Annotated in this window: 66 protein-coding genes, 4 tRNA genes and 1 other RNA gene (2 of these 71 running past the window's edge); 67 read left to right on the forward strand and 4 right to left on the reverse strand. The window is 39.8% G+C overall.

Annotation, left to right across the window (positions count from 1 at the left end; translation table 11 throughout):
- The 20 genes from FFM55_RS01295 to FFM55_RS01390 all read left to right on the forward strand — a co-directional run.
- Positions 1-596 carry the 3' portion of a F0F1 ATP synthase subunit gamma gene (locus tag FFM55_RS01295; RefSeq protein ID WP_042491945.1) on the forward strand. 286 nt of this gene lie to the left of the window's left edge, so 596 of the gene's 882 nt are visible here — the last part of the coding sequence; its start codon lies off the left edge, out of view; it ends in the stop codon at positions 594-596.
- Positions 597-642: 46 nt separating this feature from the next.
- Complete coding sequence (atpD, locus tag FFM55_RS01300; RefSeq protein ID WP_042491943.1) at positions 643-2,043, forward strand: F0F1 ATP synthase subunit beta; 1,401 nt, start codon at positions 643-645, stop codon at positions 2,041-2,043.
- 17 nt (positions 2,044-2,060) lie between these two features.
- Positions 2,061-2,477 (forward strand): F0F1 ATP synthase subunit epsilon, encoded by a 417-nt coding sequence (locus tag FFM55_RS01305; protein ID WP_042491941.1) that lies wholly within the window; start codon positions 2,061-2,063, stop codon positions 2,475-2,477.
- Positions 2,478-2,616: 139 nt separating this feature from the next.
- Positions 2,617-3,270 (forward strand): deoxynucleoside kinase, encoded by a 654-nt coding sequence (locus FFM55_RS01310; RefSeq protein WP_042491940.1) that lies wholly within the window; start codon positions 2,617-2,619, stop codon positions 3,268-3,270.
- 10 nt (positions 3,271-3,280) lie between these two features.
- Positions 3,281-4,564 carry a serine--tRNA ligase gene (gene serS / locus FFM55_RS01315; protein ID WP_042491938.1) on the forward strand — a complete coding sequence of 428 codons (1,284 nt, stop codon included), beginning with the start codon at positions 3,281-3,283 and terminating at the stop codon, positions 4,562-4,564.
- A 258-nt stretch (positions 4,565-4,822) separates the two neighbouring features.
- Positions 4,823-4,905, forward strand: a tRNA-Leu gene (locus tag FFM55_RS01320).
- Positions 4,906-4,927: 22 nt separating this feature from the next.
- Positions 4,928-5,000, forward strand: a tRNA-Thr gene (locus FFM55_RS01325).
- A 6-nt stretch (positions 5,001-5,006) separates the two neighbouring features.
- Positions 5,007-5,079, forward strand: a tRNA-Gly gene (locus FFM55_RS01330).
- Between the two features lie 32 nt (positions 5,080-5,111).
- Positions 5,112-5,185 (forward strand) — tRNA-Arg (locus tag FFM55_RS01335).
- A gap of 161 nt (positions 5,186-5,346) precedes the next feature.
- Positions 5,347-5,823, forward strand: a complete 477-nt coding sequence (locus tag FFM55_RS01340; RefSeq protein ID WP_042491937.1) for a CtsR family transcriptional regulator — start codon at positions 5,347-5,349, stop codon at positions 5,821-5,823.
- A 1-nt stretch (position 5,824) separates the two neighbouring features.
- Positions 5,825-8,314 carry an ATP-dependent Clp protease ATP-binding subunit gene (locus FFM55_RS01345; RefSeq protein ID WP_042491935.1) on the forward strand — a complete coding sequence of 830 codons (2,490 nt, stop codon included), beginning with the start codon at positions 5,825-5,827 and terminating at the stop codon, positions 8,312-8,314.
- A gap of 257 nt (positions 8,315-8,571) precedes the next feature.
- On the forward strand, positions 8,572-12,186 hold the full coding sequence (rpoB, locus tag FFM55_RS01350) for a DNA-directed RNA polymerase subunit beta (RefSeq protein WP_502229866.1): 3,615 nt from the start codon (positions 8,572-8,574) through the stop codon (positions 12,184-12,186).
- A 147-nt stretch (positions 12,187-12,333) separates the two neighbouring features.
- Positions 12,334-15,990, forward strand: a complete 3,657-nt coding sequence (rpoC, locus tag FFM55_RS01355) for a DNA-directed RNA polymerase subunit beta' (protein ID WP_137600457.1) — start codon at positions 12,334-12,336, stop codon at positions 15,988-15,990.
- A gap of 141 nt (positions 15,991-16,131) precedes the next feature.
- The gene (locus FFM55_RS01360) at positions 16,132-17,328 is read left to right on the forward strand and encodes an iron-containing alcohol dehydrogenase (RefSeq protein ID WP_137600388.1); all 1,197 of its coding nucleotides are present in this window, start codon (positions 16,132-16,134) and stop codon (positions 17,326-17,328) included.
- Positions 17,329-17,465: 137 nt separating this feature from the next.
- Positions 17,466-18,662: an iron-containing alcohol dehydrogenase gene (locus FFM55_RS01365; RefSeq protein ID WP_137600389.1), complete on the forward strand. Its 1,197-nt coding sequence runs from the start codon at positions 17,466-17,468 to the stop codon at positions 18,660-18,662.
- Between the two features lie 84 nt (positions 18,663-18,746).
- The gene (locus tag FFM55_RS01370) at positions 18,747-19,595 is read left to right on the forward strand and encodes a methyltransferase domain-containing protein (protein ID WP_137600390.1); all 849 of its coding nucleotides are present in this window, start codon (positions 18,747-18,749) and stop codon (positions 19,593-19,595) included.
- 129 nt (positions 19,596-19,724) lie between these two features.
- The gene (locus FFM55_RS01375; RefSeq protein ID WP_042491925.1) at positions 19,725-20,126 is read left to right on the forward strand and encodes a helix-turn-helix domain-containing protein; all 402 of its coding nucleotides are present in this window, start codon (positions 19,725-19,727) and stop codon (positions 20,124-20,126) included.
- 13 nt (positions 20,127-20,139) lie between these two features.
- On the forward strand, positions 20,140-20,970 hold the full coding sequence (locus tag FFM55_RS01380) for a hypothetical protein (protein ID WP_052348370.1): 831 nt from the start codon (positions 20,140-20,142) through the stop codon (positions 20,968-20,970).
- Between the two features lie 14 nt (positions 20,971-20,984).
- Positions 20,985-22,238: a chloride channel protein gene (locus FFM55_RS01385; protein WP_042491923.1), complete on the forward strand. Its 1,254-nt coding sequence runs from the start codon at positions 20,985-20,987 to the stop codon at positions 22,236-22,238.
- A 139-nt stretch (positions 22,239-22,377) separates the two neighbouring features.
- On the forward strand, positions 22,378-23,607 hold the full coding sequence (locus tag FFM55_RS01390) for an ArgE/DapE family deacylase (protein WP_052348369.1): 1,230 nt from the start codon (positions 22,378-22,380) through the stop codon (positions 23,605-23,607).
- 48 nt (positions 23,608-23,655) lie between these two features.
- On the opposite strand, the gene FFM55_RS01395 is transcribed toward FFM55_RS01390, so the two are convergent.
- The 3 genes from FFM55_RS01395 to FFM55_RS01405 form a co-directional block, all read right to left on the reverse strand.
- Positions 23,656-23,832 (reverse strand): PspC domain-containing protein, encoded by a 177-nt coding sequence (locus FFM55_RS01395; RefSeq protein ID WP_042491919.1) that lies wholly within the window; start codon positions 23,830-23,832, stop codon positions 23,656-23,658.
- A 78-nt stretch (positions 23,833-23,910) separates the two neighbouring features.
- Positions 23,911-25,296: a sugar porter family MFS transporter gene (locus tag FFM55_RS01400; RefSeq protein ID WP_228179951.1), complete on the reverse strand. Its 1,386-nt coding sequence runs from the start codon at positions 25,294-25,296 to the stop codon at positions 23,911-23,913.
- Between the two features lie 217 nt (positions 25,297-25,513).
- A complete protein-coding gene (locus tag FFM55_RS01405; RefSeq protein ID WP_137600391.1) occupies positions 25,514-27,319 on the reverse strand; it encodes a M3 family oligoendopeptidase in 1,806 nt (601 codons plus the stop codon).
- Positions 27,320-27,512: 193 nt separating this feature from the next.
- Between FFM55_RS01405 and FFM55_RS01410 the strand changes: the two genes are divergently transcribed.
- From FFM55_RS01410 to tsaD, 21 genes are all read left to right on the forward strand, one after another.
- Complete coding sequence (locus FFM55_RS01410) at positions 27,513-27,785, forward strand: autorepressor SdpR family transcription factor (protein ID WP_042491917.1); 273 nt, start codon at positions 27,513-27,515, stop codon at positions 27,783-27,785.
- Positions 27,778-28,413, forward strand: a complete 636-nt coding sequence (locus FFM55_RS01415; protein ID WP_137600392.1) for an SdpI family protein — start codon at positions 27,778-27,780, stop codon at positions 28,411-28,413. The genes FFM55_RS01410 and FFM55_RS01415 overlap by 8 nt, the downstream gene beginning before the upstream one ends.
- Positions 28,414-28,650: 237 nt before the next feature.
- On the forward strand, positions 28,651-30,147 hold the full coding sequence (gene abc-f, locus FFM55_RS01420) for a ribosomal protection-like ABC-F family protein (protein WP_042491913.1): 1,497 nt from the start codon (positions 28,651-28,653) through the stop codon (positions 30,145-30,147).
- A gap of 98 nt (positions 30,148-30,245) precedes the next feature.
- Positions 30,246-31,211, forward strand: coding sequence for an alpha/beta hydrolase (locus FFM55_RS01425; protein WP_137600393.1), 966 nt, complete (start codon positions 30,246-30,248; stop codon positions 31,209-31,211).
- A gap of 12 nt (positions 31,212-31,223) precedes the next feature.
- The gene (locus FFM55_RS01430; RefSeq protein ID WP_042491910.1) at positions 31,224-31,841 is read left to right on the forward strand and encodes a class I SAM-dependent methyltransferase; all 618 of its coding nucleotides are present in this window, start codon (positions 31,224-31,226) and stop codon (positions 31,839-31,841) included.
- Complete coding sequence (locus tag FFM55_RS01435; RefSeq protein ID WP_042491909.1) at positions 31,819-32,349, forward strand: nucleoside deaminase; 531 nt, start codon at positions 31,819-31,821, stop codon at positions 32,347-32,349. Before FFM55_RS01430 ends, FFM55_RS01435 begins: the two co-directional genes overlap by 23 nt.
- 17 nt (positions 32,350-32,366) lie before the next feature.
- Positions 32,367-32,452: signal recognition particle sRNA small type (gene ffs, locus FFM55_RS01440), an RNA gene on the forward strand.
- A 183-nt stretch (positions 32,453-32,635) separates the two neighbouring features.
- Entirely contained in the window at positions 32,636-34,369 is a 1,734-nt protein-coding gene (gene dnaX / locus FFM55_RS01445; RefSeq protein ID WP_137600395.1) for a DNA polymerase III subunit gamma/tau, read from the forward strand.
- 24 nt (positions 34,370-34,393) lie between these two features.
- The gene (locus FFM55_RS01450) at positions 34,394-34,702 is read left to right on the forward strand and encodes a YbaB/EbfC family nucleoid-associated protein (RefSeq protein WP_042491906.1); all 309 of its coding nucleotides are present in this window, start codon (positions 34,394-34,396) and stop codon (positions 34,700-34,702) included.
- A gap of 26 nt (positions 34,703-34,728) precedes the next feature.
- Positions 34,729-35,328 carry a recombination mediator RecR gene (recR, locus tag FFM55_RS01455; RefSeq protein ID WP_042491904.1) on the forward strand — a complete coding sequence of 200 codons (600 nt, stop codon included), beginning with the start codon at positions 34,729-34,731 and terminating at the stop codon, positions 35,326-35,328.
- Positions 35,328-35,591, forward strand: a complete 264-nt coding sequence (locus tag FFM55_RS01460) for a YaaL family protein (RefSeq protein ID WP_042491902.1) — start codon at positions 35,328-35,330, stop codon at positions 35,589-35,591. The genes recR and FFM55_RS01460 overlap by 1 nt, the downstream gene beginning before the upstream one ends.
- A 133-nt stretch (positions 35,592-35,724) precedes the next feature.
- Positions 35,725-36,369, forward strand: coding sequence for a dTMP kinase (tmk, locus tag FFM55_RS01465; protein WP_137600396.1), 645 nt, complete (start codon positions 35,725-35,727; stop codon positions 36,367-36,369).
- A 14-nt stretch (positions 36,370-36,383) separates the two neighbouring features.
- Entirely contained in the window at positions 36,384-36,713 is a 330-nt protein-coding gene (darA, locus tag FFM55_RS01470; RefSeq protein ID WP_042491899.1) for a cyclic di-AMP receptor DarA, read from the forward strand.
- 9 nt (positions 36,714-36,722) lie between these two features.
- The gene (gene holB / locus FFM55_RS01475; RefSeq protein ID WP_042491897.1) at positions 36,723-37,727 is read left to right on the forward strand and encodes a DNA polymerase III subunit delta'; all 1,005 of its coding nucleotides are present in this window, start codon (positions 36,723-36,725) and stop codon (positions 37,725-37,727) included.
- The gene (gene rsmI / locus FFM55_RS01480) at positions 37,724-38,602 is read left to right on the forward strand and encodes a 16S rRNA (cytidine(1402)-2'-O)-methyltransferase (protein WP_042491895.1); all 879 of its coding nucleotides are present in this window, start codon (positions 37,724-37,726) and stop codon (positions 38,600-38,602) included. The genes holB and rsmI overlap by 4 nt, the downstream gene beginning before the upstream one ends.
- Positions 38,602-39,345, forward strand: a complete 744-nt coding sequence (locus tag FFM55_RS01485; RefSeq protein ID WP_042491894.1) for an acyl-[acyl-carrier-protein] thioesterase — start codon at positions 38,602-38,604, stop codon at positions 39,343-39,345. Before rsmI ends, FFM55_RS01485 begins: the two co-directional genes overlap by 1 nt.
- Before the next feature lie 38 nt (positions 39,346-39,383).
- Entirely contained in the window at positions 39,384-40,376 is a 993-nt protein-coding gene (gene galE, locus FFM55_RS01490; protein ID WP_137600397.1) for a UDP-glucose 4-epimerase GalE, read from the forward strand.
- A gap of 232 nt (positions 40,377-40,608) precedes the next feature.
- A complete protein-coding gene (gene tsaB / locus FFM55_RS01495; protein WP_042491890.1) occupies positions 40,609-41,334 on the forward strand; it encodes a tRNA (adenosine(37)-N6)-threonylcarbamoyltransferase complex dimerization subunit type 1 TsaB in 726 nt (241 codons plus the stop codon).
- Entirely contained in the window at positions 41,318-41,902 is a 585-nt protein-coding gene (gene rimI / locus FFM55_RS01500; protein ID WP_042491888.1) for a ribosomal protein S18-alanine N-acetyltransferase, read from the forward strand. Before tsaB ends, rimI (FFM55_RS01500) begins: the two co-directional genes overlap by 17 nt.
- Positions 41,886-42,341, forward strand: a complete 456-nt coding sequence (rimI, locus tag FFM55_RS01505; RefSeq protein ID WP_042491887.1) for a ribosomal protein S18-alanine N-acetyltransferase — start codon at positions 41,886-41,888, stop codon at positions 42,339-42,341. The genes rimI (FFM55_RS01500) and rimI (FFM55_RS01505) overlap by 17 nt, the downstream gene beginning before the upstream one ends.
- A gap of 3 nt (positions 42,342-42,344) precedes the next feature.
- Entirely contained in the window at positions 42,345-43,370 is a 1,026-nt protein-coding gene (tsaD, locus tag FFM55_RS01510; RefSeq protein ID WP_042491885.1) for a tRNA (adenosine(37)-N6)-threonylcarbamoyltransferase complex transferase subunit TsaD, read from the forward strand.
- Between the two features lie 90 nt (positions 43,371-43,460).
- Here the strand turns inward: tsaD and FFM55_RS01515 are convergent, their stop codons facing one another.
- Entirely contained in the window at positions 43,461-44,450 is a 990-nt protein-coding gene (locus FFM55_RS01515) for a polyprenyl synthetase family protein (protein ID WP_228179949.1), read from the reverse strand.
- 462 nt (positions 44,451-44,912) lie between these two features.
- Between FFM55_RS01515 and rpsJ the strand changes: the two genes are divergently transcribed.
- From rpsJ to rpsK, 26 genes are all read left to right on the forward strand, one after another.
- Positions 44,913-45,221, forward strand: a complete 309-nt coding sequence (gene rpsJ / locus FFM55_RS01520) for a 30S ribosomal protein S10 (RefSeq protein ID WP_042491882.1) — start codon at positions 44,913-44,915, stop codon at positions 45,219-45,221.
- A gap of 89 nt (positions 45,222-45,310) precedes the next feature.
- Positions 45,311-45,937 (forward strand): 50S ribosomal protein L3, encoded by a 627-nt coding sequence (gene rplC, locus FFM55_RS01525; protein ID WP_042491880.1) that lies wholly within the window; start codon positions 45,311-45,313, stop codon positions 45,935-45,937.
- Between the two features lie 24 nt (positions 45,938-45,961).
- Positions 45,962-46,585 (forward strand): 50S ribosomal protein L4, encoded by a 624-nt coding sequence (gene rplD, locus FFM55_RS01530; RefSeq protein ID WP_042491879.1) that lies wholly within the window; start codon positions 45,962-45,964, stop codon positions 46,583-46,585.
- Positions 46,585-46,872 carry a 50S ribosomal protein L23 gene (gene rplW / locus FFM55_RS01535; protein WP_042491878.1) on the forward strand — a complete coding sequence of 96 codons (288 nt, stop codon included), beginning with the start codon at positions 46,585-46,587 and terminating at the stop codon, positions 46,870-46,872. The genes rplD and rplW overlap by 1 nt, the downstream gene beginning before the upstream one ends.
- A gap of 16 nt (positions 46,873-46,888) precedes the next feature.
- Positions 46,889-47,722, forward strand: a complete 834-nt coding sequence (gene rplB / locus FFM55_RS01540) for a 50S ribosomal protein L2 (protein WP_042491876.1) — start codon at positions 46,889-46,891, stop codon at positions 47,720-47,722.
- 55 nt (positions 47,723-47,777) lie between these two features.
- A complete protein-coding gene (rpsS, locus tag FFM55_RS01545; RefSeq protein WP_042491873.1) occupies positions 47,778-48,059 on the forward strand; it encodes a 30S ribosomal protein S19 in 282 nt (93 codons plus the stop codon).
- Positions 48,060-48,075: 16 nt separating this feature from the next.
- Entirely contained in the window at positions 48,076-48,423 is a 348-nt protein-coding gene (gene rplV / locus FFM55_RS01550) for a 50S ribosomal protein L22 (RefSeq protein ID WP_042491871.1), read from the forward strand.
- A gap of 13 nt (positions 48,424-48,436) precedes the next feature.
- Positions 48,437-49,105, forward strand: coding sequence for a 30S ribosomal protein S3 (gene rpsC / locus FFM55_RS01555; RefSeq protein ID WP_042491870.1), 669 nt, complete (start codon positions 48,437-48,439; stop codon positions 49,103-49,105).
- Position 49,106: 1 nt separating this feature from the next.
- Positions 49,107-49,526 (forward strand): 50S ribosomal protein L16, encoded by a 420-nt coding sequence (rplP, locus tag FFM55_RS01560; protein ID WP_042491869.1) that lies wholly within the window; start codon positions 49,107-49,109, stop codon positions 49,524-49,526.
- On the forward strand, positions 49,526-49,732 hold the full coding sequence (rpmC, locus tag FFM55_RS01565; RefSeq protein ID WP_002827981.1) for a 50S ribosomal protein L29: 207 nt from the start codon (positions 49,526-49,528) through the stop codon (positions 49,730-49,732). The genes rplP and rpmC overlap by 1 nt, the downstream gene beginning before the upstream one ends.
- Positions 49,733-49,755: 23 nt before the next feature.
- Positions 49,756-50,022, forward strand: coding sequence for a 30S ribosomal protein S17 (gene rpsQ / locus FFM55_RS01570; protein ID WP_042491867.1), 267 nt, complete (start codon positions 49,756-49,758; stop codon positions 50,020-50,022).
- A 45-nt stretch (positions 50,023-50,067) separates the two neighbouring features.
- Entirely contained in the window at positions 50,068-50,436 is a 369-nt protein-coding gene (gene rplN, locus FFM55_RS01575) for a 50S ribosomal protein L14 (RefSeq protein ID WP_002827979.1), read from the forward strand.
- Between the two features lie 32 nt (positions 50,437-50,468).
- Positions 50,469-50,777 carry a 50S ribosomal protein L24 gene (gene rplX / locus FFM55_RS01580; protein ID WP_042491865.1) on the forward strand — a complete coding sequence of 103 codons (309 nt, stop codon included), beginning with the start codon at positions 50,469-50,471 and terminating at the stop codon, positions 50,775-50,777.
- Positions 50,778-50,807: 30 nt separating this feature from the next.
- On the forward strand, positions 50,808-51,350 hold the full coding sequence (gene rplE, locus FFM55_RS01585) for a 50S ribosomal protein L5 (RefSeq protein WP_042491864.1): 543 nt from the start codon (positions 50,808-50,810) through the stop codon (positions 51,348-51,350).
- Between the two features lie 43 nt (positions 51,351-51,393).
- On the forward strand, positions 51,394-51,792 hold the full coding sequence (gene rpsH / locus FFM55_RS01590; RefSeq protein WP_042491863.1) for a 30S ribosomal protein S8: 399 nt from the start codon (positions 51,394-51,396) through the stop codon (positions 51,790-51,792).
- A gap of 31 nt (positions 51,793-51,823) precedes the next feature.
- The gene (gene rplF / locus FFM55_RS01595) at positions 51,824-52,360 is read left to right on the forward strand and encodes a 50S ribosomal protein L6 (RefSeq protein WP_042491862.1); all 537 of its coding nucleotides are present in this window, start codon (positions 51,824-51,826) and stop codon (positions 52,358-52,360) included.
- Positions 52,361-52,447: 87 nt separating this feature from the next.
- On the forward strand, positions 52,448-52,804 hold the full coding sequence (gene rplR, locus FFM55_RS01600) for a 50S ribosomal protein L18 (RefSeq protein WP_042491860.1): 357 nt from the start codon (positions 52,448-52,450) through the stop codon (positions 52,802-52,804).
- Positions 52,805-52,824: 20 nt separating this feature from the next.
- The gene (gene rpsE / locus FFM55_RS01605; protein WP_042491859.1) at positions 52,825-53,328 is read left to right on the forward strand and encodes a 30S ribosomal protein S5; all 504 of its coding nucleotides are present in this window, start codon (positions 52,825-52,827) and stop codon (positions 53,326-53,328) included.
- An 11-nt stretch (positions 53,329-53,339) separates the two neighbouring features.
- Positions 53,340-53,525, forward strand: a complete 186-nt coding sequence (gene rpmD / locus FFM55_RS01610) for a 50S ribosomal protein L30 (protein WP_002827972.1) — start codon at positions 53,340-53,342, stop codon at positions 53,523-53,525.
- Positions 53,526-53,566: 41 nt separating this feature from the next.
- Positions 53,567-54,001: a 50S ribosomal protein L15 gene (gene rplO, locus FFM55_RS01615; RefSeq protein ID WP_042491857.1), complete on the forward strand. Its 435-nt coding sequence runs from the start codon at positions 53,567-53,569 to the stop codon at positions 53,999-54,001.
- Entirely contained in the window at positions 54,001-55,308 is a 1,308-nt protein-coding gene (secY, locus tag FFM55_RS01620; RefSeq protein ID WP_042491855.1) for a preprotein translocase subunit SecY, read from the forward strand. The genes rplO and secY overlap by 1 nt, the downstream gene beginning before the upstream one ends.
- Positions 55,305-55,874 (forward strand): adenylate kinase, encoded by a 570-nt coding sequence (locus FFM55_RS01625; RefSeq protein ID WP_042491854.1) that lies wholly within the window; start codon positions 55,305-55,307, stop codon positions 55,872-55,874. The genes secY and FFM55_RS01625 overlap by 4 nt, the downstream gene beginning before the upstream one ends.
- Before the next feature lie 92 nt (positions 55,875-55,966).
- Complete coding sequence (gene infA / locus FFM55_RS01630; protein WP_002827967.1) at positions 55,967-56,182, forward strand: translation initiation factor IF-1; 216 nt, start codon at positions 55,967-55,969, stop codon at positions 56,180-56,182.
- A 35-nt stretch (positions 56,183-56,217) separates the two neighbouring features.
- Entirely contained in the window at positions 56,218-56,337 is a 120-nt protein-coding gene (gene rpmJ, locus FFM55_RS01635) for a 50S ribosomal protein L36 (RefSeq protein ID WP_040760535.1), read from the forward strand.
- A 53-nt stretch (positions 56,338-56,390) separates the two neighbouring features.
- Entirely contained in the window at positions 56,391-56,756 is a 366-nt protein-coding gene (gene rpsM, locus FFM55_RS01640; RefSeq protein WP_042491851.1) for a 30S ribosomal protein S13, read from the forward strand.
- 32 nt (positions 56,757-56,788) lie between these two features.
- Positions 56,789-57,061 carry the 5' portion of a 30S ribosomal protein S11 gene (rpsK, locus tag FFM55_RS01645; RefSeq protein ID WP_042491849.1) on the forward strand. It continues 114 nt past the right edge of the window, so only the first 273 of its 387 coding nucleotides appear in the window; its start codon is at positions 56,789-56,791; its stop codon lies beyond the right edge, outside the window.

The following is a 57,061-nucleotide window of genomic DNA, read 5'->3' on the forward strand; positions in this document are numbered from 1 at the left end:
CTCTATTAAAAGAGTTGATGTCGCAAATTACCGAACGCCAATTAAGAACTGATCAAGTTGTTATTTTAGCGGTTGGTGGTAATGGTGCTGATTTCTTTAAAAAACGTGGTTTTGACGTTGCATACGAGTATCGCGGTGTTTCTGATGTGCCAACCTTTAATGAGGTTCGTGAAATCGTTAAAACTGTGACAACGATGTATGACAATGAAGTCTTTGATGAATTAATTGTTGGTTATCAGCATTATGTTAGTCGTATTTCTAATGAAGTTCACTTAGAAAAAATGCTACCTGTCTCAACAGACGATTTAGCAGAATCTAAAGATGATACTAAGTTAACGGCTGATTACGAGATGGAACCATCGTCTGAACAAATTTTGGGTGTGGTATTACCACAGTATGCTGAAAGTTTAGTCTATGGTGCTATTCTTGATGCAAAGACTGCGGAACATGCTGCATCAGCTAATGCGATGTCTTCAGCAACTGATAATGCCAAAGATATTATTGATTCACTTGGTTTACAATATAACCGGGCGCGTCAGAGTGCAATTACGACGGAAATTACAGAAATTACTGGTGGAATGGCCGCTTTGAATTAAAAGCTTTTTGCATCAGATTTAATACAAACGAAGGAAGGAAACGACAATGAATACCGGACAAGTTGTTCAAGTCATTGGCCCCGTTGTCGACATTGCCTTTCCATCAGATACAAAGATTCCAGATATTAACAATGCGTTGGTTATTGAAAAGGGTGATCAAACGACATTGACAGTTGAAGTGTCTTTGTCTTTGGGTGATGGTGTCGTACGTACGATTGCCATGGATTCAACAGATGGATTGCAACGTGGAATGACGGTAACAGACACTGGAAAGTCAATCAGTGTCCCTGTTGGTGAAGAAACGTTAGGTCGTGTGTTTAATGTGCTAGGAGAACCAGTTGATGGTGGTGAAGCACTTGGAGATGACGTACCACGTGATTCAATTCACCGTGATGCACCTGCATACGATGAATTGTCAACATCAACAGAAATTTTAGAAACTGGTATCAAAGTTATTGACCTCTTAGCACCATATGTTCGTGGTGGTAAGATTGGTTTATTCGGTGGTGCTGGTGTTGGTAAGACGGTATTGATTCAAGAATTGATTCATAATATCGCACAAGGTCACAATGGTATTTCTGTGTTTACTGGTGTGGGTGAGCGTACCCGTGAAGGTAATGACATGTACTACGAAATGCAAGGATCAGGTGTTTTGAAACAAACGGCCATGGTCTATGGTCAAATGAATGAGCCACCTGGTGCACGTATGCGTGTGGCTTTGACAGGTTTGACAATTGCAGAGCACTTCCGTGATGTTAATGGACAAGATGTGTTGTTGTTTATCGATAACATTTTCCGTTTCACGCAAGCTGGTTCTGAAGTGTCAGCTTTGTTAGGTCGTATTCCTTCAGCCGTTGGATATCAACCAACTTTGGCTACTGAAATGGGACAATTACAAGAACGAATCACTTCAACTAAGAAGGGGTCAGTTACTTCAATCCAAGCAGTTTATGTGCCGGCCGATGATTATACCGACCCTGCGCCTGCAACAACATTCGCACACTTGGATGCTACTACTAATTTGGAACGTTCTTTGACGCAACAAGGTATCTATCCAGCGGTGGACCCATTGGCATCAACATCAACGGCCTTGGCGCCAGAAATTGTTGGACAAGAACACTATGACGTTGCAACTGAAGTACAACAGACATTACAACGTTACCGTGAATTACAAGATATCATTTCTATTCTAGGAATGGATGAATTGTCAGATGATGAAAAGACGGTTGTTAACCGTGCTCGTCGAATTCAATTCTTCTTATCACAACCATTCTCAGTTGCCGAAACATTTACAGGTTTACCTGGTGAGTATGTGCCTTTGTCTGAAACCGTACGCAGTTTTAAAGAAATTTTGGCTGGTAAGTACGATCAATACCCTGAAGATGCATTCCGTAATGTTGGAGTCATTGAACAGGTAGTTGACAAAGCAGCTAAAATGGCTGATTAAGTAAAGGGGGCGGCGCAATGAGTGAACACACCCTACATGTTAAGGTGGTTACGCCAAATGGTGTTGTGTTTGAGCATGAGACTGCATCGTTAGTGGTATTAGATACAACTAATGGTGAAGAAGGAATTATGGCACAACATGCACCTATTATTTCAGCGTTGCAGATTAGTGAACTTAAGGTAATTGATGAAGCGACGGATTCAGAAGAAATTATCGCGATTAGTGGTGGATTTGGTGAATTCTCGAATAATCAATTAACAATAGTTTCTGATAGTGCAGAGCGTGCGAAAGACATTGATGTTGAACGAGCAAAGAGAGCTAAAGAACGTGCTGAGAAGCATATAGCTGCTAGTGAGACTGATGATATTGTTCGTGCCCAAACTGCCTTGTTACGTGCGGCTAATCGTATTCATGCCGTTACTGGTAATAAATGATTAATTGAAGGCCATCAAATTCGAACAGAATTTGGTGGCCTTTAGTGTATTTTTATATATCCTAAAACTTGATGTGTTAGATACCGTAAAATTTGATAGAATAGAATCTAGTATTGATTAAAGAAAGTAGGACAACAGGATGATCGTATTATCGGGAACTATTGGTGCCGGAAAGACCAGTTTAACAACGATGCTTGCAGAACATTTAGGAAGTGAAGCATTATACGAATCCGTTGATGATAATCCGATTTTGCCATTGTTTTACGAGGACCCAAAGCGTTATGGTTTCTTGTTACAAAATTATTTTCTAAATAAGCGGTTGGATAACATCAGAGATGCACAAGGTAGCCAATTAAATGTCATTGATCGATCTATCTTTGAAGATTTGTTGTTATTTAAGCTAAATGCTGATTTAGATAGAGCAACCCAAACTGAAGTACAAATTTATGGTGACTTGTTAAACAATATTATGGAGCAAGTTGATTTTTCAGATGATGCGATTGTCAAAACACCTGATTTGCTAATTTATATTCATGTTAGCTTTGATACGATGTTAGAACGTATTAAAAAACGTGGTCGCGAGTATGAACAAATTGAAAATGATCCATCATTGTATAATTACTATAAAAGTTTAAATGAACGATATGTGGCATGGTTTGAATCTTATGATCGTTCGCCCAAATTGAGTATTGATGGTGATCGTTTTGATTTTGTAACAGATGCTGAGGCTGCGAACCAAGTATTGGCATTGATTGATGATAAAATCAAAGCGCTAGGTTTGAAAAATAATTAGGAGAATTATTATGCTAGATATGAAAATAATTCGTCAAAAGACGGAACAAGTAAAGGAACGCTTGGCAACTCGTGGGGTTGATCCTAAAGAAGTTGACGCACTGGTGGCTGACGATGCTAAGCGTCGTGAATTGTTAGTGCAAACTGAAGAATTAAAGGCACGTCGTAATACAGTATCAGACCAAATTGGTTTAAAGAAACGTCAAAAAGAAGATGCTAGCGATGTTATTGCTGAAATGCAAAAGGTTTCAGCAACAATTAAGTCATTAGATGAACAAGTTGTAAAATTGGATGAACAAATTAAGAACCGTGCTTTGCATTTCCCTAATTTGCCAAATGATACAATTCCTGTTGGGGCTGATGAAGAGGCTAATCGCGAAGAACGTCAATGGGGTGAGATTCCAACCTTTGACTTTGCGCCAAAAGCGCATTTTGAGATTGGTGAAGATTTGGGTATTTTAGACTTTGAACGTGGTGCGAAGGTTTCCGGTGCCCGTTTTGTCTACTACGTTGGTCAAGGTGCCCGTTTGGAACGTGCCGTTTATAACTTTATGTTGGATGAACACCAAAAAGAAGGTTATAAAGAAATGATTACGCCATACATTGTTAAAAATGAGGCAATGTATGGAACTGGTCAGTATCCAAAGTTTATGGACGATGCATACCGTGTTGGTACTAATGATGATATGACGTTAATTCCAACGGCTGAAGTGCCACTAACAAATTATTTCCGTGAAGAAGTTATTGATGATAACAAATTACCATATAGTGTGACTGCGTTGTCACCAGCTTTCCGTCAAGAAGCGGGATCAGCTGGTCGCGATACGCGTGGTTTGATTCGTATGCATCAGTTTAACAAGGTTGAAATGGTTAAGTTTACAAAGCCAGAAGATTCATATCAAGCATTGGAAGATATGACGGTTAATGCTGAAACATTATTGCAAAAATTGGGCTTGCCTTACCACGTGATTACCTTATCAACAGGAGACATGGGCTTTTCTGCTGCTAAAACATATGATGTGGAAGTTTGGATGCCACAGCAAAATATTTACCGTGAGATTTCTTCTATCTCAAATACAGAAGCTTTCCAAGCTCGTCGGGCACGAATTCAGTATCGTGATGAGAATGGTAAATTACAATTTGTTCATACTTTGAATGGTTCTGGATTGGCAGTTGGCCGTACTGTTGCAGCTATTTTGGAAAATTATCAAAATGCAGACGGAACGGTTACAATTCCAGAAGTTTTGCGTCCTTATTTTGGCGCTGATCAAATTGTTCCAGAAGCTACAATTTAAAGAATGATGATTAAAGACTAACGTGAAGCAATTCGTGTCAGTCTTTTTTTATTTGATTGGATAATAAAATAAAAGATATTAAAAAAGTAATTGCAAAAATATGCAAAAGCTAGTAATATATATCGAGTGGTAAGTAGCTGATGGTTGTTTTTTCAATTTGAGGCACTAGTTAATTAGTTTAAATTAAGTATTGACACTTGTTTGATAATTAGCTATACTATAAAAGTTGTCGGATGTTACATTCGACTGACGTCTGTTGCGGATGTGGCGGAACTGGCAGACGCGCTGGATTTAGGTTCCAGTGCCCCTAGGGCGTGCAGGTTCGATTCCTGTCATCCGCATATATCGTTTATCGATACAGAAGCCGACTTAGCTCAGCTGGCAGAGCGCTTCACTAGTAATGAAGAGGTCGCTGGTTCGAATCCAGTAGTCGGCATCCCATGCGAATATAGTTCAGCTGGTAGAACGCTACCTTGCCATGGTAGAGGTCGCGGGTTCGAATCCCGTTGTTCGCTTTCTTCCAAATGGGAAGCTTTAAAATTAATATGCACCTATAGCGCAACTGGATAGAGTGTCTGACTACGAATCAGAAGGTTGAAGGTTCGAATCCTTCTAGGTGCATCAATTGAAAACCATCAAGAGAAATCTTGGTGGTTTTTGTGTCAACAAATAAACGTGAAGCAAACGACATTGAATATTTTAAAAAATATGGGGTTTTAGTGGCATTGTGTTGCAATGCGTTCTATAATTATGTCAATATTGGTCAAAGGGGGGTGTTGGTTATGAATGATTCAAATATGTCTGATAATATTGAGACATACTTGAAGCAAATTTTACAGCAGGCGCATGAAATTGAAATTCGCCGTGTTGAACTTGCCCAACGATTTAATGTTGTGCCATCGCAGATTAATTATGTGATTAAAACACGTTTTAATACGGAAAATGGTTATTTAGTTGAATCAAAACGCGGTGGTGGCGGTTATATTCGGATTGTTGAAATGGCATTACGAAATGAACAACGCCTTATTGAAGAAATAAAACAACAACTCCCAAAGATAGTTAGCTTTAGAACAGCAACATCAGTAATATCAAGCTTGTGTCGTGAACAAATTTTAACCGTCCACGAAAGTGAATTAATTTTGACATTATTATCAAAAGAAACACTAAGCGTCGGGGATGTGACTGTTCAAGGTCAGTTACGAGCAAGATTATTACAACAATTATTAAGCCGTTTACGGTTTGAAAGCGAGCGTAATTAATATGGATAATCAATATACACCAAGTGCAAAAAATGTCCTAGTTGTTGCACAAGAACAAGCAAAGTATTTTAAACATCAAGCAGTTGGTACCGAACACCTATTGCTTGCGTTAGCGATTGAAAAAGAAGGTATTGCTAGCAAAGTATTGCAAGAATTTGATGTTAGTGATGATGATATTAAAAGTCAAATTGAACAATTTACGGGCTATGGCACATTGTCTAGAAATGCTAAAAGTGCCTACTTGCCATATTCACCAAAGGCTTCTGATATGATGCGTTTAGCTCATGAAAATGCTAAGCAATTACATCAAGATCAAACGGGAACCGAACATTTTCTGTTGGCATTATTGTCAGATGAAACGATTTTTTCATCACGTATTTTAGCTAATTTAAATATTAGTCCTGCTGAAATGCGTCGGGCAACGTTGCGTAAACTAGGCGTTAAAGATGTTGCTAAAAAACGTGACCCACGTCGTAATCGACGCGGCCAGCAACCAGAAACAGAAGGAACACCAACGTTGGATACGTTGGCACGTGATTTAACGCAATTGGCACGTGATGATAAAATGGACCCCGTTGTTGGTCGTGAAGCTGAAGTTAAACGGGTCATTCAAATCTTGTCACGTCGAACTAAAAACAATCCCGTTTTAATTGGTGAACCTGGGGTTGGAAAAACGGCAATTGCAGAAGGATTAGCACAACGTATCGTCACTGGTGATGTTCCTTCAGATATGACCCAAAAGCGGTTGATGATGCTTGATATGGGATCACTAGTTGCTGGTACGAAATATCGTGGTGAATTCGAAGATCGTTTGAAAAAAGTGATTGAGGAAATTCAACGAGATGGTCAGGTAATTCTTTTTATTGACGAGTTACATACATTGATTGGTGCTGGTGGTGCTGAAGGTGCCATTGATGCTTCAAATATTTTGAAACCAGCATTAGCTCGTGGTGAATTACAAACAATTGGTGCGACAACGTTGGATGAATATCAAAAGTATATTGAAGCTGATGCTGCCTTGGAACGCCGTTTTGCACAGGTTAGCGTTGAAGAACCAACGCAATCAGATGCAATTGAGATTTTGAAAGGGCTAAAGCCACGCTATGAACAACATCATCAAGTGTCAATTCCAGATGAGACAATTGTTGAAGCGGTAAAACTTTCAGTACGTTATGTAACGGATCGCTTCTTGCCTGATAAGGCGATTGATATTATGGATGAAGCTGCTGCTAAAGTTCGTATCGATCGTGTTGGGCATCAAACGCCAGTTGCTAAGCAACAAGAAAAGTTGTTGGTTTTGCGTCAAGCGAAAGATGAAGCAATTGAACAGTTGAATTTTGAATTAGCTGCTGAATATCGTAAGAAGGAGATGCGTCAAAAGCGTCAAATTGATAAATTGCTTGATGAACAAAATGACAATCAAGCGAATGAGCAATATGATTTAACGTTGTCAGTTCATGATATTGCCCAAGTAGTTTCTGAACAAACAGGTGTGCCATTGACACAAATGGAAAAATCAGAACAAGAGCGTTTGGTTAATCTAGAAAAGGTGTTGCACAATCGTGTGATTGGCCAAAATGAAGCTGTTTCAGCAATTGCACGTTCTATTCGTCGTGCTCGGTCTGGTTTGAAAGATCCACAACGGCCAATCGGTACGTTCTTGTTCTTAGGGCCTACTGGAACGGGAAAAACTGAATTAGCAAAGGCTTTGGCTGAAGCAGTATTTGGCTCAGAAGATAACATGATTCGGGTCGATATGTCAGAGTATCGCGAAGCATATTCTGCAAGTCGTCTGGTTGGATCAGCACCAGGTTATGTTGGATATGAGGAAGGTGGCCAGTTAACGGAAAAGGTTCGCCGCCATCCATATTCAGTTGTCTTACTAGATGAGGCTGAAAAGGCACACCCAGATATTTATAACTTGATGTTACAAGTTTTTGATGATGGCTATATGACAGATGCTAAGGGTCGTAAAGTTGATTTTAGAAATACAATCATTATTATGACATCTAATTTAGGTGCAACACGTCTACGTGATGAAAAGTCAGTTGGCTTTGGTGCAATTGATAAATCAGCTAATTACGATGCAATGCGTGATACGATTATGAAGACGGTTAAAGAAACATTCCGTCCTGAATTTGTTAATCGTTTGGATGAAATGGTTGTATTCCGTTCGCTAAATAAGGATGAATTACATCAAATTGTTAAGCTGATGGCTAAATCAGTTTTGCAACGCATTAGTGAGCAAGGCTTTAATATTAAAATGACGCCTGCAGCAATGAATGTTGTTGCCAAAGCTGGTTTTGACCCAGAGTTTGGTGCCCGTCCAATTCGTCGCGCATTACAATCAAAGGTTGAAGATGCGCTTTCAGAAGAACTATTGCTTGGTAAGATTACGATTAATGATCAGGTGACAGTTGGTGCTAAAAATGGTGAAATTAAGATTAGTGTTAAACCACTAAAACAAGACACTGCAACTGTGTCAGGTTAAATTTAAAAAGTAAGCGTTGACAAGAAGTCTTTTTCTTGCTAATGCTTACTTTTTCTTGTATACTTAATAATAGTTTAATTGTGTATAAAACAATGGCTGACAGGAAATATTGTCCCTGAAAGCCTGCATAGCAACGACAAGAGCATTTTCAATTACGGGGATGCTGTTGTCTTTTTTGCACTTAAAAACCGGTATAAAACAGAAATTGTAAACAAACTGTAATAAACTGGATGCACAGTTGGCCAATTCAAAGCGAGGTGGAAAACTTGGTAGGAACGCTTGTAAAGTATGGTAAACACCGTGTTCGTCGTAGTTATGCTCGAATCAAAGAAGTTCTTGATTTGCCTAACTTAATCGAAATTCAAACGGACTCATACAACTGGTTTTTGGATGAAGGATTACGTGAAATGTTTATGGACATTTTGCCAATCGAAGATTTCCAAGGTAAGTTGTCTCTAGAATTTGTGGACTATAAGCTCATGGAGCCTAAGTACACAGTAGAAGAAGCACGTAATCATGATGCTAATTATTCAGCACCATTGCACGTTACGTTGCGTTTAACAAATCAAGAAACTGGCGAAATTAAATCACAAGATGTTTTCTTTGGTGATTTCCCATTGATGACACCAGCAGGAACTTTTATTATTAATGGTGCTGAACGTGTTATCGTTTCACAATTAGTACGTTCTCCTGGTGTGTACTATAACGAAGAATTAGACAAGAATGGTCGTCCAAACTTTGGTACGACTTTCATTCCAAGTCGTGGTGCTTGGCTAGAATTTGAAACGGATGCTAAGGGTCTTAGCTATGTTCGTATTGATCGTACCCGTAAGTTGCCAATTACTGAATTGGTACGTGCATTGGGTTACGGTTCAGATTCTGAAATCCTACAAATGCTTGGTGATCAATATGATTCAATTTCATTAACATTAGACAAAGATGTACACAAGGTCATTGAGGATTCACGTGTAGAAGAGGCCTTGAAGGACATCTATGAGCGTCTTCGTCCAGGTGAGCCTAAGACTGCTGATTCAGCACGTGCATTGTTGACCGCTCGTTTCTTTGACCCAAAGCGTTATGACTTAGCACCTGTTGGTCGTTACAAGATTAACAAGAAGCTATCATTGAAATCACGTTTGATGGGCTTGACATTGGGTGAAACACTGGCTGATCCTGATACTGGTGAGATTATTGCGACAAAGGGTACTGTCATTGACAAGCAAGTTATGTCAGTTTTGTCACCTTACTTGGATCGTGATGATTTCAAACGTACGACTTTTACACCATCTGATGATGCTGTCGTAACGGAACCAATGGTTTTGCAAACAATCTTAGTTGAAAATCCAGAAGATCCTGAAAAGACTTTGCCAGTTATTGGTAACGGTCAATTTGATCCAAAGATTCGAACAGTTAAGCCAGCTGACATTATTGCCGGTATGAACCACTTCTTAAACTTGCCATTAGGCATCGGTTCAACTGATGATATTGACCACTTGGGTAACCGTCGTATCCGCCGTGTTGGTGAATTGCTACAAAATACATTCCGAATCGGTTTGAGCCGTATGGAACGTGTTGTACGCGAACGTATGTCAATTCAAGATCCTGATACAGTAACACCACAACAATTGATTAATATTCGTCCTGTTGTTGCAGCTGTTAAGGAATTCTTTGGTTCATCACAATTGTCACAATTCATGGACCAAACAAACCCATTGGGTGAATTAACTAACAAGCGTCGTTTATCAGCTCTTGGACCTGGTGGTTTGACTCGTGATCGTGCCGGTTATGAAGTTCGAGACGTTCACTATACGCACTATGGTCGTATGGATCCAATCGAAACACCTGAAGGACCTAACATTGGGTTGATTAATTCATTGGCCACTTACGGACGTGTTAATAAGTATGGTTTCATTGAAACACCATATCGTCGTGTTGATTGGGATACACACAAGGTTACTGACCGTATTGACTACTTAACAGCTGATGAAGAAGATAACTTTGTGGTTGCACAAGGAAATTCTGTCTTAAATGATGATGGTTCGTTTGCTACTGATACTGTTTTGGCACGTAAGAGTGATGTCAACGTTGAAGTACCAATTGATCAAGTTGACTACATGGACGTTTCTCCTAAGCAAATTGTTGCTGTTGCCACAGCAGCTATTCCTTTCTTGGAAAACGATGACTCAAATCGTGCTTTGATGGGTGCCAACATGCAACGTCAAGCAGTTCCTTTGGTTGATCCACATGCACCATTAATTGGTACTGGTATTGAATACAAGGCTGCGCATGATGCGGGTGTTGCGATTATTTCAAAGTATCCAGGTATTGTTGAATATGTTGATGGCCGTGAAATCCGTGTTCGTCGTGAAGATGGTTCATTAGATAAGTATGCTTTGATGAAGTTCCGTCGTTCAAACGCAGGTAAGAATTATAACCAACGACCAATTGTTAAGGTTGGGGATGCTGTTGATGCTGATGAAGTATTAGCTGACGGACCATCAATGGAGCAAGGTGAATTGGCCTTGGGACAAAACCCGTTGATTGCCTTCATGACTTGGCAAGGATATAACTTCGAGGACGCCATCATTATTAATGAGCGTTTGATTCGTGATGATGTTTATACATCAATTCACATTGAAGAATACGAATCAGAGGCTCGTGATACAAAGCTTGGCCCTGAAGAATTTACACGTGAAATTCCAAATACTGGTGAAGACCAATTGAAGAATTTGGATGAACGAGGAATTATTCGTATTGGTGCTGAAGTAGAAGACGGTGATATTTTGGTTGGTAAGGTAACGCCTAAGGGTGTAACTGAACTATCAGCTGAAGAGCGTTTGCTACATGCTATCTTTGGTGAAAAAGCACGTGAAGTACGTGACACTTCATTAAAGGTACCTCACGGTGGTGGCGGTGTCGTTCAAGACGTCCGTATCTTCACTCGTGAAAATGGTGATGAATTGTCACCTGGTGTTAATATGATGGTTCGTGTCTACATTGCCCAACGTCGTAAGATCCAAGTTGGTGACAAGATGGCCGGACGTCACGGTAACAAGGGTACTGTTTCAGTTATTGTTCCTTCTGAAGATATGCCATTCATGCCAGATGGTACACCAATTGACATTATGTTGTCACCAATGGGTGTTCCTTCACGTATGAACATTGGACAAGTGCTTGAATTACACTTAGGTATGGCTGCTCGTGAACTAGGTATCCACGTTGCATCACCTGTCTTTGATGGGGCACGTGACACAGATATCTGGGATGCTATTCAAGAAGCTGGTTTGCCAGCCGATGGAAAGTCAATCCTTTATGATGGTCGTACTGGTGAAGCCTTTGATAAGCGTGTGTCTGTTGGTATCATGCACTACATGAAGCTAGCACACATGGTTGATGATAAAATTCACGCCCGTTCAATCGGACCTTACTCATTAGTTACGCAACAACCACTTGGTGGTAAAGCACAATTCGGTGGACAGCGTTTCGGAGAAATGGAAGTTTGGGCCCTTGAAGCTTATGGTGCTGCACATACATTGCAGGAAATCTTAACGTACAAGTCTGACGACGTTGTCGGTCGTGTTAAGACTTATGAAGCCATTGTTAAGGGTGAACAAATTCCTAAGCCAGGTGTTCCTGAATCATTCCGTGTGTTGGTTAAAGAATTACAAGCACTTGGTTTGGACATGAAGGTCTTGGACGCCGAAGAGCGCGAAATTGAATTGCGTGATATGGATGAGGATGATTCAGTGCTAAACGTTGAAACAGCTGGTCAAAAGACTGACCAATTAGCCCAAGAATTTAATGCTGACGGTACAAATACATCAGCAGCTAATTCAAATAGTGTTGCTAATACAACTGATAGTACTAAATAAAATTTAAATAAAGTGTAGCCGACCTAGTTTTTGCTAGGCTTGTGCTTAGTGTGAAGGGTATTGTGTTAATAATCGGCATACTAAGGACAAGCCTAGTGAAGTTTTGGGTCGGAATTGTATAAAGAACCTATGAAAGGGGTCGAACAATTGATCGATGTCAATAAGTTTGAAAGTATGCAAATCGGTCTGGCAAGCCCAGATAAGATTCGCAGCTGGTCTTACGGTGAAGTAAAAAAGCCTGAGACAATCAACTACCGTACACTTAAGCCTGAAAAAGATGGTCTTTTCGATGAACGTATCTTCGGACCTACAAAAGATTATGAATGTGCTTGTGGAAAGTACAAGCGTATCCGTTATAAGGGCATTGTTTGTGACCGTTGTGGGGTTGAAGTAACCTCAGCTAAGGTTCGTCGTGAGCGCATGGGTCACATTGAGTTGGCTGCACCAGTATCACATATCTGGTATTTCAAGGGTATCCCATCACGTATGGGACTCGTTTTGGACATGTCACCACGTTCACTTGAAGAAGTTATTTACTTTGCTTCATACGTTGTTACTAAGCCAGGGGATACATCACTAACTGAAAAGCAATTGCTATCAGAACGTGAGTATCGTCAATTAAAGTCTGAATATGGTAATGCTTTTGAAGCTGGTATGGGTGCTGAAGCTGTCCAAACCTTGTTATCAAATGTTGACTTGGAAGAAGAAGTTACAGAACTAAAGGCACAATTGCGTGAAGCAACTGGTCAAAAGCGTGTCCGTGCTGTTCGTCGTTTGGACATCATCGAAGCGTTTGTAAAGTCTGGTAACAAGCCAGAGTGGATGGTTATGGATGTTATTCCAATTATCCCACCTGACTTACGCCCTATGGTTCAACTTGAAGGTGGTCGTTTTGCCACTTCAGATTTGAATGATTTGTACCGTCGTGTTATTAACCGAAATAACCGTTTAAAGCGTTTGCTAGAGCTAAATGCTCCTGGTATTATCGTGCAAAACGAAAAGCGTATGTTGCAAGAAGCAGCTGATGCTTTGGTTGATAATGGTCGTCGTGGTCGTCCAGTTACTGGTCCTGGTAATCGTCCATTAAAGTCACTATCACACATGCTTAAGGGTAAGCAAGGACGTTTCCGTCAAAACTTGCTTGGTAAGCGTGTTGATTACTCTGGTCGTTCAGTTATCGACGTTGGTCCTTTCTTGAAGATGAACCAAATGGGACTACCACGCCCAATGGCAATGGAATTGTTCCGCCCATTTATTATGAAGGAATTGGTTAAACGCGATTTGGCAGGTAATATTCGTGCCGCTAAGCGTAAGATTGATCGTCATGATGAAGATGTTATGGATGTTTTGGAAGATGTTATCAAGGAGCACCCAGTTCTATTGAACCGTGCACCAACGTTGCACCGTTTGGGTATTCAAGCATTCGAGCCAGTATTAGTTTCTGGTAAGGCAATGCGTCTACACCCATTGGTAACTGAAGCTTATAATGCCGACTTTGATGGGGACCAAATGGCTATTCACGTCCCACTATCAGATGAAGCACAGGCTGAAGCACGTTTGCTAATGTTAGCTGCGGGCCACATTTTGGCACCTAAAGATGGAAAGCCTATCGTGGCGCCATCACAGGACATGGTTATCGGTAACTATTACCTAACGACTGAAGAAGCTGGTCGTGAAGGTGAAGGAATGATCTTTAAGGATCTTAACGAAGTTCGTACAGCTTACCAAAACAAGTATGTGCACTTGCACACACGTATTGGTATTCAAACAGCTTCATTACCTGCTGAAAAGCCATTTACTGCTGAACAACGTTCACGCATTATGATGACTTCTGTTGGAAAGCTATTCTTTAATGATATCTTGCCAGTAGATTTCCCATACTTGAATGAGCCAACAGAAGCAAATCTACACGAAATTGACAACCGTTTCTTCTTGGAGCCAGGTGAGGATATTAAGGCACGTTACGCTGAAACACCAATCTTGCCACCATTTAAGAAGGGTTACTTGTCAGACATCATTGCCGAAGTATATAAGATTTACAAGGTTACAGAAACATCATTGTTGTTGGACCGTATGAAGGACTTGGGTTACGATGAGTCAACAAAGTCTGGTTTGACGGTGGGAGTTTCTGACGTTACTGACTTGAAAGAAAAACCAGAAATTATTGAAGATGCTCACAAGCAAGTTGCAACTGTTACAAAACAATTCCGTCGTGGATTGATTACCGATTCAGAACGTTATGAACGTGTTATTGCTATTTGGAATAAGGCTAAGGATGACATTACTGAAAAGCTAATTGAACACTTCGAACCAGATAACAACATCTTCATGATGTCTGATTCTGGAGCACGTGGTAACATTTCTAACTTTACACAATTGGCTGGTATGCGTGGATTGATGGCAGCACCTAATGGTCGTATCATGGAACTACCTATTATCGCCAACTTCCGTGAGGGACTATCTGTTTTGGAAATGTTCTTCTCAACTCACGGTGCTCGTAAGGGAATGACCGACACGGCGCTAAAGACTGCCGATTCAGGTTACATGACACGTCGTTTGGTTGATGTGGCACAAGATGTTATTATCCGTGAAGATGACTGTGGTAGTGACCGTGGCTTGGATGTTTCAGCCATTATGAATGGTAATGAAGTAATCGAATCATTGTACGAACGTATCTTGGGTCGTTATGCTCAAAAGTCAGTCTTTGATCCACAAACTGGTGATAAGTTGGTTGGTCATAACGAGATGATTACAGAAGATATCGCAAAGCGCATTGTCGAAGCTGGTATTACAACTGTTACAATTCGTTCAGCATTTACTTGCAACACTGAACACGGAGTTTGTGTTCGTTGCTACGGCCGTAATATGGCTACTGGTGATGTTGTTGAAGTTGGTGAAGCTGTGGGTACTGTTGCTGCACAATCAATCGGTGAGCCAGGTACGCAATTGACGATGCGTACGTTCCACACGGGTGGTGTTGCCGGAAACGATATTACACAAGGTCTTCCTCGTGTGCAAGAAATCTTTGAAGCACGTAACCCTAAGGGTCGTGCGATGATTACTGAAGTTACTGGTGAAGTAACAACTATCGAAGAAAACCCTGCTGATCGTACTAAGGAAGTAACTATCCAAGGTGAGACAGATACTCGTACTTACACTTTGCCTATGTCATCACGTATGCGTGTTGGTGAAGGTGATCATATTCACCGTGGTGAGACGTTGAATGAAGGTTCTGCTGATCCTAAGGAAATTATCCAAGTTCGTGATACATTAGCAACGGAAAACTATATTGTGCTTGAAGTACAAAAGGTTTACCGTATGCAAGGTGTTGAGATTTCTGACAAGCACATCGAAGTTATGGCTCGTCAGATGTTGCGTAAGGTTCGTGTCATGGATCCAGGTGAAACAGATCTATTGCCAGGTACTTTGATGGATATTGCACAATTCCGTGATGCTAATGAAGGTACCTTGCTTAAGGGTGGTTTGCCTGCAACAGGTCGTCCTGTTTTGCTTGGTATTACAAAGGCCTCATTGGAAACTAACTCATTCTTGTCAGCTGCATCATTCCAGGAAACAACACGTGTCTTGACTGATGCTGCTATTCGCGGTAAGAACGATCCACTTGTTGGTTTGAAGGAAAATGTTATTATTGGTAAGCTAATTCCAGCTGGTACTGGAATGAAGCAATATCAAGAAATTGCAGGTAAGGTCGTTGCAGACCCAATTATTACTGCTTCTGAAGAAGATAATAATATGCCAACTTCAATTGCTGATATTGAAAGTGCTATGAACTTAACAAAATAAAGTGTTCTTATAAAGACTAATCTTTATGAAACATGTTAAAACATCCTGTTGATGACATTCATTTGTTATCGATAGGATGTTTTTGTTAAGATAAGGGTAGTTAAATTCATAATGTCACAATCTAAATTGTAGGAGGATTGTATGGAAGATTTTAGTTTTCAAAATAAGACAGCGATTCGTTTTGGTAAACACCATATTGATGAAGAATTGCATGATGCTGTTGCGCAATTTGCGCAAAAGGTATTGTTAACGTATGGTGGTGGTTCCATCAAAAAATCTGGTTTATATGATCGCGTCCAAAAAGCATTAGCTGATCTACAAGTATTTGAATTGTCTGGGATTGCACCTAATCCAAAAATTGATTCTATTCGTGATGGCCAAAAATTGGCGAAGGCACATGATATTGATGTCATTCTATCAGTTGGTGGTGGTTCAGTATTAGACGCTTCAAAGGTCATTGCCTCAGCAAAATTTTATGATGGTGATGCTTGGGACTTAGTTGCTGATCGTGGTGCACAATCACGATCAGATATCGATCAATTGCCTGTTGTTGATATTTTGACTTTGTCTGCAACTGGTTCAGAAATGAATGCTGGCTCAGTGATTTCAAATTCAGATTTGAATATCAAGCTAGGCACATATGGTCCTAATACACCAGCGGTTTCATTTTTAGACCCACAATTAACCTATTCAGTTTCAAAATGGCAAACAGCTGCAGGGTCATTTGATGTATTTTCACATTTAGCAGAACAATACTTTGATCGGGCAACGGCTAACGACGTGACAAGTGGTATTATTGAAGGTATGATGCGCTCAGTCATTAAATGGGCCCCAGTTGCGTTAGCAGAACCAGATAATTATGATGCTCGTGCTAACTTAATGTGGGGAGCAACGATGGCACTAAATGGCATTGCTCGTTCAGGAAATAAGAATGGCTGGACGGTTCACCCCATTGAACATGAGTTGTCAGCCTACTACGATATTACACACGGTGTTGGGTTAGCTATTTTAACACCTCGTTGGATGAAACGTGTCTTGTCAGGTGAGACACAAGCCCGTTTTGCTCGTTATGGTCGTGAAGTTTGGCATTTAACTGGCAAAGATGACTTAGACGTGGCACAACGTGCAATCCAAGCAACGTATGATTGGATTAAGTCACTTGATATCCCAATGACACTCCCTGGTGTTGCGATTAATTCCGAAGAAAAATTTGTTGAAATGGCCCAAGAAGCAGTCCGCATTGGTAACTTGAACCAAAATGGTGGTTACGTTAATTTAACAGTTGACGATGTAACGGCCTTATATCATGATTCTATGACAACGGCTGGTTTTGAATAAATAAGATATTAATTGATTTATAGGCATCCTATTGATGACATTCATTTGTTATCGATAGGATGTTTTTGTTAAGATAAAGAGAGTTAAAGTAACCTAAGAATGCATAAACAGCAATAATCTAAATTATGGGAGGTTGCATGGAGGATTTTAGTTTTCAAAATAAGACAGCGATTCGTTTTGGTAAAGACCGTATTGATAAAGAGTTACATGATGCCGTTGCCCAATTTGGGCACAATGTATTATTAACGTATGGTGGTGGATCGATTAAGAAATCAGGCCTATATAATCGTGTTTTGGCCGCACTATCAGACTTAAATGTTGTTGAGTTATCAGGGATTGCGCCAAATCCCAAGGTGGCATCAATCCGTGATGGCCAAAAGTTGGTGAAAGAGCATGCAGTTGATGTCATTTTATCAGTTGGTGGTGGTTCAGTATTAGATGCTGCAAAGGTCATTGCCTCAGCAAAATTTTACGAGGGGGATCCTTGGGATTTAATCGGGGTAGCCGGCACAAAACGTCGTTATCAAATAGCACAATTACCAGTCGTTGATATCTTGACGTTGGCGGCTACGGGTTCAGAAATGAATAATGGCTCAGTGATATCTAATGCACAATTAAATATGAAATTAGATTCATTTGGTCCGCAAACTCCCGCAGTCTCATTTTTAGATCCACAGTTGACATATTCTGTGTCAAAATGGCAAATAGCTGCAGGTTCATTTGATGTATTTTCACATTTGGCAGAACAATACTTTGATCGGGCAACAGCTAACGATGTGACAAGTGGTATTATTGAAGGTATGATGCGCTCAGTCATTAAATGGGCTCCAGTTGCTGTGCGAGAACCAGATAACTATGATGCGCGGGCTAATTTAATGTGGGGTGCCACGATGGCATTAAACGATTTCGCTAGCTTAGGTAATGCTAACGATTGGACTGTTCATCCAATTGAACATGAATTATCAGCCTATTATGATATTACACATGGTGTTGGCTTGGGGATTTTAACACCACGCTGGATGAAACGTGCCTTGTCTACAGAAACACAAGCCCGTTTTGCCCGTTATGGTCGTGAAGTCTGGCATTTAACGGGGGAAGATGATTTAGATGTGGCACAACGTGCAATCCAAGCAACGTATGATTGGATTAAGTCATTGGGGATACCAATGACATTGTCAGGTGTTCATATTAATGATGATACAAATTTTGTTAAAATGGCGCAAAATGCAGTTCGAGTTGGACAGTTGGATCAAAATGGCGGCTACGTTAATTTAACAGTTGATGATGTTGTGGCCATCTTTGTTGCCTCGATGACGACTGATGGGTTTGAATAAATAAAATAATATGAGGAATCAAAGTTAACCGGATTCGTCAGGGACTTTGATTTTTTGTTTGCAAATAGAAAATGATGGTACAGTATGAAAAAAATTGATAAAGGTGTCCAATTTGTCACCCAAAATCTAAAAATGTTTCGTTGCTTGGTTGATAATGAACCTTATGATCATATCGTTGGGCATACCTTGGTATGTCCGCATGGTCATCGCCTAGATTTAAATAAAAAAGGATCGTTGTATTTTTTGAATAAAGCTGTAAATACAGAATACGATGATAATATGTTAGCATCACGACGTAAAGTACTAACAGCCGGGTTGTTTGACGGGATTGTACAAGCGGTTTATGAAGAATTACCTCAGCAACCACAACGAATTTTAGACGTTGGTACTGGTGAAGGGACACCACTCAAGCGTTTATTAGACTTACGACAACAACATGACGTAGCTATCGGATTTGATATTTCAAAAGCCGGGGTTAATTTAGCAACTCAATTAGACTCAGAAGCCTTTTTTGCAGTGGCTGATTTAGCAAATTTACCATTTACGGATGCTAGTTTTGATAGTGTTGTTGAATTTTTTTCACCAAGTGCATATGAAGAATTTAAACGAGTCTTAGCACCTGGCGGCACATTAGTTAAAATCGTGCCAGCATCAGGTTATTTGCATGAATTACGAGGGATATTATATCCAGTTGATTCACCAAAACATACGTATCAAAATGACAAAGTTGTGCAACGCTTTATGGAAAATTATCCGACAGCCACACAACGCGAAATCACATATACGTGGGAAATTCCAAGTGACTTATATGTTGACCTATTACATATGACACCGCTACATTGGGGAGCACGTCCTGAAACACAAATAATCGCAGAAAATATGGCTTTAAAGCAGGTAACGGTGAATGTCGTCGTGATGACCTATCAGAATTAATTGTGCATAATGTGGATAAAACAAGTATTTTTCCACAAAAAATTGTGGAAAAAGTTACGAAAGTTCGGTAAAATAGTCATAATAGGGTGAAAGCCCGTTACACTATATTTAATGAATGGAGCTGCGTATATGTTTCCTGATCGCTTACGTGAATTACGAAAAGGTCGTAATATCACATTGGAAAATCTTGCTGAAGAAATGAATAAACATCTTGAGCCAGGTCAAAAACCAAATACAGCTGCTCAAATCGGAAACTGGGAACGCGGTGACCGTTCACCATCCTATATTGAAGTTCGTAAATTGGCGGATTTTTTTAATGTTTCGATGGACTTTTTAGTGGGACGTGCCATGTCAGAAAAGACAGATTTGTCATTGCTGTTTTTATCTGGTAAAGAAATTGATTTTAATGGTAAACCATTAACCGATCAACAACGTTTTGATATTTTTCAATATGTTAATTCTTATTTGAATCCAGTTTCGTATACTGCTGAAGATGATTTACGTAGTAACCATCAAGAAAGTTTATTTTAAAAAAGGAATGAATATGAACCAAACAGAATTAATTCGATTTGGTACTGGTCGACAGCTCACTGAGATTGATTATCTTAGTGAGCTGTTGTCGTATCAAACAATGTTTCAACCAATTCAATCAGTCGGCCAATTAATTGCACAAGTTAGTCAGACAATTAATGCAATTAACCAAGGTTTTTTACCCACAGAATTACCAATGCTTGAAGTGAGTGATAATATGATTATGGATGTGCAACGATATGTTGTTGATAAATTTCCTAACCAACCTGCCAAAGGAAATGCTTTGTGGGGAAAATTAAGTGAATCTTTAGAAGCAGTTGATTTTTTAGTTCGTCATTTAAGAGATGCTTTGATAGAATATTTTAGTATGTATGGGTATGTTTCAACGCCATTTGTCCAAGATTTATCACGATATCTTGGTAATCAGCCTATTTTAGAATTAATGGCAGGGCATGGTTATTTATCAGCTGGCTTACGGGCGCTTAATCCAGAGCAAGTCATAATCGCGACGGATAATCAATTATGGCGTGAACAACCAGATATTACACTGGATCAGCCTGTAACAATAGTTGAAAATATGACCGGATTAGCTGCATTAGAAAAATATGGTCAAGAGGTTGCCGTCATCATGATGAGTTGGGCCCCTGATACTTCAACAGCTGACTGGGATTTATTACAAGTAATACGTGAAAACTATCCAACTAAAAAGTTATTAGTCATTGGTGAGTATCAAGGTGCAACAAATTCAAAAGTATTTTGGCAGCAAGCCAAATTAAAACCAGTGCTAGCAACGCACCATCATACTTTTGATTTAATTAATGAACAAGTTTATGAAGTAGAATAGGATATTATTTAAACATGTTAGCTAAAACAAAACGTCAAACGATAGCGTTAGTTATTGCAACGATTGTCTTAGGAATCATTGTTGGCTTTAGCTCGTTATTATTAGGCCAATTATTAGATATTGTTGAACGGTTATTCTTACAGTTTGAGGAAAATGCGCATATACCCGTTGCCACTGCTGCAACACCGATTAATCGCTTACTTTCAGTAACCCTAGGTGGTATTATTGTGGCGTTGATTTGGTATGCTTTGCAACGTTATGGCAAACCAACCGTTAGCATCAATAAAGCGTTACAAGGAGAACAAATGCCATTTGGTGTGACAATAATTCATGTGATGACGCAAATTTTCTATGTAGCGACTGGTGGGTCAATTGGTCGTGAATTAGCACCGCGCGAAGCCGGAACACTGATGGCACAAACGTGGCAAAAATTTGCCGGTCGGATAGGATTAGCCACACTATCAGCTGATGATCAGCGTTTGCTATTGGCTGCTGCTGCCGGAGCAGGATTTGCTGGTATCTATATTGCGCCCATTACGGGAATGTTATTTGCTGTTGAAATTTTACTTAAAAGAGTAGACATTCGAACAATATCAGTTAGTTTGAGTATGTCTGTTATTGCGATGCTAGTTGGTTCGATTACGAAGGGATTTGTGCCGTACTATTTGATTGCGCATAAGGATTTTTCAATAAAAATGTTACCATTTGTCGTAGTTGTTGCGTTAATGATGGGTGTCTTGGGCGGGCTTTTCCGACGTGGCTTTCAATGGGCAGGCAAGCATAGCGCCAAGTCCCAACAAATTTTATGGCAATTACCATTAGTTGCTTTATTAACCGGTATAATTGCAATGAAGATGCCGCAAATTATGGGGAACGGTCGTGGTTTGGCTGAATTTTCTTTTGTGAATCTTGATCAAAATGTTGTCGTGTTCTTGTTAGTAGGGGCTGCATTAAAAACAATTATGACCTTGCTGACCATTAAAGTAGGCGTGGCAGGTGGTACATTGACACCATCGATTGCAATCGGTGGTGCATTAGGTAGTATCGTCGGGTTTGCTTATATGGTCATTATGCCTGGGTTATCAATGGCGACAATTGCGCAAGCAGGTGTTATTGGAGCGGTCGGTTTCTTAGCCGCTTCACAACAAGCACCATTAATGGCATTGTTTATGTTATTTGAAGTGTGTCATTTAGATTCTTCAGCCTTATTACCATTAGGGCTAACGGTAGCTTTGGCCAGTGTGTCTTCTAAATTAGTTTTAAAGTAATTAAGTATACTGGTAAAAACAGTTGAATACTTTTTTACATGGATTGAGACTTTTATATTGTGTACATGCATGCAATCAGGTGTTAAATTTGTCATACCTTATTTAAAGAAGATGCAAAATATTTATGGGGGAATTTGTGATGCAAGAAGAACAAAAACTATCAATTTTGAAAGACATTATTGCAATTCAATCTGTGAATGATCATGAAAAAGATGTTGCAGTTTATTTAAAGCAATTATTTGACGAAACGGGTATTAAAAATGACATTTTGCCTTTAGGCGATTCAAAAACACGTGCTAATTTAGTTGCTGAAATCGGTAATGGTAAGCCGGTGCTTGCGATTTCTGGGCATATGGATGTCGTTGAGGTTGATGCTGACCGTTGGGATACGGATCCATTTACACTAACGGAAAAAGACGGTAATCTTTATGGTCGTGGTGCAACGGATATGAAAGCTGGTTTGGTAGCAATGGTGATTGCCATGCTGGAATTAAAAGAGAGTGGCGCAAAAATTCCAGGAACGATTCGTTTGTTAGCGACTGCGGGCGAAGAAGTTGGTATGCCTGGTGCAAAGGCTTTTAAAGATCAAGGTTATATGGATGATGTTGATGCTTTGTTGATTACAGAGCCATCGGGTATTTATCGTGCTATTTATGCAAATAAAGGTGAGCTGAATGTTACTGTAAAATCAGCTGGTAAAGCTGCTCATAGTTCAATGCCATATCTTGGTAATAATGCCGTGGAACATTTGATTGCTGTTTTGCAAAAAATTAAGACAGAAGTTAAAGATATAACGGCTGACTTTAACAATGATGTATTGGGTAAGACGGTTATTAATATTGATACAATTAAGGGTGGTAATCAGGTTAATGCAATTCCATCAGCTGCAGAAGCGGAAATTAATATCCGGACCATTCCAGAATTTGATAATGCTAAAATCTGGACAAAGTTGCAAGACATTGTTAACGCCTACAATGCTTCGGGAACGGGTGAGATTACAATAACAGTAGGTATGGATGTGACACCAATTAGTGGTAATAGTGATTCTAAGCTGTTAAAGGATATCCAACGCATAGCGGCTCCCTTTGTTTCTAGTGATAAGCTGTCTGATGATGAACGACAGAAATTGCGTGCAGAAGCTAAAGCTGTAGGTATTCAAAATTATACACCTGGTGAAATTATTGCTGAAGGTGTTCCCGGGGGAACTGATGCAAGTCAATTAATCATTAATCAACCAGTGGGATTTGATTTTGTCATGTATGGTCCAGGTAATAATACGCCGCATCAAGATAATGAATTTGTACCAAAGTCACAGTTTTTGAACTTTATTAACATTTATAAGCAACTATTTATGGAATTCGGCATTTAACATAGAAAAAGGACTGATGAATGCTCATCAGTCCTTTTTATTAATCTGTTATTTTTCAGGTAATAGTAGCCAAAGAATTAAATAAATAACCAAACCCGGGAAAGGACTTAGTGTTAGTAATACCCAAATAATTCTTAGTAAATTAACATTCCAATCAAAGCGTTCAGCTAAGCCACCTAAGACACCGGCAAAAACACGATGATTTGTTGAACGGTATAGATTCATAATATATTCCCCCTATAAGCCTTTACGTTCATTATACATGAAAACTTATGAAATTCTAATAATCATTATCTAAATTAGTTACTCAAATTTTGCAGTAGCTCGTTTAACAAGATGCGAATTTGCAAATACGGCTGCCAAAATAATGCAGCCAAAATTAGCAAATGTAAAGATTAAGAATACCCCAGCAGTTCCTTGTTGTGCAATAAGTAGTGGAAAGACCAGGCTAATACCAAAGTTAGTTAACCAGATCATTGCAGTACTGATGGCATTGAACGTGGTACGTAATTGCTGTGGAAACATTTCAGAAAGTAACATCCAAGTAACTGGGCTAACAAGTCCCTGTTGGGTAGCTAAGAAATAAGCTAAAATAATCAAAATTAAAATGTTATTCATGCTGGATGCTAAGGGCGTCGTTTTCATGACCCAGCTGAGTAAAGCTAGACTGAAAACATTGGACATTAAGCCAATTGTTAATAATCGATAGGGTGAAATCTGTTCAACGACATGTTTACCCGCAAAAATGGCAATGGCTGATACAACACCAATTAAGACGTTACCGTACAGTGATGCACCAGAACCAAGACCAACTTTTTCTAAGATAGTTGAACCATAGTACATGACTGTATTAATACCGGAAGCTTGTTGAATAAAACCGATTGTCAGACCGGCACCAAGCAGGTATATTGACGCTTTAGAAGAAAAAATTAATTGCCAATTAATTTTTTCTCCTTGCCCAATAGCTTGTTTTGCTTCATTAATATTTTCTCGAATGTCTAGTTTTGGAAAGCCTAATTTTTTAAACACGCCTTGTGCACGATCTCGTTGGCGTTTTAGGAGGTACCAAAATGGACTATTTGGAATGTTAGCAGAAGCAATCCACAAAAAGATTGCAGGAATAGCTGCGGCTAACATCATGACACGCCAAATTGGATGCCAGTTTGGCCAAAGCGAGCCGAGAATTGCATTGACTGTAAAAGCCGTTAATTGACCGATAACAATGGCAATTGCGTTCTTATTGACGTTTCTTGTTTTAAGCCTGTCAGGAGAAATTTCATCTAAATATAATGGTGATAGACTTGAAGCACAACCTACTGACAAGCCCAGAATAAAACGTGAAATAATTAGCATCCAGGCATTAATTGATAATGAACAAGCAACAGTTGCAATTGTAAAGACAGCTGCTACCAATTGTAATAGCTTTTTACGCCCGAGATTATCCGCCAGTTTAGTGACTGCCAAAGCACCAAACATACAGCCTAATACTAAAGAACTAGAAATTAGTCCTTGGGTACTTGGTGCAGCGCCTAATTGATCAGCGCGACTAATAAAAGTTAAGGCACCATTAATCACACCGGTGTCATAACCAAATAAAAAGCCGCCTAATGCGATAATATATGAGGTGTAATTAAGAAACGAGTTGTTCTTTTTGGGACCAGACTTTTCTTTATACGAAATAAAAAACACTTCCTTTCAGAATTTAAAAAAACTCAATGGTTGTACAACATTTATCAAGCTAAAGATAAAAAATGATCATATTAAAAATAACATCCCTACAGAAAGTAGTGTACTATTTGTAAACTTAAAGAAAAATTAAATTTTTTGTCAGCCGTAATATCTATATTCAAAAAGTGTCAGCAACCTGCCCCTTTTATGGGGAGATTGCTGACACTAAAAGTAGCTATTAGACAAACTGTTCAGAAAGTTTTAGGAACTCATCAATATCTTGCTTAATTAAATCAGCGCCAGCTTGCCAGAAGTCAGGCTTTGTTAAATCAACACCCAAGTGCTTTTGGGCCAATTCTTCAGTCGTCATGTTGGCAGTATCACGTAGCAAAGCGATATACGCTTCCTCAAAGTTTTCCTGGGTTTGGGCCCAAGCATAAATGCCTTGGCTAAATAGGTAACCAAAAGTATAAGGGAAGTTATAGAAAGGTACATCGTTAATGTAGAAGTGAAGTTTTGAGGCCCAAAAGTGGGGATGTAATTCATCCAAAATACCACCAAAGGCCTGTTCTTGAGCAGCTGACATTAATTCATTTAGGCGTTTTGCCGGTACGAAACCAGCTTGTCGCTCTGCATAAAAGCTATTTTCAAATAAGAAACGTGCACGAATATTTAAAAACATGGCAATCGGATTAGCCATTTTAGCATCAAGTAAGACAACTTTTTCGGCATCAGATTTGGCTGCTTGAACATTAGCATCAGCGATTAACATTTCGGCAAAGGTTGAAGCTGTTTCAGCAACGTTCATTGCGTAATCGTCACGCCATACAGGTAGGTCAGTTAAGACTGAAGTGTGAAAGCCATGACCAATTTCGTGGGCGATTGTTGCTGAATCATTAACAGAACCTGTAAACGTTGTAATAATACGTGATTCATGGATATCTGGCACACTTTCCATCCAAGCACCAGGTGTTTTACCAGGCCGATTTTCTGCCTCAATCCATTGGTTTTCAAAAGCATGTTGTGCAAAAGCAGCCATCTTAGGTGAATATTTACCAAAATTTTTAATGATAAATGCAGCGGCTTCATCATAAGTTGTTGTCGTAGGGGTGTAATCACCTAACTTGGTAATTGGTGCCGATTGATCCTGCCAACCAATTTTATCCAAATCAAGTAATTGTGCTTTACGATTAAAATAATCCTTAAACATTGCTTTATTGTCATCGACAACTTGCCACATTGTGTTAAGTGTTTGTCGTGATAAGTGATTTAATTCTAGTGGTTCTGCTAAGAAGTCATCATAACCATGGGCAGCTTGTTCGGTTAAACGAGCCCCTGCCAAATGATTTAACGTGTCAGCAGCTAGATTTTCAGCATTACCCCACATTTTTTCATATTGTCGCATAATTTCAGCGCGAATTGTATTATCAGGATAGTCATCAATCCGGTTTAATGATTGTCCAGCTGACAGTGTTTGTTGGACACCGTTTTCGTCAGTGTAGGTCATTGTTAAACCAGCACTAATCGTGTCATAGTGTTCAGACCAAGCATCTAAGCCGTCCAATTTTAATGTCGCCAATAATTGTTCAGTTTTATCGTCTAGTAGACGAGCAGCTTGGTGACACAATCCTTTTAAATGAAAGGCAACTGGTGCAATTGCAGGGGTTGCTAATGCTTGATTAAAATCGTCATCTGAAAAAGTTGTTAGTAGTTTAGAAAACGCATTTAATGGTGTTTGGTAAGCTACTGATAATTGGGCAACTTTTGTTTGATATGGCCGATATTCTGAATTTGTATAGTCGGCTGCTGATAAAGCATTAACGAACAGCGTGGCTGTGCGTAGGCCAGAAAAAATCGTTTGATTATCAGCGGTAAGCTGACTAAATGTTTTAAAATTTGTATCATTAACTAAATTATAGTCATTAACCGCTGTTTTTAAGTCGGCAATCTGTTGTGCTAATAATTTTAATTTGTCTGCAAATTCAGGTGAATGAATACCACCAGGATAAATGGTATCTAAGTTCCAATTTAATGAATAAGTCATTTTTAATCTCCATAAATCTCATGTTTTTTTAATTATTTTGTTATTTATTCTATCATAACTTTTTTCTAGTACAAAAACTATATGGGTATCACATTTAAGTATATTATAATACCGTGATAATTGTTTTTATGGTATTGTTTAGATAAATATCTAATTAGACGTTTATCTAAATAGTGGAGAGGATGGGTCATTAATGGGGTTTGAAAAAAGTTTTAAAGCACTATCTGATCCGGTTAGACGAGAAATTCTGCAGTTATTAAGAAATGGTGCAATGACTGCAGGCAATATAGCAGAGCATTTTGATATGACCAAGGCAACAATTTCATATCATTTGCGTTTATTAAAAGAAGCTGGCTTAATTTTTGAGGAAAAAGAGAAGAATTTCATTTATTATGATTTAAATACCACATTAGTTGAAGAAATGATGGGGTGGTTAATGTCATTAAAGGAGCGTAAAAATGACTAAAAAAGAATTACGACGGTTATTGATCGTCACAACGATTGTCATGTTAGTCCCTTTGGTTGTTGGATTAATGATTTGGGCACAATTACCAGATAACATTGCAACACACTTTGGCGCTGGTGGTCAAGCAAATGGTTGGCATAGCAAAAGCAAGACAGTATTTGGACTACCTTTATTGATGATTGTTATACAATATATTTGTTTTTTTAGCCTTTATTTTGATCCTTCAAAAAATAATATTAATATAAGATTGTTCAAAGGCTTATTATGGATTGCGCCAATAATTGAAAACATCATGATGTTTAGTATTTATGGCATTGCTTTAGGATATTCGCTTAATATTGTGATGATTGTTAATTTTATGGTGGGAATATTATTTATTACCTTGGGTAACTATTTACACAAAGTGAAGCAAAATTATACAGTAGGCATTAAAATTCCGTGGACATTGCACAGTAAAGAAAACTGGAATCGAACACATCGTTTTGCGGCTTGGTTATTTTTAATCGTTGGTATTTTTATGCTGATTAATGGTTTTTTGCAACAAACTTGGTTGCTTATTATACCTATTTTAAGTATCGTCATTTTGCCAATTGGTTATTCATTTATACTGTATCATAAGGGTATTTAGATAGTCGGTCTGTTTTTATATACTTTGCGGTGTATATATGGTAATCTAAAGCTAAATTAAAAGAAAATTGAGGACTGTCCATTGAAGAATTAATACGATTTTGAAATTGCAATGATGACTATATCTTTTAGGGGTGTAGTGTGCATTTCAGGTGGTATTAGTTTAGATGGAGAGTCTTTTTTATGTGCTCTTTAATCGTACTGTTGCTCACCTGAATTCTTAAAGTGAGGTGACAATTTGAGTACTATTGAATTAAAACAATTAACATTTGGTTTTGATAATCAGGCGCAATCTTTGTTTGAAAAAGCTGATTTAACAATTGACGTGTCTTGGAAATTGGGATTAATTGGGCGAAATGGTCGTGGTAAAACAACATTGTTAAATTTATTACGTGGCATGTACCCCTATCAAGGCACGATTACACATCAAGTCAGTTTTAACTATTTTCCACAATCAATTAAAGATGCTAGTCAATTAACTTATGATGTATTAAATGAAGTCGCGAACGTTGAAATTTGGCAGATTGAAAAAGAACTGCGGTTAATGCAAACGGATGCTGCTGTTTTATGGCGACCATTCGCTAGCCTATCCGGTGGTGAAAAAACAAAAGTTTTATTGGGATTATTGTTTAGTGATCATGAGCATTTTCCACTAATTGATGAACCAACTAATCATTTAGATCAGCAATCAAGGAAACAGATTGCCCAATATTTAAAAAATAAGAAGCAAGGTTTTATTTTAGTTAGTCATGATCGTGCATTCGTTAATGAAGTCGTGGACCATGTGATTGCAATTGAAAAGCAGCAATTAATAAGCTATCAGGGGAATTTTGCGACCTATGAAGAACAAAAGTCTAGACGTGATCAATACGAATTAGATCAGAATAAAAAATTACAAACAGAAATTGGCCGTTTAAAGCAAACAGCAAGTGAAAAAGCAGAGTGGTCACGTGGTCGTGAAAAAGAAAAATTTGGTAATCGTCACGTTGAAGGCAGTGGTGCTATTTTTGACCGTGGCGCGATTGGTGCGCGTGCTGCACGGACCATGAAGCGTTCCAAAACATTAGTGCGCCATATGGAAAGTAAAATTGCTTCTAAGGAACAATTGCTTAAAGAAATTGAAACCATTGATCGGTTAATCATGAATTATCAACCGAGCTACCATAAAACACTAATCAGTGTTAAAAATCTGCAATTAGCTTATGAACAATCATTATTTGAACCAATTTCTTTTCAACTAGCAAAAGGTGAAAGGCTGGCTATTCAAGGAAATAATGGCTCGGGTAAAACATCAATTATTCATTATTTATTGGGAATGTTTGCTGGTCAAATTGCTGGTGAAATAACAATGCCAGAGAATATACGTATTAGTTATGTGCGTCAAAATTATGAAGATAATACAGGGACTTTGGCAGAATTTGCAGCTGAACATCACTTATCTTACGAAATATTATTAAACAACTTACATAAATTGGGTTTGGAACGTCACATATTCAATACGCGTATTGAAAATATGAGTATGGGACAGCGAAAACGTGTCGAATTGGCCAAATCATTAGCGACACCGGCAACCTTATTTATTTGGGATGAACCTTTAAATTATTTGGACGTTTTTAATCGGGAACAATTGGAGGAAGTCATTCAATCAGTGCAACCGACTATGTTGCTAGTTGAACACGATGAAACATTTTTGAATAATATCGCCACACAAGTGATTAAGCTGCACCACGAATAAAGATAAATTATGAAATTCATCGTGATAAATAAAGCCATTAAGCCCTTGTGCTATAATATCTTGAGTAAGTTTGATAGGGACAAGATAAGGATTTAAAGATGATAAAACAACATAAAAAATGGTCAACAAAACGCAAGGTATGGACGGCGGTCGCTACGCTGGTTGTCGTGGTTGGCGCAGCTATTTTGGGTGCAGGAGGCTATTTCTTCCATGTTGCCGAAGTAAGGGCTAAAAAAGATTTTGTGGGTAGTGGTTTAGTTAGCAAAAAAAATCCACTCTATGCTCAGCAAGAAAAGTGGCTAGCTGCGGATACAAAGGAATGGCATCTAAAAGCCAAAGATGGTACTAAACTAGTAGGAAATTACTTGCCTGCTGCAAAAAAAACAAATAAAACAGTCATCGTTATTCATGGCTTTGGGGTTGATCATAAAGCAATGGCGCCATATGGTGAGATGTTCCATCGTTTTGGGTATAATGTTTTGATGCCAGACGATCGCGCATCAGGTAAATCTGAAGGTAAGTATATTGGCTTTGGTTACTTGGATGCTAAAGATTATCAAGGATGGATTAACCAGATTATTGCTAAAGATGGTAAAAACAGTGAAATTTTGGTCATGGGTGCTTCAATGGGAGCAGCGACGACTATGATGTTATCGGGTATGAATCCACCATCACAAGTAAAAGCTTATATTGAAGATTCAGGATATACATCAGTTGCGGATGAATTACATTATGAAGCCGGTAATATGTATGGCTTACCTAAATGGTTAGCAAATGTGTTAATTCCAGTTGTATCAGGTTATTCAAAGGTTTTGGCAGGTTATAGTTATCACCAGGCAGATGCTGAAAAGTTGTTAGCTAATAATAAACGACCAATGTTATTTATTCATGGTGATAATGATAAATTTGTGCCAACAAAGTTTATGGCACCCGTTTATCAGGCAACTAATGGTCCTAAGGAAAAATACCTTGTACCGGGTGCTGCTCATGTAGAATCCTATCGGACTAATCCGGTTCAATATGAAAAAACAGTTCAAAAATTTTTACAAAAATATTTTAATTAAAAGAGGAGTATTATGCCGGAACATTATTATACAGCTAATCCAACTACGGCCCATGACGAACATACCTGGACATTTGATTTGTTGGATCATGCTTTAACTTTTACAACTGATGCTGGGGTCTTTTCCAAAGGAACCGTTGATTATGGGACACGAGCAATGTTAACTGCCTTTAATCGAGATATCCCGGCTGGAAAAATTCTTGATTTAGGAGCTGGCTACGGACCAGTTGCGATTAGTTTGGCTAAAGTATTGCCAGAACGGGCGTTTGTTGCAGCCGAAATTAATTCACGGGCAGCTGAATTAGTCCAACGAAATGCACAACGTAACCATGTGGAGCAACAAATTACAGTTGTGCAATCTGATCGTTATGAAAATGTTGACGGCAAGTTTGCAGCTATTTTAACTAATCCACCAGTACGAGCTGGTAAGCAAATTGTAACTGACATGATTACTGGTGCAGCTGATCACTTGGTACCGGACGGCACATTAACCGTTGTTTTGCAAAAGAAGCAAGGGGCACCATCTGCTAAAAAATTGATGGCTCAATTATTTGGAAATGTACAAACCATTGCCAAAGATAAAGGGTATTACATTTTGGAGAGTACGTATGTCGGTACCACTAACAGCTAATCAAATTCAGTATTTTATGGGTGAAGCTTTGCATGAAGCACGCAAGGCAGCATTAATTGGTGAAGTGCCAATTGGTGCAGTTGTTGTACAAAATGGGCAAATTATTAGTCGGGCGTTTAATTTACGTGAACACTTACAAGATGGTAGTCAACATGCTGAGTACCAAGCTATTTTAGAAGCAAATCGTTTGCAACATTCATGGCGGTTACCTGAAGCCCAACTGTTTGTAACGTTAGAGCCTTGTATTATGTGTGCAGGTTTAATTCAACAAACGCGTATCACAGATGTTTATTATGGTGCGGATGATGCAAAAGGTGGTGGTGTCACATCAATGTATGAACTATTGACTGATGAGCGCTTAAATCATCAAGTAAATGTACATGCAGGTGTTCGTGATCAAGAAGCAAGTGCGCTTTTGAAAACCTTTTTCAAAGATGTGCGAAAACGAAAAAAAGCAGCTAAAAAAGCACGGCAATTGGCTGATAAAAAAGCTGGTCAAAATCTTTAGTTCTTGCTATAATATAGTTTGTGGGGCAAGTATGCACTTCGAATTGTGTCAGGGTCGGAAGACAGCAGCACTAAGGAGACCGTGTATTGTGCTTCACTTCTTAAGTAAATTAGCGGAGGTTAGAACAAATTGTTCTAACCTCTTTTTTGTCTATTATTGGCATGTAATCTCAGACTAGGTTTGTTTAAATGTGTCTGTTCGTAAAACGCTTTTTCTGATATTATTGGTAATGATAGTTACACACATAAATCAGGAGTAAAAACTGATAGAAAAGGGGTCACAAGTCATGGCATATCAAGCTTTATATCGGACATGGCGTCCACAAAAATTTAGCGATATGATTGGTCAAGAAGTCGTGACCAAAACATTGAAAAATGCCATTATTACGGGGCAAACAACCCACGCTTACTTGTTTAATGGTCCTCGGGGGACTGGTAAAACGTCGGCAGCAAAAATTTTTGCCAAGGCAATTAATTGTTTGCATCCAGTCGATGGTGAACCAGATGGTACTTGTGAGATTTGTCAGGCCATGGATGCAGGTACATTAGGTGATGTCATTGAACTAGATGCCGCATCAAATAATGGGGTTGATGAAATCCGTGAAATTCGCGAAGATGTTACCTACGCACCAACGCAAGCAAAGTATAAAGTATACATTATTGATGAGGTACACATGTTATCAACGGGAGCGTTCAACGCCCTGTTAAAAACATTAGAGGAACCACCAGCCAATGTTATTTTTATTTTAGCAACGACTGAACCACAAAAAATTCCGGCTACGATTATTTCACGAACGCAACGGTTTGACTTTAAAAGAATTAATGCCCAAGCAGCATTTGAGAGAATGGTTTACATTTTAAATGAACGTGGTAATACCTACGATGAAGCAGCTTTACATGTCATTGCTAATGCAGCTGATGGTGGTATGCGTGATGCTTTAAGCATTCTTGATCAGGCATTATCTTTTGGGGATGGCCATGTGACATTGGAAAATGCTTTGCTGGTAACGGGTTCCGTTACGCAAACCTTGTTAGGGCAGTATGTACAAGCAGTGGTACAGCAAGATACCAAGGCTGCATTGGCCAAACTTGCTGAAGTGTTGGATGCTGGTAAAGATGCTAACCGTTTTGTTGAAGACTTAATTAGTTATGCACGTGATTTATTACTCTACACGCAAGCGCCTGAATTAGTAACGTTGGTACCCGATGAAGTATTTATGCAGTTAGCGCAAGAGCAAGAAGCGTTACTTTGGTATAATATGATTGATCAATTGAATGAAACACAACAGCAGTTACGTTTCACGAATCGCCCAGCTATTTATTTAGAGGTATTAACCGTAAAGCTTAGTCAGCCAATTACAACAGTTGTTCAACATACGTCGATGACACCAGACTCGAAGAAACAGCCAATAAAAACGGCAGCAACCAAAATAGTTGAGCAGGCGCCAGTAGAGGCCGAATCTGAGCCAACCACTGAGCCAAAGACTGACAAAATATCACATAAGCCAGCAGTTACTGTTCATGTGAGTGAAGATCAGACATCGGTCTTTAAGGTGTTAGCTGAAGCAACACGTGGTGATTTAAATCGCATAACGGCAGTATGGGCAGACATGGTAAATATGCTGCCGGTTTCTGAGCAAGCGATGTTAAATGTGTCACGACCAGTAGCAGCATCTGCTAGTGGCTTAGTTGTTGCTTTTAATTTTGATATTATTCGGCATAATGCGATGCAAAAAAACGATCTATTGCAAACGATGGTGACGCAAATTCGTGAATTAACGCAAGCAGCTAATGAGCGACAACTGGTATTTATTACAAGTGATGATTGGCAACAATTACGAGCTAAATACGTTGCACAACTGCCAAATCAACACACACAAGCACAACCCATACCTGATGAAATGGCAACACAAATTTCGGATGAACCGGCAATTGATCAGCCAGTAGAACAGGCAGATAATTTAATAACAGAAGCAAAAAACATCTTTGATGAAGCACTTGTTGAAGAAGTAGATGATTAAATAAAAGAAAATGAGGAATTAATAATGTTCGGTGGACAAAATATGCAACAAATGATGAAGCAAGCTAAGAAAATGCAAAAGCAAATGGAAGATGAGCAATCTGCCATTGCGCAAACAGATTACGTTGGGCATGCACCATCTGATTTAGTTTTGGCAACATTTAGTGGTGATCGTGAGTTGAAAGATTTACAAATTAACGCAGATATTGTTGATCCTGAAGATGTTGATGGCTTAGCAGATATGGTGTTGGTTGCCGTTAATGATGCCTTGAAGCAAATCGAACAAGACCAACAAAAGCGTTTAGGTCAATTTGCTCCTAAGGGTATGTTCTAACATACCAATAGAAAGAAGGCGGCTGTATGCAGTATCCAGAGCCAATTGCGAAGTTAATTGATAGTTATACAAAATTACCAGGTATCGGGATAAAGACGGCGACGCGATTAGCATTTTTTACGATTGATATGCCTGAAGAAGATGTAACAAGTTTTGCGCAATCTTTGATTTCGGCAAAACGTGATTTACATTTTTGTTCAATATGTGGGAATTTAACGGAAACAGATCCATGTGTTATTTGTTCGGATAATAGTCGTGATCAAAGCACGGTTTTAGTGGTGGCAGAAGTTAAAGATTTAATGGCAATTGAAAATACCGGTGAATATAAAGCACTGTATCACGTGCTACACGGGGTATTATCACCACTTGAAGGTAAGGGACCTGATGATATTAATATTGAGGCGTTAGTCAATCGCTTACAAAAAGACGATACGATTCAAGAAATTATTGTTGCAACTAATGCCAATGCCGAAGGTGAAGCGACAGCGATGTACTTATCACGATTGTTAAAACCAGCTGGTTTGAAAGTATCTCGTCTCGCAACGGGCTTATCGGTTGGTAGTGATATTGATTACGCTGATCAAATTACCTTGATTAAGGCGGTTGAAGGGAGGACGCAATTGTAATGTTTAAATTACGAAGTAAGCGTCCTAAATTTGATGCTAAAGCTTACGATGAGCGTTTGAATCAGGCAATTGAACACGCTAAGTATGATTATGAAAAAGCACGTATTTCTGAGAGGGCTATGTTTGAAAGCGATATTGCCCCAAGTATGATTAAATCCGAAACAGCACTTGCTAAGCAAAAGTATTTTTTCTTATTACGGGCGGCTCGACAACGTGGTATGAAAGGTCATTGGTCCACAGCTTTTGTTCATCCCGAGAAATGAAAAAATAATAAATTTTGTATAAATAATGAAATTTATTGATGGTTATACGAAAAAGAGGTCGAAGCTATTTTGTGTCGACTTCTTTTTTAGGTTATAATTAAAAACAAATGATGATTAGAAAGTGGTGAAATACATGTCTGGGACATTTATTACATTTGAAGGTTCTGAAGGTGCAGGGAAAACATCAGTCTTACGCGCGATAGTAGAACGGCTAACACCTTTGTTAAATGAGAAACTCGTTTTAACTAGAGAACCGGGTGGACAGGGAAGCCCGGTGGCTGAGGCAATTCGTGACTTGGTATTAAATCCAAATTTACCTAGCATGGATGCATGGACTGAAGCATTGTTGTATGCAGCATCTCGTCGTCAACATTTGGTAGACACGGTATTACCAGCGTTGGCAGCTGACAAGGTGGTCATTAGTGATCGCTATTTAGATAGTTCGATTGCCTATCAAGGTGGAGGACGTCGTCTAGGTGTAGATGCTGTGACAACGATTAATCAATTTGCGACGAATGGTGTGATGCCAACAGCAACGGTTTATTTGGATATTAGACCAGAAATTGGCTTACAAAGAATTCAAGAGCATCGTCAAGATGAAATTAATCGCTTGGATGTTGAGGCGTTGTCGTTTCACAAACGGGTAGCTGATGCATATCATCAATTGGCTGCACAATCCCCGGAACGCTTTCTAATTATTGATGCTGAGCAAGACTTAGCAACTGTTATTTCAGATACATGGACAGCACTGATGCCAATACTTGGTATCCAGGAATAGGAGGTTTTCACATTATGAAAATGATTATTGCAATTGTACAAGATAAAGATGCGAATAAATTAGGTGGTAAGTTTGTCAAGGCAAACGTACGTGCAACCCGTTTGGCAACATCTGGAGGATTTCTTCGTTCTGGAAACACAACATTTATGATTGGTGTTGAAGATGACCGTGTTCAAGAAGTACTTGATTTGATTGAAGAAACATCACACACACGTAAGCAATTTATGACGCCAGCAGTTAGTCTTGATGTTGCAATGGAATCAACGGCTGCAACGCCAATGGAAGTTCAAGTTGGTGGTGCAACAGTCTTTGTTCAAGACATTGAGCAATTCCACCGTTTTTAAGAGGTGCTCATGGATGCTGAAGAATTAATTGCGCGTGTCAATGACTTACAGCCACGATTAATTGCGCAACTACAAAAGGCGTCAGCAAGTCAACAACTTGCTCACGCTTTTTTGTTTACGGGTCCAGCTGGGCGGGGACAAACATTGGTGGCTGACTGGTTAGCAATGCGTTTAATGTGTCCGAATATCGATGAAGATGGACAACCTGATGGTACTTGCCATCAATGTCAACGAATTACCAATCATGAACACCCTGACGTGATTGAAATAAAACCGGATGGTAAAAGCATTAAAGTTGATCAAGTACGTTTTTTGAAAGAAGAATTTACTAAAACTGCGGTTGAAGGACAACAGAAGATTTTTATTATTAACGGTGCTGATACAATGACGAGTAGTGCAGCGAATGGTTTGTTAAAATTTATTGAAGAACCAGCACCAGGTCAGACGGCCATTTTAATTGCTGAAAATAAAGCCCAATTATTACCGACAATTGTTTCACGAACACAGGTTATTAATTTTACTAATGTTAGTCCACAACAATTTAAAGTGGTACTACGTAATATGGGATATGCAGATAATCAAATACCGTTAGTGCAATCATTAACAGATAGCGCGCAAGTTGCTAAAGACTGGTTGATTGATGATTGGTTTACGCAAGTAAGTGAGGCGGTTTCAACATTAGCAATTGCGATGTTAGAGAATTCTAACCAAGCATTTACACAGGTACAAACAACTTGTTTAGCTTTAGCAGGTGAACAAGCAGATAAACAAACTATTTTGATGATGTTTGCACAGGTTTGGCGAGATATTCTGTTAACAAAATCTGGTATTCAAACAAATCATTTTGCTAAAGATTGGACACAGCTAGTAAAACGATACGATGAAACCACGTTGCTGGCTGTCGTTAACATTGTGTTAGCAGCCCCACAAAAATTACAAAAAAATATTAGTTTTCAAACAACTTTAGAAGCCACCATATTAGAAAGTCAATTTAAGTTAGCAGGTTTAACATGAAACAACAAAAGAGTTTTGGCACCCAGACAATGGGAACCTTATATTTAGTGCCTACGCCAATTGGTAATCTAGGTGATATGACTAATCGTTCGATTGAAGTGATGCAATCAGTTGATTTAATTGCAGCTGAAGATACGCGGCATACACAACAATTATTAAACCAATTTGATATTGATACGAAGCAAATTTCCTTTCATGAGCATAACAAAGAAAATCGTATTCCTGAATTAGTTGCCCGGCTACAGGCAGGCGATAGTATTGCTCAAGTATCCGATGCAGGGATGCCATCGATATCTGATCCAGGACATGAATTAGTGAAAGCTGCTATTTTAGTTGATATTCCAGTTGTCCCAATTCCAGGTGCTAGTGCTGGGATTACAGCATTAATTGCGTCAGGGCTAGCCCCACAACCATTTATGTTTTATGGTTTTTTACCACGTAAGCCCAAAGAACAACGATATGAATTAGAAACGTTAAAGGTGCATCAAGAAACAATGATTTTTTATGAAGCACCACATCGTTTGGCTAAGACCTTAAAGGCAATGGCAACAGCCTTTGGCCCGGATCGCCAGGTTGTGCTAGCTCGTGAGTTAACAAAACGTTACGAAGAGTTTTTACGGGGAACAGTTGCTGAATTAGTCACTTGGGCTAATGAGAACGAGGTTCGCGGTGAATTTGTTGTTTTAGTAGCAGGTAATGACCAAGCTGAACAAGTAGAGGAGGTAGATCCTTTAGCTGAAATGACTTCAGTGCAAGCAGTGCAAGCATTGGTTGATGAGGGTCTAAAGCCTACAGCAGCTATTAAGCAAATTGCTAAACAACGTGCATTAGACCGTCAAACATTGTATTTACAATATCAAGGAGAAAATAAGTAATGGCTGTAGAATTCCGGATGCCACATGACGTCGTATATTATGAAGCTGATGTAACTGGCAAATTAAGTTTGCCAATGGTTTATAATTTAGCGATTCTTAGTTCAACGCAACAAGCGATAGAATTAGGAATTGGCCCTGATTATACTCATGACAAAGGCGTTGGTTGGGTTGTGTTGCAGCAGGTAGTCACGATTAAGCGTCGACCAAAAGATGGTGAAAAAATCATCTTAGCAACAACGGCTAAGCAGTTTAATCCGTTCTTTGCTCGTCGTCAATATCGTTTGCTTGATGCAGATGATCATGAATTGGTTGTTATGGAAAGCTTGTTTTCAATGATTGACATGGATAAGCGTAAGTTAGCGCGTATTCCAAAAGATATGGCTGAGGCATATCAACCGGAACATGTCCGTAAGATTCCACGTTTAGCAGATGTTAGTGAATTTGATGAGTCACAAGCAATTGATTATAAAAAAGAATATGAAGTTCGCTACTTAGATATTGATTCAAATCATCATGTGAATAATTCTAAATATGCTGACTGGATGGTAGATGTCTTGCCACTAGAATTTTTAACCAGTCATGAACCAACGGCAATGAATATTAAGTATGAACATGAAGTCTTGCCAGGAAATCAAGTGAAATCTGAAGTACAAGTCGTTGGCAATACGACAAAGCATCGTATTATGTTTGGGGAAACTGTTTCAGCAGAAGCAACAATTGATTGGACGTTAGTAAATATTTAAGCTAAACTAAAGATATTAAGACGATAAGGAGAATAAAAATGTCCGTATTAGTATTGGGGGGAGCTGGCTATATCGGTTCTCATATGGTGGCTACATTATTAGCTGCAAAGCGGGATGTAGTTGTCGTTGATAATCTATTAACAGGTCATCGTTCATCTGTACCAGAGGGGGTACCTTTTTACGAAGTTGATATTCGTGATAAGGCAGCATTAACTGAAGTATTTGAAAAAGAAAATATTGATCAAGTTGTTCATTTTGCAGCATCTTCAATTGTACCTGAATCAGTGGAACAACCATTGAAGTACTTTGATAATAATGTTTACGGTATGATTAACTTGCTTGAAGTAATGTTGGATTTTGATGTTAAGCAAATTGTCTTTTCATCAACTGCTGCAACATATGGTGTGGCTAAAGAAAATCCAATTAAGGAAACAACGCCACAAAATCCAATTAATCCATATGGTGAGTCAAAGCTTCAAATGGAACACATTATGAAATGGGCTGATCAAGCTTATGGTTTGAAGTGGGTGGCACTACGTTACTTTAACGTTGCTGGTGCAAAAGCTGATGGTTCTATTGGAGAAGATCATCCAATAGAAACCCATCTCGTACCAATTATTTTGCAAACGGCGCTTGGAAAACGTGAAAAGATTATGATGTTTGGTGATGACTATAATACACCAGATGGTTTTAATGTCCGTGATTACGTTCATGTAATGGATTTGGCAGACGCTCATGTGTTGGCATTAGACTACTTAGCTAAGGGAAATGATTCAAATCAATTTAATTTGGGATCAGCAAATGGTTTCTCAGTTAAGCAAATGGTTGAAGCAGCTCGTCAAGCAACAGGTAAGGAAATTCCAGCTGAGATCGGACCTCGACGTGCAGGAGACCCAGATTCATTAGTTGCTTCATCAGCTAAGGCGCGTGAAGTGCTAGGTTGGGAACCAAAGTATGATGATGTCAAAGAAATTATTCGTACGGCTTGGAACTGGCTACAAAAGCATCCAAATGGTTATGAAGACCGTTAATTAAAATTAAGTTAAACAAAAGGCCGCTGAATTCTCTTGAATTTGGCGGCCTTTAATATAGTGTTATTTTTAGATATACTTACATGTATATGAGCCTGTGTTTTGTCATCATCAAAATCAAAAATATGATATGAGGTGTTCAGTGCTCGTTATCAATGTAATAAATGTGTAGTTCTATTAAATTTGCGGTAAAATGAATAATAGTATTTTACAAATAAAGGAGTTAGGTGATATGAAAACCATTGCTTTTGATACAAGCAATCAACCTTTGAGCGTGGCATTATTTGAAGATGACCAATTAATTGACCAACGTGAAACTAATATAAAACGAAATCATTCCACACAATTATTACCATTTATTGACGAATTGGTGCGCCAAGTAAATTGGACACCACAAGATTTAGATAATGTGATTGTTAGTCAAGGACCAGGATCATACACAGGTTTGCGAATTGCAGTAACGACAGCTAAAACATTAGCATTTACACTTGGCTTAACGTTAACAGGTATTTCAAGTTTGGCACTGTTGGCTAGTAATGTTAATGATGACAACGTTGTGATTGTACCTATTATGGATGCACGTAATCAAAATATTTATGCTGCCCAATATCAATGGCAAGCAGGCCATTTAACGGTTGTACAACCTGATGCTCATATGAATCTTGATAAATTACAAGCAGCTTTAGTTAATCCGCAACAAGATATTGTATTTGTTGGAGAATGGCAACGGTTTGAAATGCAATTAAAAACAGCTTTTCCGCAGGCAAAATTTGCGAGTGATAATTTACCACATGCATCAAACAGTCTACAATTAGCTAAAGACGGTCATAAATTAACAAATATGAATGATATTCATCAATTTGTGCCGCAATATCATCGGCTATCACAGGCTGAAGCTGATTGGGCGAAAGCACATCCTAATGACAAAGGTGGACACACCTATGTGGAAAAAGTTTAAAGAGTGGTTGAAACTGGTCAAACAGCCAGTGCCAGAAAGTATGCAGCGTTTTCGGCAAAAAATTGTGATTAAAGATTTTGAATTTGATTTAATGCCTGCACAGTTATCTGATTTGGCTGATATAATTGCATTACAAGAAAATGCATATCAGGGTGAAATGCAATGGCCTTTGGAAGTTTTTACGGAAGAATTACAACGAACGAATGATCGTTTGTATGTGGTTGTTCGTCAACCGGAAACGGGTTCATTAGTTGCACTTATTGGTGGTGCTTTTCGTATGGGAATTCATGAAGTACATATTACCAACATTATGGTAGCACCCCATTGGCAAAATCGAGGGATTGGGACTTTTTTGGTGATGTATATGATGACCATTGCGCAGCAACTTGATTTTCATCGTATTTCATTAGAAGTGCGTGTATCAAATGTCGCAGCAAAAGCCCTTTATGAACGACTAGGATTTCAAGTTGTTCGACGCAAAACGCATTACTATGGGGAAAATGATGAGGATGCGTTTGATATGGCACAAATATTAGGAGATCATAACGATCATGAACTTCTTAAATAAACAAGAATTAACGGCCCAACAGTTATTTCAAGTAGCTGATGATGCTTATTTGAATGGGTCACCATGGCAGCTTAAAACATTTCAAACAGAATTACTAAATGAATATACGTATTATTTGGGGATGGTTGATGACCTAGGACGATTAATCGGTTTTGTAGGAGGTACCTACTTAGATGGTGTATTAGACATTAGTAATGTTGCAATTATGCAGGCTTATCAAAAACAACATCTTGGCGAGTTATTATTAAGAACATGGTTTAATATGTTTGTAGCGCAAACAACGGTGTTATTAGAAGTACGTGATGGTAATGAGGGCGCGAAACGTTTATATCGTCGTTTAGGCTTTGAGACATATCGCAAACGAAAAGCATATTATAATCATCCTGTTGAAGATGCTGTGCTGATGATGTTGCAATTACCAATAAGATCAAAGGAGTAAGTGATGACAGAAACACGTTATATCATGGCGTTTGAATCAAGTGCTGATGAAACGAGTGTCGCCATTGTTAAAAATGGTGTCGAAATTATTAGTTTGGCGACAGCGACCCAAATTAAAAGCCACCAAAGATTTGGCGGTATCGTGCCAGAAGTAGCTAGTCGTCATCATATTGAACAAGTGACTATTTTAGCAGATGCTGCATTAGCAGATGCTAAGTTAACATACCAAGACTTAACTGCGATTGGTGTGACACAAGGCCCAGGTTTAGTGGGCGCTTTGTTAATCGGTGTAACAGCAGCCAAAACAATTGCTTGGGCGCATAACTTACCATTAGTGCCTGTATTACATATGGCTGGTCATATTAGTGCTGCTAATTTTGTTGCACCTATTCAGTATCCAGCGTTAGCTTTAATGGTATCAGGTGGGCACACTGAGCTAGTCTTAATGCCTAAAGAATATGAATACGTTATTATTGGTGATACTCGCGATGATGCTGCGGGGGAAAGTTACGATAAAGTAGGACGCACGATGGGCTTGCAGTACCCAGCTGGTAAAATATTAGATGAGATGGCGCATCGTGGCCAACCATCATATAATTTACCACGAGCACTTATGAATGATGATGCCTATGATTTCTCATTTTCTGGTTTGAAAAGTGCGGTCATTAATTTGATGCATAATGCTGATCAGCGTGGTGAAACAATTGATCATGATAATTTAGCTGCTTCATTTCAAGCGGCGGTGGTTGAAGTGCTGGTCACTAAGACAGCACGAGCACTGGATAATTATCCTGTGAAATCATTTATCGTGGCCGGTGGAGTTGCGGCTAATCGTGGCTTACGTGATGCGCTAACTGAGATGCTGACAAAGCGACCACAAATTAACTTTTTACCAGTGCCAATTAAGTTGGCTGGTGATAATGCAGCCATGATTGGTGCTGCCGCTGATATTGCTTATCGTCATGGTCAACGTGGTGACTGGACGTTAAATGCTAATCCAGCTTTAGAATTTGATTATCAAGAACTATAAAAAATAGCCAGTTTCCATACCGCAATTATTGCAGTTGGAAACTGGCTTTTTAATTAAAAAAACATTTTTTCTACTATATAATGGTGTTAATTAATTAGCACGTTCAAGTAGCGCCTCGCTGATGGCAACTAGCGTATCTTTAGCATCACTTTCGGGTAGTTTGTCTAATTGTTCTAGTGCATTGTTAGTATAGTCACTGGCTAAAGCAATGGCATCATCAACAGCACCGCTAGCTATTACCATATCACGTAAAGCAATGGATTCATCATTACTGATTTGTTCTTTTTTCTTTAATAGTGTTTGAATTTCATCATTATTCTGCATTGCGATGATTAAGGGTGCTGAGTAAACGCCCTCACGAACATCTTGTAGTGTTGGCTTACCTAAATCATGAGTAGTTGATTGGTAGTCTAAGATATCATCTAAAATTTGAAATGCCATCCCAACATTATAAGAAAAATCAGAAACCAAAGTCATAAATTCTTCTGGTGCGTTTCCGTTAGCAGCACCAAGCTTAGCTGATAATACAAATAGTGCAGCAGTTTTACCTGCAATTTGTTCTTTATAGTTGGCTAATGTCATATGACGATCATAATGATTTGTGCGCTGGGTTAATTCACCTGTCAAAATAGCTTCTAATAACGAAGTCGCTTGTTGGACAAGTTTCATATCACTTGTATGGTAGGCAAGTGTTTTAAATGTTGCAGCAAACAAATAATCACCGGCATAAGCGGCAACATCTTTGCCAAAGCGAGACTGAATGCTAGGCGCATGACGTCGTTCAGGAGAATCATCAATGATATCATCATGAACAAGCGTTGCAGTGTGTAGCATTTCAATTGCAGCAGCGATATGTTTTAAATCTGAATTATTGCGAGGGTAAAACTGACCAATTATCAGTGTAAAAGCAGGCCGTAGCATTTTACCACCAGCACGGAACATATCCAACAATGCTTGTTCAACTTCTTTGTCATTTGCATGTAATGAATTTTGAATAATCAATAACACATCTTGGAGCTCCGCTTGAACTGTTGGAAAGTTCTCCCACATAGGGTGGATTTGTGTAAGAGTTTGTTTCATTAATTTGGCATTCCTTAAATCTACTATATAGTAAAACATAAATTGACATACTGTCTTTTAAACTAATTCCTATTATATATGAAAAAAATAGAATGCGCAGGTAAAAATTCGAAAAAAAGATATTTAAACAATTCGAGAGTTTTTATTGGAATTTTTTTGGGAAATTGTGTATTATAAATAACGTTGTGATGCGACAGGATTATTATTTAAAATAATTCTGATAAAGTAAACAAAAACACTTGATTGTCCGGCATAACTGCTGTATTATAATCAAGTACGCTAATTGAGGGATATTTTAATATCCTTGTATATTAGTGTGCACAAACAAGCAATGATGCGGGAGGTTGCGACACACCCGGCAGCATTGCCACGAGGCCCATTGCCATGGAGCCTTGTGGGGTGTGTCGGTAGTTTCCGCGGAGTTAGTTTCATATTCCAATATGGACGAAGGGAGAATTTATCATGGCTAACAAGAAGATTCGTATCCGCCTAAAGGCATACGAGCACAAGATTTTGGATTCATCAGCTGAAAAGATTGTTGAAACTGCAAAGCGTACAGGTGCTGAAATTTCAGGTCCTATTCCATTGCCAACTGAACGTACACTATACACAGTTTTGAGTTCACCTCACAAGCACAAAGATGCACGTGAGCAATTCGAATTGCGTACACACAAGCGTTTGATTGACATCATGAACCCAACTGCCAAGACAGTCGATGCATTATCAAAGTTGGAATTGCCAAGTGGTGTTGACATCGAAATTAAGTTGTAATCCTTATAACTTTAATTAAGATAATGACTTGCCCAGTTATGCATTTAACTAACTAAAAATTTTAGATTTACTATGAAAAGGAGATAGTCATGACTACTAAGGGTATCTTAGGCCGCAAAGTCGGCATGACTCAGGTATTCACTGAGACTGGTGAACTTATCCCTGTAACGGTTGTTGAAGCTACACCAAACGTTGTTTTGCAAGTTAAAACTTTGGAAAACGATGGTTACAATGCACTTCAATTGGGTTACCAAGATAAGCGCCAAGTTTTGAGCAACAAACCTGAGCAAGGTCACGTTGCCAAAGCAAATACGACCCCTAAGCGCTACATTCGTGAAATCCGCGATGCTGAGGGAGAATTCAATGTTGGGGATGAAGTAAAGGTTGATATCTTTGCCGCTGGTGAAGCTGTTGACGTTACTGGAATTACGAAGGGTCATGGTTACCAAGGTAACATCAAGAAGGATGGCCAATCACGTGGACCTATGGCTCACGGTTCTCGTTACCACCGTCGTCCTGGTTCATTGGGTGCCATTATTAACCGCGTCTTCAAGGGTAAGAAATTGCCTGGACGTATGGGTAACCACAAGCGTACTGTACAAAACTTGCAAGTTGTTCGCGTTGATGTAGAAAATAACGTGATCTTGGTTAAGGGTAATGTTCCTGGTGCCAACAAGTCACTTGTTACTGTTAAGTACTCAAAAAAAGCTAAGTAATAAGGACGAAGGGAGGAAATTAACATGACTAAGGTTGCTTTGTTTAAGCAAGACGGTTCAAATGCCGGTGATATTGAGCTAAATGCTTCAGTATTCGGTGTAGAGCCAAACAACAATGTCATTACGGATGCCGTATTGATGCAACGCGCTTCAATGCGTCAAGGAACTCACGCCGTTAAGAACCGTTCAGCGGTTTCTGGTGGTGGAAAGAAGCCTTGGCGTCAAAAGGGAACGGGTCGTGCCCGCCAAGGTTCAATCCGTTCACCACAATGGCGTGGGGGTGGAGTTGTCTTCGGACCTACACCACGTTCATATGCCTACAAGATGCCTAAGAAGGCATACCGTTTGGCATTGAAGTCAGTGTTGTCACAAAAGGTTTTGGATTCTTCATTGGTAGTTGTTGATGCATTGTCATTTGACGCACCAAAGACTAAAGAATTTAAGGCAGTTTTGAACAACTTAAACGTAAATGAAAAGACGTTGGTTGTCTTGGACGATGATAATGCTAATGCAGCACTAGCAGCACGTAACTTAGAAAACGTGACTGTTATGACTGCTAAGGGTGTTAACGTGCTTGACGTAATCAACAACGATAAGTTGATTGTAGTTCAATCAGCTTTGGCACAAGTTGAGGAGGTTTTGGCATAATGGACGCACGCGATATCATTTTGCGCCCGGTCATCACTGAACAAACGATGAACGTTTTGGATGAAAAGCGTTACACGTTTGAAGTTGATGTTCGCGCCACAAAGCCACAAATTAAGCGCGCTGTTGAAGAAATTTTCGATGTTAAAGTTGAAAAAATCAACACCGCTAACGTACGTGGTAAGTTGAAGCGTCAAGGACGCTTTTCTGGTTACACTAAGAAGCGTAAGAAGGCAACTGTTAAGTTGTCTGCAGCTTCTAAGGACATTCAATTGTTCAACGAAAACTAATTAGGAGGAAATTAGCGTGGCTATCAAAAAGTACAAGCCAACCTCTAACGGTCGTCGTAACATGACTTCTTCAGATTTTTCTGAAATCACTAAGACGACGCCCGAAAAGAGCTTGTTGGAATCAAAGTCAAACACTGGTGCTCGTAACTCATACGGTCACATGACTGTACGCCACCGTGGTGGTGGACACAAGCGCCAATACCGTATTATCGACTTCAAGCGTACTAAGGATGATGTACCAGCTAAGGTTGTTGCGATCGAATACGATCCAAACCGTACTGCAAACATCGCTTTGCTACAATATACTGATGGAACTAAGGCATATATCTTGGCTCCTAAGGGACTAGAAGTTGGTATGACTGTTCAATCTGGAGCAGATGCTGATATTAAGGTAGGTAACTCACTACCACTATCAAACATTCCTGATGGAACTCAAATCCACAACATTGAATTGAAGCCTGGTCACGGTGGACAACTTGTTCGTTCAGCCGGTGCCTCAGCTCAAGTGCTAGGTAAAGAAGGAAAGTACGTTCTAGTTCGCCTACAATCAGGTGAAGTTCGTATGATCTTGGCTGTTAACCGTGCCACAGTTGGAGTTGTTGGAAACGAACAACACTCATTGATCAACTGGGGTAAGGCTGGTCGTCGTCGTTGGAAGGGTCAACGTCCACACGTTCGTGGATCTGTAATGAACCCTAACGATCACCCTCACGGAGGTGGTGAAGGAAAGGCTCCTATCGGAATGCCATCACCATTGTCACCATGGGGTAAGAAGACAGCTGGTAAGAAGACTCGTAACGTTAAGGCTCGTTCAACTAAGTTTATCGTTCGTGGTCGCAAGAGCAAGTAATTAATAACTACGCCAGCTATTATAAGTTTTTAAAAAACGAGAGGAGGACCTCAAAATGGGTCGTAGCCTAAAAAAAGGGCCATTTGCTGATGCTTCTTTGTTAAAGAAGGTTGAAGAGGCTAACGCTTCTGAAAAGCATACTGTCATTAAGACATGGTCACGTCGCTCAACGATTTTCCCTAGCTTTATTGGATTGACTTTTGCAGTTTACGATGGTCGTAAGCACATGCCAGTTTTGGTACAAGAAGACATGGTTGGTCACAAGCTTGGAGAGTTCGTTCCTACGCGTACGTTCCGCGGACACGCAGCAGACGATAAAGCAACTAAGCGTAAGTAATTAGGAGGACAATACAATGGCTGAACAAATCACGTCAGCACGCGCCACGGCCAAGATCGTCCGTGTCGCACCACGTAAGGTCCGCCTAGTGCTTGACCAAGTTCGTGGTAAGTCTGTGGCAGAAGCATTTGCAATTTTGCAATTTATGCCAAACCACAGCTCAGAAGATGTATACAAAGTGTTGAACTCAGCAGTAGCAAATGCTGAGAACAACTTCTCATTAGATCGTGAAGATTTGGTAGTTGCTGAAGCCTTTGCAAACGAAGGACCAACGCTAAAGCGTTTCCGTCCACGTGCCAAGGGTTCAGCTTCACCAATCAACAAGCGTACAAGCCACATTACGATTGTGGTAACAGAAAAGTAAGGAGGATTGAGTCATGGGTCACAAAATTAACCCAACTGGTATGCGTGTCGGCATCATCCGCGACTGGGATGCAAAATGGTACGCAAACAAGAAGGACTTCGCAACAACTTTGCATGAAGATTTAAAGTTGCGCGAGTACATCGAAGCTAAGTTGGCTGAAGCATCAATTTCACGTGTTGAAATTGAACGTACTGCTAACCGTGTAAATATCTCAATCCACACTGCTAAGCCAGGTATGGTTATTGGTAAAGGTGGTTCTGAAGTTGATGCATTGCGTAACGAGCTTTCAAAGATCGTTGCCAAGGGTGAACGTGTTCACATCAACATCATTGAGATTAAGAAACCTGATTTGGACGCCCACTTGGTAGGTTCACAAATTGCAGCAGACTTGGTTCGCCGTGTGGCTTTCCGTCGTGCAATGCGTAGTGCTATCCAACGTGCAATGCGTGCTGGTGCCAAGGGTATCAAGACACAAGTTTCTGGACGTTTGAACGGTGCAGATATGGCTCGTATTGAGCAATATACTGAGGGTACAGTGCCTTTGCACACATTGCGTGCAGACATTGACTACTCATGGGATGAGGCAACAACTACTTACGGTCAAATCGGAGTTAAGACTTGGATTTACCGTGGTGACATTTTGCCAGAGAAGAAGTCAGTAAAGAAGCAAGGAGGCGAGTAACATGCTAGTTCCAAAGCGTGTAAAGTACCGTCGCCCACACCGCGGTAAGATGCGTGGTGAGGCTAAAGGTGGTAAGACAGTAGCTTTCGGAGATTTCGGTTTACAAGCTACTGAATCACACTGGATTACAAACCGTCAAATCGAGGCTGCTCGTATTGCTATGACGCGTTATATGAAGCGTGGTGGTAAAGTATGGATTAAGATTTTTCCACACTTGGCCTACACTTCAAAGGGTGTTGGTGTTCGTATGGGTAACGGAAAAGGTACCCCAGAAGGCTGGGTAGCACCTGTTAAGCGCGGCAAGGTATTATTTGAAGTTGCCGGTGTTCCTGAAGAGGTTGCCCGCGAAGCCTTGCGTCTTGCATCTAACAAGTTGCCAGTCAAGACTAAAATCTTGGCTCGTCAAGTGGAGGGTGAATAATGAAGATCAAGGATCAACAAAATGAAATCAAGGGTCTCAGCCAAGCTGAGCTAGTTGCCAAGGAAAAGAGCTACAAGGAAGAGTTGTTCAACTTGCGTTTCCAATTAGCTACTGGTCAACTTGAGAACACGGCTCGATTGTCAGAAGTACGTAAGCAAATTGCCCGTATCAAGACGGTCATTCGTCAACAAGAATTGAACAAGTAGACTAAGAGAGGAGACCGTTCGTTATGACTGAAGCTCGTAACACACGTAAGGTTTACCAAGGCCGCGTGGTTTCAGATAAGATGGATAAGACAGTTACTGTTGCCATCAACACTTACAAGAACCACCCAGTATATGGTAAGCGTGTTAAGTACACGAAAAAGTTTAAGGCTCACGATGAGAACAACGAAGCTAAGACAGGTGATTTGGTACGTATCATGGAGACACGTCCAACATCAGCTACAAAGCGCTTCCGTTTGGTAGAAATCGTCGAGAAGGCCGTTATTATCTAATCGTTTAATCTCGAATATTACCAATAACGGAAGGAGGACAAAATCGTGATTCAACAAGAGAGTCGTTTAAAGGTTGCAGATAACTCAGGTGCACGTGAAATCTTGACTATCAAGGTGTTAGGTGGATCTGGTCGTAAGTTTGCCGGAATCGGTGACATGATCGTCGCAACTGTTAAGCAAGCTATTCCTGGTGGAAATGTTAAGAAGGGTGACGTTGTTAAAGCCGTTATCGTTCGTACTGCCGCTAGTACACACCGTGCTGATGGTTCATACATCAGTTTCGATGAAAATGCTGCTGTTATCGTTAAAGATGATAAAAGTCCAGTAGGTACTCGTATCTTTGGACCTGTTGCGCGTGAATTGCGTGACAATGATTACATGCGTATTGTGTCATTGGCACCTGAAGTATTGTAATTACCATCATTAAATCAAGGAGGAAGCCTCGCATGTTTGTGAAGACTGGTGACAAGGTTAAGGTTATCGCCGGCAAGGACAAGGGTAAGGAAGGCGTAATCGTAAAGATTGACGCAGCCCAAAACCGCGTTGTTGTTGAAGGTGTCAATATGGTTAAGAAGCACCAAAAGCCTAATAACCAATACCCACAAGGTGGTATTGTTGAGCTTGAAGCTCCAATCCACGTTTCAAACGTACAATTGCTTGACCCTTCTACTAACGAACCAACTAAGGTTGGTTACAAAGTTGAAGATGGTAAGAAGGTACGTTTCGCTAAGAAGTCTGGAAAGACTTTAGCATAATTTTCTAGGTGAAAGGAGGAAATCATTATCATGGCAAATCGCTTGAAGGAAAAGTACGTCAATGAAGTTACACCTTCATTGGTCGAGAAGTTTGAGTATTCATCAATCATGCAAGCACCTAAGATCGAAAAGATCGTGCTTAACATGGGTGTTGGTGATGCTGTTTCAAACTCAAAGAACTTGGATGAAGCTGTTGCTGAATTGGAATTGATTGCTGGTCAAAAGCCAGTTATCACTCGTGCTAAGAAGTCAATCGCTGGCTTCCGTTTGCGTGAGGGTATGGCAATCGGTACAAAGGTTACTTTGCGTGGTGAACGTATGTATGACTTCTTAGATAAGTTGATCAACGTTTCATTGCCACGTGTTCGTGACTTCCGTGGAGTTTCACCAAAGGCTTTTGATGGCCGTGGAAACTACACATTGGGAGTTCGTGAGCAACTTATTTTCCCAGAAATTGATTATGATAAGGTTAACCGCGTTCGTGGTTTGGATATCGTTCTTGTAACGACTGCCAACTCAGACGAGGAATCTCGTGAATTGCTTACTCAAATGGGTATGCCTTTCTCAAAGTAATCAACACTGATTTACAGTAATTAATAATAGGAGGCAAATATCAATGTCAATGACTGACCCAATTGCAGATTTTTTGACACGCATTCGTAATGCGAACATGGTTCGCCACGACTCAGTTGAAGTACCTGCATCAAAGATCAAGAAGGACATCGCCGAGATCTTAAAGAGTGAAGGCTTTGTTCGTGACGTTGAATACATTGAAGATGACAAGCAAGGTGTCATCCGTGTTTTCCTTAAGTATTCTGCTGACAAGACTCGCGTAATTACAGGTTTGAAGCGTATTTCAAAGCCTGGTCTACGTACATATGTTAAGTCAGATAATGTACCTAAGGTATTAAACGGTTTGGGTATTGCAATCATCTCAACTTCTGAAGGTGTTATCACCGATAAAGAAGCTCGCGCCAAGAAAATTGGTGGCGAGGTATTGGCTTACGTCTGGTAAAAACAAAATTTAAATAAGGAGGTGTCAACCAATGAGTCGTATTGGTAATAAGGCCGTAACATTGCCAGCTGGCGTTGAACTATCACGCGAAGGTGACGTTGTTACTGTTAAAGGACCTAAAGGTGAGCTATCACGCACGATTGCTCACGAAATCAATTTGACTGTTGATGGAACTGAGGTTTCATTCACTCGCCCATCTGATGATGGACGCATGAAGGCACTTCACGGAACTACTCGTGCCATTGTTAACAACATGGTCGAGGGTGTTTCAAATGGCTTCAAGAAGACATTGAAGCTAGTCGGTGTTGGATACCGTGCAGCAAAGCAAGGCGACAAGCTTGTTTTGAACGTAGGTTACTCACACCCCGTAGAATTTGAAGCTCGTGAAGGGTTAACTGTTGAAGTTCCTGACTCAACGACGGTTACAGTTGCAGGAATCAGCAAGCAATTTGTTGGTGATTTCGCTGCTGAAATCCGCGCCGTACGCGCACCTGAACCATACAAGGGTAAGGGTATTCGTTACGAAGGTGAATACGTTGCACGTAAGGAAGGTAAGACTGGTAAGTAAACTTAAGCTTTGTGCTTAAAGTCGTAAGCAACGTTACGATTTTACTTATGAGTATATCTTTCGAACTGAAAAAAAGAGGTTACGAACATGATTACGAAGTCAGACAAGAACAAAGTGCGTCAACACCGACACACTCGCGTTCGTGGAAAGATTTCTGGTACTGCTGAGCGCCCACGCTTGAACGTTTACCGTTCTAACAAGAACATCTACGCGCAATTAATTGATGACGTAGCGGGTGTGACGCTTGCTAGTGCCTCAACTTTGGATAAGTCAATTGAGACTGCTCCAAAAACTGAACAGGCAGCTAAAGTTGGTGCTTTAATCGCAGAACGAGCAAAAGAAGCTAATGTTGAAGTTGTTGTATTTGATCGTGGTGGTTACTTGTACCACGGTCGTGTACAAGCTTTGGCTGAAGCAGCTCGTGAAGCTGGTTTGAAGTTCTAAGGGAAGGAGGAAAGAAAAACATGGCATTTATTGATGCAAATAAGCTCGGTGAGCTTGAAGAAAACGTTGTAGCCATCAACCGTGTTACCAAGGTTGTTAAAGGTGGACGCCGTTTGCGTTTCGCTGCTTTGGTAGTTGTTGGTGACCGTAACGGACATGTTGGTTTTGGTACTGGTAAAGCGCAAGAAGTTCCTGAAGCAATCCGTAAGGCTGCTGAAGATGCAAAGCGCAACATTATTAGTGTACCTATGGTTGGTACAACCCTTCCTCACTCTACATTGGGTGTCTTTGCTGGTGGCCGCATCCTAGTGAAGCCCGCCGTTGAAGGATCTGGAGTAGCAGCTGGTGGTGCTGCTCGTGCCGTTTTGGAACTAGCTGGAGTTGGTGATGTGACTGCAAAGTCATTAGGCTCAGCTACACCAATTAACGTTGTACGCGCAACTTTCGATGCAATCAACTCATTGAAGAACGCTGAAGAAGTTGCTGAATTGCGTCAGGTCTCATTAGAGCACTTGGCAGATTAAGGAGGCAGAAAATGGCTGAACAAGTTAAAATTACTCTTGTAAAGAGTGCTGCCCACCGTTTGCCAAAGCAACGTGCGATTGTTAAGGCCCTTGGTTTGAACAAGGTCCAATCATCAGTCGTATTGCCTGACAACGCAGCAACGCGTGGTGCAGTGTTCAAGATTGCTCACTTGGTTACTGTTGAAGTAGTTAAGTAAGAGCTAAATAATTAGATTGCATTGAAGGAGGTAAAACCCTAATGAAGCTAAATGAACTCCAAGTAGCTGAAGGTGCACGTAACGTCCGCAACCGTGTTGGACGTGGTGAGTCATCAGGTAATGGTAAGACTGCAGGTCGTGGTCAAAAAGGTCAAAAGGCTCGTGGTAAGACTCGTCAAGGTTTCGAAGGTGGACAAATGCCATTGTTCCGTCGTATGCCAAAGCGTGGTTTCACGAACATTAACCGTAAGGAGTATGCTGTTGTCAACCTTGACATGTTGAATCGTTTTGATAACGGTACTGAAGTTTCTCCAGCATTGTTGGTTGAAGCAGGTATTGTTAAGAACGAATTGAACGGTGTTAAGATCTTGGCAAATGGTCAACTTGAGAAATCATTGACTATTAAAGCTAACAAGTTCTCAGCAGCAGCAACCGCAGCTATCGAAGCTGCTGGTGGTAAAGCTGAGGTGATCTAATGCTGAAAACCGTGCTCGATTCACTTAAAGAAAAAGATATTCGAAAGAAACTATTTTTTACTTTGGGAATCCTAATTGTTTATCGGTTAGGTGCCTATATTACTGTCCCGGGTATTAACACGGCGGCATTAACAGAGGTAGCAAATTCTGGGCTCGGCAGCATTTTGAATATGTTTAGCGGTGGTGGATTAACAAATTACTCATTATTTGCAATGGGAGTTTCACCATACGTTACTGCACAAATCGTGGTACAGCTCCTACAAATGGATATTGTGCCACGATTTGTTGAATGGTCGAAACAAGGTGAAGTGGGACGACGTAAGTTGAACCAAGTTACTCGGTGGCTGACCATTGTCCTAGCTTTTGTCCAATCTATTGGAATCACGGCAGGATTTAATCAACTAAGCCAAGTTAACTTGGTGAAAACACCAAATGCAGAGACTTACATATTAATCGGATTCATTTTAACGGCTGGTACAATGTTATCAGTTTGGTTAGGTGAGATGATTACTGAACGTGGTCTTGGTCAAGGTGTTTCAATGTTGATTTTTGCTGGTATAATTGCGCGTTTACCAGCAGGTATTTATCAACTATTCAAGGAACATATCCTACAAGGTGACGATCCAGCGCGTGGATGGGCATTTTTGATTGGACTAATGATGATTTTTATAATTGTTATTGGCTTTGTTACTTGGTTTAATCAGGCGATTCGCAAGGTACCAATGCAATATACACGTCGTTCGACAGGTGCAGGAAGTTCTTCCTATCTACCATTACGTATTAATATTGCGGGGGTTATCCCGGTTATCTTTGCGTCATCATTATTGGTTACGCCACAAACTATTTTGCAAGCATTTGCAACTAAGTTTGCAGACGCAAGTTGGTATAATACAGTTATGCAATACCTTTCAATTCAAACGATGCAAGGTGGTATTGTGTATACATTACTGATTGTTTTGTTTACATTCTTCTATGCGTTTGTTCAGGTTAATCCTGAAAAGGTACAAGAGAATCTACAAAAACAAGGTAGTTATATTGTAGGCGTCTGGCCTGGTCCATCTACTGAAAAGTGGATGTCAGGACTATTGATGCGTTTGTCAGTAGTCGGCGCTTTGTTCCTAGGATTTGTCGCTTTAGCACCAATTCTAGCAACACACTTCTTTGGGTTGGATAGTAACCTTGCAATGTCAGGAACGTCGATCTTGATTGTCATTGGTGTGGCAATTGACCTGATTCGCCAACTTGAAGGATTGATGATGAAGCGGCAGTATGTTGGATTTATTCGAGAAGGAGTCGAGACAAAATGAGTTTGAACATCATGTTGTTGGGTTTGCCAGGTGTTGGTAAAGGAACCCAGGCTGCAAAGATCGTTGAGATGTACAACTTGCCACACATCAGTACGGGTGATATGTTCCGTGCGGCAATGGCCAACGAAACTGATCTTGGTATGCAAGCAAAGTCTTATATGGATGCTGGTAACTTAGTTCCTGACGAAGTTACTAACGGTATTGTTGCCGAGCGTCTAGCAGAAGAAGATACGAAACCAGGATTTATCTTAGATGGATTCCCTCGTAACTTAGAGCAAGCGAAAGCTTTAGAAGATATGCTAAGTAAAGAAGGCCGTTCATTGGACGCTGTTCTTTACTTTACTGCTGATATGCAAGTATTAGTTGATCGTATGATGGCCCGTGGACGTGCAGATGACACGCCTGAAGTGATTCAAAATCGCTTGGACGTTAATGGTAAGCTTACTGAACCAATCGCTGAATTTTATGACGAAAAAGGTCTATTAAATAAAATCGATGGTTCACGTGAGCTTGATGTCGTGTTCGCAGATGTAAAGAAGTTACTTGATAGTTTGAAGAACGACTAAGTTTAACCAATATTTTTTACTTTTCAAGGTAAATCTATCGTGTTATAATAACTTGTTACGTTCTCCAATGTCACAACTAAGGAGGCAGCAACGTGGCCAGTGATGTTATTGAAATTTCTGGTGTGGTAAAGGAAACTTTGCCCAATGCCATGTTTACCGTTGAACTGGAAAACGGCGCAGACATCTTAGCACACGTTTCTGGTAAGATCCGAAAGAATTTCATTCGTATTCTACCTGGAGATCGTGTAACGGTTGAGATGTCGCCATATGATTTGACGAAGGGCCGTATTACATACCGGTTCAAGTAAGCAAATCGTACAAAAAATTCAAGGAGGTAAATATCATGAAGGTTCGTCCATCAGTTAAGCGTATGTGCGACAGCTGCAAGGTTGTCAAGCGTAATGGTCGTGTAATGGTGATTTGCTCTGCAAACCCAAAGCACAAGCAACGTCAAGGTAAGTAATTTTACTGACGTTAGAAAATTTATTTATTATATAGAAAAAGGAGGTAATCGTAATGGCTCGTATTGCTGGTGTTGATTTGCCTCGCGATAAGCGTATCGTGATCGCATTAACATATGTATATGGAATCGGGAATGCAACTGCACAAAAAGTTTTGGCAGATGCAAAGGTTTCTGAGGATGTCCGTGTTCGTGACTTAACCCCAGACCAAGAAGACGCTATCCGTGCCGTCGTTGATGGTATTAAGGTAGAAGGTGACTTGCGTCGTGAGGTCTCAATGAACATTAAAGGTCTACAAGAAATCAATTCATACCGTGGTATCCGTCACCGTAAGGGCTTACCAGTTCGTGGACAACACACGAAGAACAACGCTCGTACTCGTAAGGGCCCAGCTGTTGCAATTGCAGGTAAGAAGAAGTAATTTAAACTAACTAGAAAGGAGATAACTTGATTATGGCAGGTCGTACTAATCGTAAGCGTCGTGTACGTAAGAATATTGAGTCTGGTGTAGCACACATCCACGCAACGTTCAACAACACGATCGTAATGATCACCGACGTTCAAGGAAATGCTGTTGCTTGGTCATCAGCTGGTGCACTTGGTTTTAAAGGTAGCCGTAAGTCAACGCCGTTTGCTGCGCAAATGGCTGCTGAAGCTGCTGCTAAGAGCGCAATGGAAAATGGCATGAAGACTGTTGAGGTAACTGTTAAGGGACCTGGTTCAGGT

Source organism: Weissella sagaensis (genome assembly GCF_005405285.1).
GTDB lineage: Bacteria > Bacillota > Bacilli > Lactobacillales > Lactobacillaceae > Weissella > Weissella sagaensis.

What these genes read in the sequence shown, in the direction of transcription:
- holB (WP_042491897.1), top strand. Translation starts at nt 36,723, where the DNA reads ATGGATGCTGAAGAATTAATTGCGCGTGTCAATGACTTACAGCCACGA.
- rpsC (WP_042491870.1), top strand. Translation starts at nt 48,437, where the DNA reads ATGGGTCACAAAATTAACCCAACTGGTATGCGTGTCGGCATCATCCGC.
- FFM55_RS01305 (WP_042491941.1), top strand. Translation starts at nt 2,061, where the DNA reads ATGAGTGAACACACCCTACATGTTAAGGTGGTTACGCCAAATGGTGTT.
- FFM55_RS01625 (WP_042491854.1), top strand. Translation starts at nt 55,305, where the DNA reads ATGAGTTTGAACATCATGTTGTTGGGTTTGCCAGGTGTTGGTAAAGGA.
- rpsS (WP_042491873.1), top strand. Translation starts at nt 47,778, where the DNA reads ATGGGTCGTAGCCTAAAAAAAGGGCCATTTGCTGATGCTTCTTTGTTA.
- FFM55_RS01310 (WP_042491940.1), top strand. Translation starts at nt 2,617, where the DNA reads ATGATCGTATTATCGGGAACTATTGGTGCCGGAAAGACCAGTTTAACA.
- dnaX (WP_137600395.1), top strand. Translation starts at nt 32,636, where the DNA reads ATGGCATATCAAGCTTTATATCGGACATGGCGTCCACAAAAATTTAGC.
- rplX (WP_042491865.1), top strand. Translation starts at nt 50,469, where the DNA reads ATGTTTGTGAAGACTGGTGACAAGGTTAAGGTTATCGCCGGCAAGGAC.
- FFM55_RS01375 (WP_042491925.1), top strand. Translation starts at nt 19,725, where the DNA reads ATGTTTCCTGATCGCTTACGTGAATTACGAAAAGGTCGTAATATCACA.
- FFM55_RS01380 (WP_052348370.1), top strand. Translation starts at nt 20,140, where the DNA reads ATGAACCAAACAGAATTAATTCGATTTGGTACTGGTCGACAGCTCACT.
- recR (WP_042491904.1), top strand. Translation starts at nt 34,729, where the DNA reads ATGCAGTATCCAGAGCCAATTGCGAAGTTAATTGATAGTTATACAAAA.
- FFM55_RS01450 (WP_042491906.1), top strand. Translation starts at nt 34,394, where the DNA reads ATGTTCGGTGGACAAAATATGCAACAAATGATGAAGCAAGCTAAGAAA.
- rpmC (WP_002827981.1), top strand. Translation starts at nt 49,526, where the DNA reads ATGAAGATCAAGGATCAACAAAATGAAATCAAGGGTCTCAGCCAAGCT.
- FFM55_RS01405 (WP_137600391.1), bottom strand. Translation starts at nt 27,319, where the DNA reads ATGACTTATTCATTAAATTGGAACTTAGATACCATTTATCCTGGTGGT.
- tmk (WP_137600396.1), top strand. Translation starts at nt 35,725, where the DNA reads ATGTCTGGGACATTTATTACATTTGAAGGTTCTGAAGGTGCAGGGAAA.
- rplW (WP_042491878.1), top strand. Translation starts at nt 46,585, where the DNA reads ATGGACGCACGCGATATCATTTTGCGCCCGGTCATCACTGAACAAACG.
- FFM55_RS01425 (WP_137600393.1), top strand. Translation starts at nt 30,246, where the DNA reads ATGATAAAACAACATAAAAAATGGTCAACAAAACGCAAGGTATGGACG.
- rplC (WP_042491880.1), top strand. Translation starts at nt 45,311, where the DNA reads ATGACTACTAAGGGTATCTTAGGCCGCAAAGTCGGCATGACTCAGGTA.
- FFM55_RS01390 (WP_052348369.1), top strand. Translation starts at nt 22,378, where the DNA reads ATGCAAGAAGAACAAAAACTATCAATTTTGAAAGACATTATTGCAATT.
- tsaB (WP_042491890.1), top strand. Translation starts at nt 40,609, where the DNA reads ATGAAAACCATTGCTTTTGATACAAGCAATCAACCTTTGAGCGTGGCA.
- secY (WP_042491855.1), top strand. Translation starts at nt 54,001, where the DNA reads ATGCTGAAAACCGTGCTCGATTCACTTAAAGAAAAAGATATTCGAAAG.
- galE (WP_137600397.1), top strand. Translation starts at nt 39,384, where the DNA reads ATGTCCGTATTAGTATTGGGGGGAGCTGGCTATATCGGTTCTCATATG.
- rplO (WP_042491857.1), top strand. Translation starts at nt 53,567, where the DNA reads ATGAAGCTAAATGAACTCCAAGTAGCTGAAGGTGCACGTAACGTCCGC.
- rplR (WP_042491860.1), top strand. Translation starts at nt 52,448, where the DNA reads ATGATTACGAAGTCAGACAAGAACAAAGTGCGTCAACACCGACACACT.
- FFM55_RS01410 (WP_042491917.1), top strand. Translation starts at nt 27,513, where the DNA reads ATGGGGTTTGAAAAAAGTTTTAAAGCACTATCTGATCCGGTTAGACGA.
- rimI (WP_042491888.1), top strand. Translation starts at nt 41,318, where the DNA reads ATGTGGAAAAAGTTTAAAGAGTGGTTGAAACTGGTCAAACAGCCAGTG.
- rplE (WP_042491864.1), top strand. Translation starts at nt 50,808, where the DNA reads ATGGCAAATCGCTTGAAGGAAAAGTACGTCAATGAAGTTACACCTTCA.
- serS (WP_042491938.1), top strand. Translation starts at nt 3,281, where the DNA reads ATGCTAGATATGAAAATAATTCGTCAAAAGACGGAACAAGTAAAGGAA.
- FFM55_RS01370 (WP_137600390.1), top strand. Translation starts at nt 18,747, where the DNA reads ATGAAAAAAATTGATAAAGGTGTCCAATTTGTCACCCAAAATCTAAAA.
- FFM55_RS01415 (WP_137600392.1), top strand. Translation starts at nt 27,778, where the DNA reads ATGACTAAAAAAGAATTACGACGGTTATTGATCGTCACAACGATTGTC.
- darA (WP_042491899.1), top strand. Translation starts at nt 36,384, where the DNA reads ATGAAAATGATTATTGCAATTGTACAAGATAAAGATGCGAATAAATTA.
- rpsE (WP_042491859.1), top strand. Translation starts at nt 52,825, where the DNA reads ATGGCATTTATTGATGCAAATAAGCTCGGTGAGCTTGAAGAAAACGTT.
- rpsQ (WP_042491867.1), top strand. Translation starts at nt 49,756, where the DNA reads ATGACTGAAGCTCGTAACACACGTAAGGTTTACCAAGGCCGCGTGGTT.
- rsmI (WP_042491895.1), top strand. Translation starts at nt 37,724, where the DNA reads ATGAAACAACAAAAGAGTTTTGGCACCCAGACAATGGGAACCTTATAT.
- rplV (WP_042491871.1), top strand. Translation starts at nt 48,076, where the DNA reads ATGGCTGAACAAATCACGTCAGCACGCGCCACGGCCAAGATCGTCCGT.
- tsaD (WP_042491885.1), top strand. Translation starts at nt 42,345, where the DNA reads ATGACAGAAACACGTTATATCATGGCGTTTGAATCAAGTGCTGATGAA.
- FFM55_RS01435 (WP_042491909.1), top strand. Translation starts at nt 31,819, where the DNA reads ATGTCGGTACCACTAACAGCTAATCAAATTCAGTATTTTATGGGTGAA.
- rpmJ (WP_040760535.1), top strand. Translation starts at nt 56,218, where the DNA reads ATGAAGGTTCGTCCATCAGTTAAGCGTATGTGCGACAGCTGCAAGGTT.
- FFM55_RS01385 (WP_042491923.1), top strand. Translation starts at nt 20,985, where the DNA reads ATGTTAGCTAAAACAAAACGTCAAACGATAGCGTTAGTTATTGCAACG.
- rpsM (WP_042491851.1), top strand. Translation starts at nt 56,391, where the DNA reads ATGGCTCGTATTGCTGGTGTTGATTTGCCTCGCGATAAGCGTATCGTG.
- FFM55_RS01460 (WP_042491902.1), top strand. Translation starts at nt 35,328, where the DNA reads ATGTTTAAATTACGAAGTAAGCGTCCTAAATTTGATGCTAAAGCTTAC.
- FFM55_RS01485 (WP_042491894.1), top strand. Translation starts at nt 38,602, where the DNA reads ATGGCTGTAGAATTCCGGATGCCACATGACGTCGTATATTATGAAGCT.
- FFM55_RS01515 (WP_228179949.1), bottom strand. Translation starts at nt 44,450, where the DNA reads ATGAAACAAACTCTTACACAAATCCACCCTATGTGGGAGAACTTTCCA.
- FFM55_RS01395 (WP_042491919.1), bottom strand. Translation starts at nt 23,832, where the DNA reads ATGAATCTATACCGTTCAACAAATCATCGTGTTTTTGCCGGTGTCTTA.
- rplD (WP_042491879.1), top strand. Translation starts at nt 45,962, where the DNA reads ATGACTAAGGTTGCTTTGTTTAAGCAAGACGGTTCAAATGCCGGTGAT.
- rpsH (WP_042491863.1), top strand. Translation starts at nt 51,394, where the DNA reads ATGTCAATGACTGACCCAATTGCAGATTTTTTGACACGCATTCGTAAT.
- rplP (WP_042491869.1), top strand. Translation starts at nt 49,107, where the DNA reads ATGCTAGTTCCAAAGCGTGTAAAGTACCGTCGCCCACACCGCGGTAAG.
- atpD (WP_042491943.1), top strand. Translation starts at nt 643, where the DNA reads ATGAATACCGGACAAGTTGTTCAAGTCATTGGCCCCGTTGTCGACATT.
- FFM55_RS01345 (WP_042491935.1), top strand. Translation starts at nt 5,825, where the DNA reads ATGGATAATCAATATACACCAAGTGCAAAAAATGTCCTAGTTGTTGCA.
- rpmD (WP_002827972.1), top strand. Translation starts at nt 53,340, where the DNA reads ATGGCTGAACAAGTTAAAATTACTCTTGTAAAGAGTGCTGCCCACCGT.
- FFM55_RS01340 (WP_042491937.1), top strand. Translation starts at nt 5,347, where the DNA reads ATGAATGATTCAAATATGTCTGATAATATTGAGACATACTTGAAGCAA.
- rimI (WP_042491887.1), top strand. Translation starts at nt 41,886, where the DNA reads ATGAACTTCTTAAATAAACAAGAATTAACGGCCCAACAGTTATTTCAA.
- FFM55_RS01365 (WP_137600389.1), top strand. Translation starts at nt 17,466, where the DNA reads ATGGAGGATTTTAGTTTTCAAAATAAGACAGCGATTCGTTTTGGTAAA.
- rpsJ (WP_042491882.1), top strand. Translation starts at nt 44,913, where the DNA reads ATGGCTAACAAGAAGATTCGTATCCGCCTAAAGGCATACGAGCACAAG.
- FFM55_RS01360 (WP_137600388.1), top strand. Translation starts at nt 16,132, where the DNA reads ATGGAAGATTTTAGTTTTCAAAATAAGACAGCGATTCGTTTTGGTAAA.
- FFM55_RS01430 (WP_042491910.1), top strand. Translation starts at nt 31,224, where the DNA reads ATGCCGGAACATTATTATACAGCTAATCCAACTACGGCCCATGACGAA.
- rplF (WP_042491862.1), top strand. Translation starts at nt 51,824, where the DNA reads ATGAGTCGTATTGGTAATAAGGCCGTAACATTGCCAGCTGGCGTTGAA.